Source organism: Lunatimonas sp., from assembly GCF_020832325.1.
Lineage (GTDB): Bacteria > Bacteroidota > Bacteroidia > Cytophagales > Cyclobacteriaceae > Lunatimonas.
The window spans coordinates 57,672-115,342 of record NZ_JAFIEU010000022.1 but is presented as its reverse complement, the minus strand read 5'-3'; the positions used below and the strand labels follow the sequence as shown (position 1 = coordinate 115,342).

At 46.0% G+C, this 57,671-nt stretch carries 51 protein-coding genes and 1 tRNA gene (2 of these 52 cut by a window edge); 36 read left to right on the top strand and 16 right to left on the bottom strand.

The window, feature by feature from the left end; translation table 11 throughout:
- From JJU34_RS08770 to nagB, 17 genes are all read left to right on the top strand, one after another.
- Window position 1 carries a 1-nt sliver of a T9SS type A sorting domain-containing protein gene (locus JJU34_RS08770; RefSeq protein WP_228691970.1) on the top strand. Its footprint begins 2,120 nt before the window's first position, so a 1-nt sliver of its 2,121-nt coding sequence is all that appears in the window; its start codon lies beyond the left edge, outside the window; the stop codon is cut by the window's left edge — 1 of its three bases falls inside, at window position 1.
- Between the two features lie 166 nt (window positions 2-167).
- Window positions 168-1,796 carry a hypothetical protein gene (locus JJU34_RS08765; RefSeq protein ID WP_228691969.1) on the top strand — a complete coding sequence of 543 codons (1,629 nt, stop codon included), beginning with the start codon at window positions 168-170 and terminating at the stop codon, window positions 1,794-1,796.
- A gap of 81 nt (window positions 1,797-1,877) precedes the next feature.
- A complete protein-coding gene (locus JJU34_RS08760; RefSeq protein ID WP_228691968.1) occupies window positions 1,878-3,197 on the top strand; it encodes a gluconate:H+ symporter in 1,320 nt (439 codons plus the stop codon).
- 25 nt (window positions 3,198-3,222) lie between these two features.
- Window positions 3,223-3,699, top strand: coding sequence for a RidA family protein (locus JJU34_RS08755; RefSeq protein ID WP_228691967.1), 477 nt, complete (start codon window positions 3,223-3,225; stop codon window positions 3,697-3,699).
- A 1-nt stretch (window position 3,700) separates the two neighbouring features.
- Window positions 3,701-4,813: a D-TA family PLP-dependent enzyme gene (locus JJU34_RS08750; RefSeq protein ID WP_228691966.1), complete on the top strand. Its 1,113-nt coding sequence runs from the start codon at window positions 3,701-3,703 to the stop codon at window positions 4,811-4,813.
- 32 nt (window positions 4,814-4,845) lie between these two features.
- A complete protein-coding gene (locus JJU34_RS08745) occupies window positions 4,846-5,916 on the top strand; it encodes a membrane dipeptidase (protein ID WP_228691965.1) in 1,071 nt (356 codons plus the stop codon).
- 263 nt (window positions 5,917-6,179) lie between these two features.
- Complete coding sequence (locus tag JJU34_RS08740; RefSeq protein ID WP_228691964.1) at window positions 6,180-6,692, top strand: RNA polymerase sigma factor; 513 nt, start codon at window positions 6,180-6,182, stop codon at window positions 6,690-6,692.
- A 1-nt stretch (window position 6,693) separates the two neighbouring features.
- Window positions 6,694-8,172 (top strand): phytoene desaturase family protein, encoded by a 1,479-nt coding sequence (gene crtI / locus JJU34_RS08735; RefSeq protein WP_228691963.1) that lies wholly within the window; start codon window positions 6,694-6,696, stop codon window positions 8,170-8,172.
- 25 nt (window positions 8,173-8,197) lie between these two features.
- On the top strand, window positions 8,198-9,043 hold the full coding sequence (locus JJU34_RS08730) for a phytoene/squalene synthase family protein (RefSeq protein WP_228691962.1): 846 nt from the start codon (window positions 8,198-8,200) through the stop codon (window positions 9,041-9,043).
- Window positions 9,044-9,050: 7 nt separating this feature from the next.
- Window positions 9,051-9,758, top strand: a complete 708-nt coding sequence (locus tag JJU34_RS08725) for a lycopene cyclase domain-containing protein (protein ID WP_228691961.1) — start codon at window positions 9,051-9,053, stop codon at window positions 9,756-9,758.
- Between the two features lie 6 nt (window positions 9,759-9,764).
- Entirely contained in the window at window positions 9,765-10,610 is an 846-nt protein-coding gene (locus tag JJU34_RS08720) for a 4-hydroxy-3-methylbut-2-enyl diphosphate reductase (RefSeq protein ID WP_228691960.1), read from the top strand.
- Window positions 10,611-10,641: 31 nt separating this feature from the next.
- Window positions 10,642-11,352 carry a fatty acid desaturase gene (locus JJU34_RS08715; RefSeq protein ID WP_228691959.1) on the top strand — a complete coding sequence of 237 codons (711 nt, stop codon included), beginning with the start codon at window positions 10,642-10,644 and terminating at the stop codon, window positions 11,350-11,352.
- Between the two features lie 90 nt (window positions 11,353-11,442).
- Entirely contained in the window at window positions 11,443-13,848 is a 2,406-nt protein-coding gene (locus tag JJU34_RS08710) for a TonB-dependent receptor (protein ID WP_228691958.1), read from the top strand.
- Window positions 13,849-13,877: 29 nt separating this feature from the next.
- Window positions 13,878-15,011: a BamA/TamA family outer membrane protein gene (locus JJU34_RS08705; protein ID WP_228691957.1), complete on the top strand. Its 1,134-nt coding sequence runs from the start codon at window positions 13,878-13,880 to the stop codon at window positions 15,009-15,011.
- A 17-nt stretch (window positions 15,012-15,028) separates the two neighbouring features.
- Window positions 15,029-15,652 (top strand): class I SAM-dependent methyltransferase, encoded by a 624-nt coding sequence (locus tag JJU34_RS08700; RefSeq protein WP_228691956.1) that lies wholly within the window; start codon window positions 15,029-15,031, stop codon window positions 15,650-15,652.
- A gap of 82 nt (window positions 15,653-15,734) precedes the next feature.
- Window positions 15,735-16,340: a trimeric intracellular cation channel family protein gene (locus JJU34_RS08695; RefSeq protein WP_228691955.1), complete on the top strand. Its 606-nt coding sequence runs from the start codon at window positions 15,735-15,737 to the stop codon at window positions 16,338-16,340.
- 98 nt (window positions 16,341-16,438) lie between these two features.
- Window positions 16,439-17,167, top strand: a complete 729-nt coding sequence (nagB, locus tag JJU34_RS08690; protein WP_228691954.1) for a glucosamine-6-phosphate deaminase — start codon at window positions 16,439-16,441, stop codon at window positions 17,165-17,167.
- 23 nt (window positions 17,168-17,190) lie between these two features.
- On the opposite strand, the gene JJU34_RS08685 is transcribed toward nagB, so the two are convergent.
- A complete protein-coding gene (locus JJU34_RS08685; RefSeq protein ID WP_228691953.1) occupies window positions 17,191-18,651 on the bottom strand; it encodes a PAS domain-containing sensor histidine kinase in 1,461 nt (486 codons plus the stop codon).
- 164 nt (window positions 18,652-18,815) lie between these two features.
- Window positions 18,816-19,988 carry an aspartyl protease family protein gene (locus JJU34_RS08680; protein WP_228691952.1) on the bottom strand — a complete coding sequence of 391 codons (1,173 nt, stop codon included), beginning with the start codon at window positions 19,986-19,988 and terminating at the stop codon, window positions 18,816-18,818.
- Window positions 19,989-20,360: 372 nt separating this feature from the next.
- Between JJU34_RS08680 and JJU34_RS08675 the strand changes: the two genes are divergently transcribed.
- Window positions 20,361-20,834, top strand: a complete 474-nt coding sequence (locus JJU34_RS08675; protein WP_228691951.1) for a transcriptional repressor — start codon at window positions 20,361-20,363, stop codon at window positions 20,832-20,834.
- A 25-nt stretch (window positions 20,835-20,859) separates the two neighbouring features.
- On the opposite strand, the gene JJU34_RS08670 is transcribed toward JJU34_RS08675, so the two are convergent.
- The 4 genes from JJU34_RS08670 to JJU34_RS08655 all read right to left on the bottom strand — a co-directional run bounded on the left by JJU34_RS08670 (window position 20,860) and on the right by JJU34_RS08655 (window position 23,981).
- A complete protein-coding gene (locus tag JJU34_RS08670) occupies window positions 20,860-21,300 on the bottom strand; it encodes a hypothetical protein (RefSeq protein WP_366512687.1) in 441 nt (146 codons plus the stop codon).
- Window positions 21,301-21,326: 26 nt separating this feature from the next.
- Window positions 21,327-22,265, bottom strand: a complete 939-nt coding sequence (gene hflC / locus JJU34_RS08665) for a protease modulator HflC (protein WP_228691950.1) — start codon at window positions 22,263-22,265, stop codon at window positions 21,327-21,329.
- Window positions 22,262-23,239, bottom strand: a complete 978-nt coding sequence (hflK, locus tag JJU34_RS08660; protein ID WP_228691949.1) for an FtsH protease activity modulator HflK — start codon at window positions 23,237-23,239, stop codon at window positions 22,262-22,264. Before hflK ends, hflC begins: the two co-directional genes overlap by 4 nt.
- Before the next feature lie 130 nt (window positions 23,240-23,369).
- On the bottom strand, window positions 23,370-23,981 hold the full coding sequence (locus JJU34_RS08655; protein ID WP_228691948.1) for a cytochrome c oxidase subunit 3: 612 nt from the start codon (window positions 23,979-23,981) through the stop codon (window positions 23,370-23,372).
- 185 nt (window positions 23,982-24,166) lie between these two features.
- On the opposite strand from JJU34_RS08655, the gene mfd reads away from it, so the two are divergent.
- From mfd to JJU34_RS08640, 3 genes are all read left to right on the top strand, one after another.
- Window positions 24,167-27,520: a transcription-repair coupling factor gene (gene mfd, locus JJU34_RS08650; protein WP_228691947.1), complete on the top strand. Its 3,354-nt coding sequence runs from the start codon at window positions 24,167-24,169 to the stop codon at window positions 27,518-27,520.
- 217 nt (window positions 27,521-27,737) lie between these two features.
- The gene (gene gldJ, locus JJU34_RS08645; protein ID WP_228692060.1) at window positions 27,738-28,910 is read left to right on the top strand and encodes a gliding motility lipoprotein GldJ; all 1,173 of its coding nucleotides are present in this window, start codon (window positions 27,738-27,740) and stop codon (window positions 28,908-28,910) included.
- A gap of 167 nt (window positions 28,911-29,077) precedes the next feature.
- Window positions 29,078-31,879 carry a YCF48-related protein gene (locus JJU34_RS08640; RefSeq protein ID WP_228691946.1) on the top strand — a complete coding sequence of 934 codons (2,802 nt, stop codon included), beginning with the start codon at window positions 29,078-29,080 and terminating at the stop codon, window positions 31,877-31,879.
- A 70-nt stretch (window positions 31,880-31,949) separates the two neighbouring features.
- Here JJU34_RS08640 and JJU34_RS08635 read toward each other — a convergent pair whose 3' ends face one another.
- The 6 genes from JJU34_RS08635 to JJU34_RS08610 form a co-directional block, all read right to left on the bottom strand.
- Window positions 31,950-33,866: a DUF2207 domain-containing protein gene (locus tag JJU34_RS08635; RefSeq protein WP_228691945.1), complete on the bottom strand. Its 1,917-nt coding sequence runs from the start codon at window positions 33,864-33,866 to the stop codon at window positions 31,950-31,952.
- A 113-nt stretch (window positions 33,867-33,979) separates the two neighbouring features.
- On the bottom strand, window positions 33,980-34,525 hold the full coding sequence (locus JJU34_RS08630) for a LemA family protein (RefSeq protein WP_228691944.1): 546 nt from the start codon (window positions 34,523-34,525) through the stop codon (window positions 33,980-33,982).
- Between the two features lie 93 nt (window positions 34,526-34,618).
- The gene (gene rplS / locus JJU34_RS08625) at window positions 34,619-34,987 is read right to left on the bottom strand and encodes a 50S ribosomal protein L19 (protein ID WP_228691943.1); all 369 of its coding nucleotides are present in this window, start codon (window positions 34,985-34,987) and stop codon (window positions 34,619-34,621) included.
- 72 nt (window positions 34,988-35,059) lie between these two features.
- Window positions 35,060-35,767, bottom strand: a complete 708-nt coding sequence (gene trmD / locus JJU34_RS08620; protein WP_228691942.1) for a tRNA (guanosine(37)-N1)-methyltransferase TrmD — start codon at window positions 35,765-35,767, stop codon at window positions 35,060-35,062.
- Between the two features lies 1 nt (window position 35,768).
- Window positions 35,769-36,299, bottom strand: a complete 531-nt coding sequence (gene rimM, locus JJU34_RS08615; protein ID WP_228691941.1) for a ribosome maturation factor RimM — start codon at window positions 36,297-36,299, stop codon at window positions 35,769-35,771.
- Window positions 36,300-36,312: 13 nt separating this feature from the next.
- Window positions 36,313-36,888 (bottom strand): 30S ribosomal protein S16, encoded by a 576-nt coding sequence (locus JJU34_RS08610; RefSeq protein WP_228691940.1) that lies wholly within the window; start codon window positions 36,886-36,888, stop codon window positions 36,313-36,315.
- A 272-nt stretch (window positions 36,889-37,160) separates the two neighbouring features.
- On the opposite strand from JJU34_RS08610, the gene JJU34_RS08605 reads away from it, so the two are divergent.
- From JJU34_RS08605 to JJU34_RS21785, 4 genes are all read left to right on the top strand, one after another.
- Window positions 37,161-37,232 (top strand) — tRNA-Arg (locus JJU34_RS08605).
- A gap of 194 nt (window positions 37,233-37,426) precedes the next feature.
- Window positions 37,427-38,068, top strand: coding sequence for an ERCC4 domain-containing protein (locus JJU34_RS21790; RefSeq protein ID WP_366512691.1), 642 nt, complete (start codon window positions 37,427-37,429; stop codon window positions 38,066-38,068).
- Window positions 38,069-38,539: 471 nt separating this feature from the next.
- Window positions 38,540-40,414: a rhamnogalacturonan lyase gene (locus JJU34_RS08595; protein WP_301005346.1), complete on the top strand. Its 1,875-nt coding sequence runs from the start codon at window positions 38,540-38,542 to the stop codon at window positions 40,412-40,414.
- 270 nt (window positions 40,415-40,684) lie between these two features.
- Window positions 40,685-40,966: a helix-turn-helix transcriptional regulator gene (locus JJU34_RS21785; RefSeq protein ID WP_366512686.1), complete on the top strand. Its 282-nt coding sequence runs from the start codon at window positions 40,685-40,687 to the stop codon at window positions 40,964-40,966.
- 154 nt (window positions 40,967-41,120) lie between these two features.
- Here JJU34_RS21785 and JJU34_RS08590 read toward each other — a convergent pair whose 3' ends face one another.
- Together JJU34_RS08590 and JJU34_RS08585 are read right to left on the bottom strand one after the other, a co-directional pair.
- Entirely contained in the window at window positions 41,121-41,846 is a 726-nt protein-coding gene (locus JJU34_RS08590; RefSeq protein ID WP_228691939.1) for a helix-turn-helix transcriptional regulator, read from the bottom strand.
- 236 nt (window positions 41,847-42,082) lie between these two features.
- The gene (locus JJU34_RS08585) at window positions 42,083-43,147 is read right to left on the bottom strand and encodes a hypothetical protein (RefSeq protein WP_228691938.1); all 1,065 of its coding nucleotides are present in this window, start codon (window positions 43,145-43,147) and stop codon (window positions 42,083-42,085) included.
- A gap of 347 nt (window positions 43,148-43,494) precedes the next feature.
- Here JJU34_RS08585 and JJU34_RS08580 point away from each other — a divergent pair, with 347 nt between their 5' ends.
- The 7 genes from JJU34_RS08580 to JJU34_RS08550 all read left to right on the top strand — a co-directional run bounded on the left by JJU34_RS08580 (window position 43,495) and on the right by JJU34_RS08550 (window position 51,609).
- On the top strand, window positions 43,495-43,644 hold the full coding sequence (locus tag JJU34_RS08580) for a hypothetical protein (RefSeq protein WP_228691937.1): 150 nt from the start codon (window positions 43,495-43,497) through the stop codon (window positions 43,642-43,644).
- 357 nt (window positions 43,645-44,001) lie between these two features.
- Window positions 44,002-45,870, top strand: coding sequence for a tetratricopeptide repeat protein (locus tag JJU34_RS08575; RefSeq protein ID WP_228691936.1), 1,869 nt, complete (start codon window positions 44,002-44,004; stop codon window positions 45,868-45,870).
- Window positions 45,871-46,025: 155 nt separating this feature from the next.
- A complete protein-coding gene (locus JJU34_RS08570; protein ID WP_228691935.1) occupies window positions 46,026-46,820 on the top strand; it encodes a response regulator transcription factor in 795 nt (264 codons plus the stop codon).
- Between the two features lie 553 nt (window positions 46,821-47,373).
- Window positions 47,374-47,787: a hypothetical protein gene (locus JJU34_RS08565; protein ID WP_228691934.1), complete on the top strand. Its 414-nt coding sequence runs from the start codon at window positions 47,374-47,376 to the stop codon at window positions 47,785-47,787.
- Window positions 47,788-48,372: 585 nt separating this feature from the next.
- Window positions 48,373-49,392: a hypothetical protein gene (locus JJU34_RS08560; protein ID WP_228691933.1), complete on the top strand. Its 1,020-nt coding sequence runs from the start codon at window positions 48,373-48,375 to the stop codon at window positions 49,390-49,392.
- Between the two features lie 5 nt (window positions 49,393-49,397).
- The gene (locus tag JJU34_RS08555; protein ID WP_228691932.1) at window positions 49,398-51,086 is read left to right on the top strand and encodes a T9SS type A sorting domain-containing protein; all 1,689 of its coding nucleotides are present in this window, start codon (window positions 49,398-49,400) and stop codon (window positions 51,084-51,086) included.
- Between the two features lie 97 nt (window positions 51,087-51,183).
- Window positions 51,184-51,609, top strand: coding sequence for a hypothetical protein (locus JJU34_RS08550; protein ID WP_228691931.1), 426 nt, complete (start codon window positions 51,184-51,186; stop codon window positions 51,607-51,609).
- 214 nt (window positions 51,610-51,823) lie between these two features.
- Here JJU34_RS08550 and JJU34_RS08545 read toward each other — a convergent pair whose 3' ends face one another.
- Complete coding sequence (locus JJU34_RS08545; protein ID WP_228691930.1) at window positions 51,824-52,978, bottom strand: hypothetical protein; 1,155 nt, start codon at window positions 52,976-52,978, stop codon at window positions 51,824-51,826.
- Window positions 52,979-53,257: 279 nt separating this feature from the next.
- Here JJU34_RS08545 and JJU34_RS08540 point away from each other — a divergent pair, with 279 nt between their 5' ends.
- The gene (locus JJU34_RS08540; RefSeq protein WP_228691929.1) at window positions 53,258-54,748 is read left to right on the top strand and encodes a hypothetical protein; all 1,491 of its coding nucleotides are present in this window, start codon (window positions 53,258-53,260) and stop codon (window positions 54,746-54,748) included.
- A gap of 22 nt (window positions 54,749-54,770) precedes the next feature.
- Here JJU34_RS08540 and JJU34_RS08535 read toward each other — a convergent pair whose 3' ends face one another.
- A complete protein-coding gene (locus JJU34_RS08535) occupies window positions 54,771-55,544 on the bottom strand; it encodes a type III pantothenate kinase (RefSeq protein ID WP_228691928.1) in 774 nt (257 codons plus the stop codon).
- Between the two features lie 70 nt (window positions 55,545-55,614).
- Between JJU34_RS08535 and JJU34_RS08530 the strand changes: the two genes are divergently transcribed.
- The 3 genes in view from JJU34_RS08530 to JJU34_RS08520 are tightly spaced (at most 53 nt apart) and all read left to right on the top strand, a layout consistent with a single transcriptional unit that may run on beyond the window.
- Window positions 55,615-56,097, top strand: a complete 483-nt coding sequence (locus JJU34_RS08530; protein ID WP_228691927.1) for a GNAT family N-acetyltransferase — start codon at window positions 55,615-55,617, stop codon at window positions 56,095-56,097.
- A gap of 53 nt (window positions 56,098-56,150) precedes the next feature.
- The gene (locus JJU34_RS08525; protein ID WP_228691926.1) at window positions 56,151-57,251 is read left to right on the top strand and encodes a VWA domain-containing protein; all 1,101 of its coding nucleotides are present in this window, start codon (window positions 56,151-56,153) and stop codon (window positions 57,249-57,251) included.
- A gap of 5 nt (window positions 57,252-57,256) precedes the next feature.
- Window positions 57,257-57,671 carry the start of a magnesium chelatase gene (locus JJU34_RS08520; RefSeq protein WP_228691925.1) on the top strand. The gene runs 1,118 nt beyond the window's last position, so 415 of the gene's 1,533 nt are visible here — the first part of the coding sequence; it begins with the start codon at window positions 57,257-57,259; its stop codon lies beyond the right edge, outside the window.

Sequence of the window (57,671 nt, the reverse complement as noted above, 5' to 3'; positions counted from 1 at the left end):
ATCATATTTTGTATTTCACATATAAAAAACTACTTTATAAAATAAAATACTGAAATATACCTGAAAAATCTATTTTTATTTTATCATTCTACGTATTTTTACATAACAATGAATGTGTCTATTTCAGCGAAGTAGGCGCGTAAATACAGTTTTTTACAGGTATTGCCATGAAAACGGGATGGATGATCATACGGATGTTCGTAGTCATATACATCTTAGCAGGAGGTCTGTTAGGTGTTCATGGTCAGGTAGTGGTCAATCAGACCGAAAACCAAATACCCATCCAAGAAATCAGGCTTTTGGTTGAGGGTGTGTTGACCATACAGACAACAGACTTGGCTTCCCGCAGTAACCCACTCCCTGATCGGTCACCTGTGGTGGTAGAGACGATCCTATTGGCCGATGGCACGGAGATATTTGCTACCACGAGGACTCCACTGGTTACCAATTTGCATCCCCGGTTAGGTACTGCACAAATTGCGGCCAACGGCGTAGGCGTGGCGAAATATGACGGAACATACATCAACCACATGAATTCGGGGTTTGCCCAAGCCATCGAAGAGGTGGTCTCTACACCCGATTTTCGATCTTACTGGGATATTGGTGGCAGTAGTATCCCTGCTAATGAAGTGTTTATGGATGTCATTTATCCAGTCGAAGTACCGAAGTCCGGTTATTTGGTGGTTTCGGAGCGGGATGGCAACAGCCACATGAATTTTCAAGCGTTGGATGTGAACGGACAGCCAATTGCTTCTGCTCAGACGATTCAGCTTAGAGGTTATCCTTGGAACACCCGGATCGTGAATCAAGGAAACTACCCTACTCAGCCCCAGCATTTGGTGGTTTTTTCTCCCCAGCTATTTGGCACCAATGAAGCTATCTATGGATTTCGAGTCATCAACGTGGACGGAGCGGATGGAAAGATCGTATTTTTCCGAAATTCCATTTATGTGCGCGATGATGTTGTTCTGGAGACCCCTCCGGGAGTAAAGAACGTTGTCAATGTACTGCTCAACGATGAACTAAAGGAGCAACCAGCCACACCCGAAACGGTGATACTTTTGGCGCTTAACCAAGAACCAAACGGATGGGTGCGACTCAATGAAGACGGTTCGGTGGATGTCTCTCCTGACGCCGAAGCAGGAACCTATGTGATTAACTACCGGATAACTGAAAGAGGGAACTTATCAAATTCGGCTTATGGGTCTGTGACGATAGAAGTGATTACCAGTCTACCTGTGAAATGGCTCGGGGTGCAAGCAGAAGAAACTGACTGGGGCGCAAATATCACTTGGTCTGTGGCACAGGAAAAAAACAACGAGAAGTTTCAGGTATGGCGTTCTACCGATGGGGGAAAGTCCTTTAACGTTTTAGGAGAAATACCCGGGGCGCACTATTCGAACGGCCCGGCTACTTACAGGTTTTTTGACGCAAATCTCCCAGAGCTGGCTAACGTCTATTACCAAATCAGTCAAGTCGATTTGGACGGGCAATCTTCTACCAGTGAAGTGTTTAAGTTGAGTAGACCCAGTTTGGTCCCTCAGGGCATTCGGATTTATCCAAATCCCTATTTGGGCGGAAATATCGGGATAAGCCTATCTAGCATTCAAGAAAAGCAATTGGGGGCGATTTGGGTCAAGGCTGGCAATGGGAATCTGTTGCTTCAACTGGAAGGACTATTAGGAGAGATAAAGCCGGTATTTTTGGATGCCGCTAGGGAGCTGGATACAGGTTTTTACCTAATCCAAGTGATGATTGCTGAAAGAGTGGAAACCATCAAATGGGTAAAGAAGTAGCTATTTTATGATGATCGGATAGGGTTTTCGTCGGGAATGGTGTAATTTTTCGAAAATTCGTTTTTGCAACCAAATCTTCCCATGGGTTTTCTAGCTATCGGTATCAGCATTATTTTATTGGTTCTATTTATCGTGTGGTTCAAGGTGGAGCCCTTCATTTCCTTCTTATTAGTTTCGGTGGTGGCGGGGATATTGTTGGGAATCCCCTTAGATGCGATCATGGGAGCTGTTCAAAAAGGAATCGGCGATTTGCTGGGCGGACTAGTCATCATCATTACTCTTGGCGCGATGCTTGGAAAAATCGTCGCCGATAGCGGGGCTGCACAACGCATCGCGGAGTTTTTGATGAGGCTTTTTGGCCAACACCGTATCCATTGGGCAATCACCGTGACTGCTTTTGTAGTAGGCATCCCGCTTTTTTTTAACGTGGGCTTTGTCCTTTTGGTACCATTGGTTTTTACCGTTTCGTACCAATATAAAATACCCGCCATGTTTATCGGTGTTCCTATGCTTGCCGCACTGTCGGTTACCCATGGGCTGCTTCCACCCCACCCTGCTCCTGTTGCCTTGGTTGCGCAGTTTGATGCCAATATGGGGTTGACATTGATATATGGGTTGATAATTGCTGTTCCGGTCATCTTGTTGGCTGGTCCTGGGTTGGCCCGGCTACCTTGGATTCGAACTATGGAAGTGGTTCCCCTGGATGCGTTCAGAGGAGAAGCGAAGCCTTCGGAGGCGCTTCCTTCGCTAGGCAATAGTTTGGTTTCTGCTTTGTTGCCAGTTTTTCTGCTGATTGCGACATCGTTAATTTTATTGCGTGTGGACTCGGATTCTTCTACCTATACTTTTCTAGCTTTTGTGGGCGATCCGGGTATCGTAATGCTATTTTCTTTGTTATGGGCCACGGTTAGTTTGGGACTTCGTAAAGGCAGAACCATTGTCTCCGTGATGGATGGCTATGGCAAAGCAGTGAAGGATATTGCCTTGGTCATATTAATTATAGCTGGAGCGGGCGCATTCAAGGAAGTGTTGGTCTCCAGCGGCATCAGTGCCGATATTGCCACAGCGATGGAAGATTGGAATACCCACCCCTTGTTACTTGGGTGGCTGATAGCAGCGATCATCCGGATATCCGTAGGTTCAGCAACTGTGGCAGCACTTACAGCTGCCGGGATAATCGGACCGCTGGTCGGTGCCGGTGACGTAAACCCTAACCTGATGGTCTTGGCCATTGGATCCGGTAGTTTGATTTTTTCCCATTTCAACGATGGAGGCTTTTGGTTAGTGAAGGAATACTTCAACCTTTCCGTCAAACAAACCTTGCTTTCTTGGTCCCTGGTAGAGACGGTTGCTGCGATCGGGGGCCTTTTTGGGGTTTTGGCTATGGATTTAATTCTTTAACTTCGTGAGAAAATAAACAAACCAAATGGATATGGAAATAGCATCTGCAGAATCTAGATTTAAGGAACTTGGACTTAACCTGCCCCCGGCCCCCGCACCTATGGGCGTTTACAAACCCTTTGTGATCGATGGCAAGCATCTCTACTTATCGGGTCATGGCCCCGTAAAAGACGACGGGACGTTGATTGCCGGAAAGGTAGGTCGGGACATGGGCAAGGAGGAAGCAAAATTAGCAGCACAGCAGGTAGGTTTGACGATGCTTTCTACTATTCAGGCTCATTTGGGAAGTCTAAATAAAGTTAAACGGGTGATCAAAGTTTTGGGCATGGTGAACAGCACGGTAGACTTTGGTGAGCATCCTTTCGTGATTAATGGATGCAGCGAACTGTTTGCCAAGGTATGGGGTGAAGAAAACGGCATAGGCACCCGCAGTGCGGTTGGCTTTGGTTCCCTACCGGGCAATATCCCAGTGGAGATAGAAGCCCTGTTTGAGCTGGAGTAGGATGGTTGACTTAAAGAAGTACCCGCTAGCGGAGCCTGACCTGATTGATTCTCCAGCACTAGTGATTTTCACGGATATCGCAAAAGAAAACATCCAAAAAGCCATCGGCGCAATAGGAGATGTGCGGCGGCTCCGACCACATGTGAAGACGAATAAATCTGTGGAGGCTTGTCGCTTGATGATGGATGCAGGGATATCAAAGTTTAAGTGCGCCACAATCGCTGAGGCCGAAATGCTGGTAAAGGCGGGAGCCAAAGACATCTTGCTGGCCTATCAGCCGGTAGGTCCTAAGCAGGTCCGTTGGGAGATGCTGATCATGGATTATCCCAACATTCGATTTGCCTGCTTAGTGGATCATATTCGCATAGCGAAGCAATTGTCTGAAAAAGGCGTGGCATCTGGTAAACCTTTTGAAGTATACCTTGATATCAATGCACAGACTAACCGAACCGGCATAGCGCCTGGAGAAGCAGCGGAGGAATTGTACCGCGCTTGTTTGGCGCTGCCCGGCCTGACAGTGATTGGCATGCACGTGTACGACGGGCACCTTCGTCAAGTAGACTGGCATGCACGGAAAGTAGCTTGTGATGAGGGCTTTGAACCGATAGAAAAACTGGCAGAGAAACTAAGGGATGAGGGTTTGAAGGTTGAAATAATCGCCGGAGGCTCTACCACCTTTACGATACATGCGCAGCGTCCCGGCGTTATTTGCTCTCCAGGTACCTTTATCTATTGGGACAAAGGATATAGCGATGGGTTACCAGAACAGCCCTATACGCCTGCCGCATTGGTGTTTACCCGCATCATTTCACTGCCCGCTCCTGGCCTGATTTGTTTGGACCTCGGGCACAAGTCCATTGCGTCGGAAAACCCCCTGCCTAATCGGGTGACGATACTGGGTGTCAGTGGTTGGGAGCCTGTTAGTCAAAGCGAGGAACACCTGGTTTTCAAGGTATCGCCCAACCATAGCTATCAAGTTGGAGATTGTTTTTTCGGCATTCCCTACCACATCTGCCCTACGGTTGCCTTATATGAACAGGCTTTTACTGTAGAAGATGGCTGTCCAACCGGCGTTTGGCGGACAATTTCCAGGGACAAGAAAATCACCTATTGATCCATGCTTTCATCAAAAATGATTTTGAACCTATGTTTACAATTGATGCGCACCTAGATCTGAGTATGAATGCGTTGGAGTGGAACCGCGACCTGACGAAACCGCTGCATGAGATCAACGAACGGGAAAAGGGTCTTACCGATAAGGCAGATCGGGGCAACGCCACGGTTTCTCTACCCACCCTGCGGGAGGCAGAGATCGGCCTGGTAGTAGCCACGCAGATCGCACGATACGTGGCACCGGATAATCCACTTCCCGGCTGGCATTCGCCCGCGCAAGCCTGGGCTCAAAGCCAAGGACAGCTTGCTTGGTACCAAGCAATGGAGGACCTCGGAGAGATGGTCCAAATTGCTGACCTCGCCTCTCTTGAGAAGCATCTAGCGCTATGGCACGATGGAGGTTCAACGGGAGCGAAGCCCATAGGCTACATTCTTTCTTTGGAAGGAGCGGACTCCATTATAGATATCCGCTATTTAGAAATGTCTCACGCATCGGGACTACGAGCACTGGGCCCGGCCCATTATGGCCCCGGCCGATATGCGCAGGGTACAGATGCCTCTGGATTTATGGGACCTAAGGGACAGGAACTACTAAAGCGAATGGAAGAATTAAACATCATTCTGGATGCTACCCACCTTTGCGATGACAGTTTTTGGGAAGCTTTGGATCATTTCAACGGGTTTGTGTGGGCTAGCCACAACAATTGTAGGGCTTTGGTAAACCACAACAGGCAGTTTAGTGATGAACAACTAAAGGCGCTGATAGAACGGGGTGCGGTTATCGGAGGTGCATTGGATGCTTGGATGATGGTGCCCGGCTGGATCAAGGGTAAGTCTCTTCCCAGGGAAATGGATTGCGACTTGGAAAAGATTATCGACCATATGGATCATATCTGCCAGCTTGCCGGCAATGCCAACCACATTGGTATCGGCAGTGATTTAGACGGAGCTTATGGACGTGAGCAAAGCCCGTATGACTTGGAATCCATCGGTGACTTGCGCCGTATTCCCGGGATGTTGGCTAGGAGGGGATATTCCGAAACCGATATCGAAAACGTCATGCACGGGAATTGGCTCCGTTTTTTACGGGCGGCTTGGGCCTGACGGTTGCCGTTTCAATTCATTTGATAAGACTAACAGTAATGTTAGTCTTTTTTTATTTTTGTTAAACAAAAAAGATTGGTGCAGACCAAAAACCTCACTCTAAGAGCAACCAGAGTGGTTATTTTCCCGTAATATAAGGGCTTTTTGTACCGAAATATGGGTTGACCAAAAATAACGTTTAAACTTTTTTAAAAAAACTTACACATTTTTCTTGTTTATATGTTTAATGATCTGTACTTTTGATTAAACAAAAACCGAAAACCATGACAACACTTGAATTTAGCTACTCATTAAACAAGCTCACCAAATCGCTTAAGCCTTTTGCTTTGAAATTGACTAGAGACGTTGACGATGCGAATGACCTGTTACAGGACACCATGGTTAAGGCGTTTACCAATAAGGATAAATTTACAGATGGAACCAACCTAAAAGCTTGGTTATATACTATCATGAAGAATACATTTATCACGAATTACCAGCGGATGGTCCGTCGAGGTACGTTCGTTGATACCTCGGATAATTTGCACTTTATCAATTCTGGGGCAGCTATTATCGAGAATGATGCCTATGGTGACTTTGCCATGAAAGACATTACTACGGCTATCACTGCCTTGGATCCGGTCTACAAAGATCCTTTTTTGATGCACTTCCGTGGTTTTAAATACCACGAAATAGCAGACAAATTGCAGATTCCCATTGGAACTGTAAAAAATAGAATTCATATTGCACGGAAGCTTCTCAAAGATCAATTGAGCATCTACCAAACAAGAAATTAATATGAATGGAAAGCATGTGGTGGTGATAGGCAGCGGATTCGCCGGTATTTCTGCTGCTACCCACCTTGCGGCAAGCGGTTACCAAGTGACTGTAGCTGAAAAAAACAGTACCCCCGGGGGTAGGGCTAGAAAGTTCGAAACCGGGGGTTTTGTGTTTGATATGGGGCCAAGCTGGTATTGGATGCCCGACGTTTTTGATCGATACTTTGAAACCTTTGGGAAGAAAGTAAGTGATTATTATGACCTTGTAAGGCTAGATCCTTCCTATGCGGTGATTTACGGGAAAGATGACATCCTATCTATCCCAGCTGACCTGCAAGCGTTCAAACAGATGTTCGAAGACTTAGAGAGCGGATCAGGGAAACGTCTGGAGGAGTTTTTGTCTCAAGCAGCTTACAAATACCAGGTAGGCATTCACGATTTGGTCCACAAACCAAGTAGATCCCTGATGGAGTTTGCCAGATTGAGCTTGCTACGGGATCTGTTTCGGATGGATATCTTTCAGTCCATGTCCAAACATGTTCGTAAATTTTTTAAAGAAGACAAAATCATACGACTGATGGAGTTCCCCGTACTGTTTTTGGGCGAAACTGCTGAAAACATACCGGCGCTGTATAGTTTGATGAACTATGCTGACATTGCCTTGGGTACTTGGTATCCCATGGGTGGTATGCACAAGATCATAGAAGGGATGGTAGCGCTGGCAGAGGAGAAAGGCGTGGAATTTCGCTTCAGTAGTCCCGTAAAGCAGATAAATGTGACAAATGGCAAAGCCCATTCCATTACGTTTGAAAACGGAGAAACCTTGGATGCAGATGTAGTGGTAGCCGGGGCAGACTATCACCATGTGGACACGAAACTTTTGGCGCCTGCGTACAGAAATTACTCAGATAGCTATTGGGACACTCGGGTAATGGCACCCTCATCCCTGCTTTTTTACCTTGGAGTGGATAAAAAGCTAAAGAATCTCTTGCATCACAACCTATATTTTGATGAGCCACTTGGCCCTCATGCGGACGCTATTTATACACGGCCACGCTGGCCTGAAAAACCACTGTTTTATGTATCAGCGCCGTCAGTGACCGATCCAAGTGTTGCGCCTGAGGGCAAGGAAAACCTCTTTCTTTTGGTTCCCCTAGCTCCGGGCTTAACAGACACCGAAGAGCTGAGGGAAAAGTATTACCATATGGTAATGGATCGCCTAGAGGCCTTAAGTGGTCAGGAGATTCGTAGTCACGTTATCTATAGGCGCTCCTATGCTCACAAGGATTTTATGGCAGACTATCACGCTTTCAAAGGAAATGCGTATGGGTTAGCAAATACGCTAACTCAGACTGCCATTTTGAAACCATCCCTGAAAAGCAAGAAAGTATCGAATCTTTACTATACCGGACAGCTGACTGTGCCGGGTCCTGGAGTTCCTCCTTCGCTCATCTCCGGGGGTGTAGTGGCAAAGGAGATTCAAAAGGAGCATCAATAACAAAAAAATTCAGTAACTTCAACATATGACTACCCCCAAGCAGCTCTTTGAGGATACTACCTTTGAATGTAGTAAGCTTATTACGCAGCGTTATAGCACCTCGTTTACGCTGGGAATAAAGACCCTGGACAAAAAGTTTCACAAATCCATTTATGCTATTTATGGCTTTGTCCGCTACGCCGATGAAATTGTAGATACCTTTCACGACTTTGATAAAAAGACCTTATTGGATCGGTTTAGATCAGACACGTATTTGGCCATTGACGAAGGAATAAGCCTAAATCCCGTCTTACATGCGTTTCAGGTTGTAGTCAGGCAGTTTGATATCGATAAGGATTTGATTGATGCCTTCCTTCATAGCATGGAAATGGATTTGGATTTCACCAAATACAGTGATGAGAAATACCACGAGTATATATATGGGTCTGCCGAGGTGGTTGGTCTGATGTGCTTGAAAGTTTTTTGCGAGGGAGATGGTACCACTTACGAAAAGTTAAAGGGGTACGCCTGCAGCTTGGGTGCGGCATTTCAAAAGGTGAATTTTCTACGGGACATTAAGAGTGATTTCGAGGAGCGAGGTAGGGTGTACTTTCCCGGTGTTGACTTTAACAGCTTTGATCAGTCCGCGAAGAAAGTGATTGAAGCAGATATACAAAAAGATTTTGATGACGCGTTGATCGGTATTCGACAGCTTCCAGAGGGAGCGAAGCTTGGGGTAAAGATTGCGTACTTGTATTACCTAAAGCTATTTCACAAAATAAAAAGTACTTCTCCCGAAGTCATTACCAGGCAACGAATACGCATCCCCAATGCCCGGAAGGCCTCTTTGCTGCTCGCCACCTATTTCGGCTCAAAGTTAGGCTTTAGTTGAGAGACCTATGGAAAATTACTACTATTTGGGGTTGATGTTGTTTACCCTTTCTTATCCGCTGGCCCAATCTTTCGAACACCGCATACAGTATGCGAAAAAGGCCTATGCCCTGTTTCCTGCAATCCTGATTATGGCGGTCATCTTCGTTCTCTGGGACCATTGGTTTACCGTAATGGGGGTATGGGGCTTTAACGAACGCTATATTCTGGGAATCTATGTGTTAGAACTTCCGCTGGAGGAGTGGGCTTTTTTTCTAATAGTGCCTTATGCCTGCGTGTTTATTTACGAAGTGCTGATTTATTTTGTAAAAAAGGATATTTTCAAGCCAATAGCACTCACGTTGATTTATGTGCTGATTCTGGCGTTTGTGGGGCTGGGTTTCGTGCACATTGATAAGATGTACACAGGTATAAACTTTTTCTTCGCTTCGGCTGTATTAACGGCTCATTTGCTTATATTTAAAGATAAACACTTTGGTAGGTTCCTTTTAGCCTATTTGGTTTCGTTTATTCCATTTTTTTTAGTCAACGGGGTGTTGACTGGATCTTGGATAGACGAGCCTATTGTGTGGTACAATAATGAGGAGAATTTAGGGATTCGGCTTGGAACAATTCCGATAGAAGATTCCGTATACAACTTGGGAATGCTTTTGTTGGTGGTGACGATTTACGAAAAAATCAAAGAACGGAAAACATTTCAAAAAGGTCAAAGTTAATAGGGTATGTTAAACCTGCAAGTACATATTGATCAGCATTCGGGCTTCTGTTTTGGTGTGGTCTATGCAATAGAAATGGCGGAGGAAATACTCGATAACGAGGGGTATCTGTACTGTTTGGGAGACATTGTACACAACGATGAAGAAGTAAAGCGGCTAGCAGGAAAAGGTCTTGTGATCATAGATCACGAGGAGTTGAAAAAGCTGACCAATGAAAAGGTCTTGATCCGTGCTCATGGAGAACCTCCTTCTACCTATCAATTGGCCATACAAAACAATCTCACACTGATCGATGCCAGTTGTCCCGTGGTACTGAAGCTTCAGAATCGTATAAAAAACTCCTATGATAAGGACGAGGCGATTTACATCTACGGAAAACACGGTCATGCTGAGGTAATCGGGCTATTAGGGCAGACAGGTAATAAGGCCGTGGTTTTTCAGGATATCAATGAACTGGATATCCCCAGTCTACCAAAAAATATCACGCTTTACAGTCAGACGACAAAGAGTACCGATAAATTTTACGAGATCAACCAAATCCTAAAAGACAACGGTATCTCCATCAACACAAACGATACCATCTGTAGACAGGTCTCAAATAGAGACAAAGAATTAAGAGACTTTGCGTCCAAGTTTGATCATATCGTATTTGTCAGCGGGACCAAATCCTCCAATGGAAAGGTGTTGTACAACGTGTGCAAGGAATGTAACCCTAACACGTATTTTGTTTCGAATCCAGAGGAGGTGAATCCGTCTTGGTTTTCGGAAGACCAAACGGTGGGAGTTTGCGGAGCTACTTCTACGCCTATGTGGCTGATGGAACAAGTTAAAGAAAAGATTGTCCGGTTTTGAATGAATCGGACTTCGAAATTGTTTTGCGTAGATGAACGGACCAGCACGTGTTAATGGCGTTGCGATAGACCCTAAGGGAGTATTCATTGCACTTTCGATCGTTTCGCTATGGTTTTTGTTTCTGGTGTTGCTGTTGTCTTGGGACGTGGATTACCGGAATCCCTTTACCTATCTGGCCATCTTGGTACAGATGCACCTATACACCGGATTGTTTATTACAGCCCACGATGCCATGCACGGAGTGGTTTCGCGCAATCGAAAACTAAATCATGCCATCGGATGGGTAGCGGCGCTTCTGTTTTCTTATAACTTTTACAGCCGGCTGTATCCCAAGCACCACCTACACCATCGCTTTGTAGCAACGGAAGGAGATCCGGATTATCATCCATCTCACCGCTTTTTGCCCTGGTACATTAGTTTTATAACGGCCTACGTAAATGTGTGGCAGATTCTCCTGATGGCGATTACCTTTAACGTACTTAAAATATTTATCCCTACCGAAAACCTCATCCTTTTTTGGATGCTTCCTGCCATTCTTTCTACCCTACAGCTGTTTTACTTTGGCACCTTTTTGCCCCATAGGGGCGAGCAGTCCAACAAGCATCATTCCGGTTCCCAAGTGAAAAACCACATTTGGGCTTTTGTAACCTGTTATTTTTTTGGTTACCACTACGAGCATCACGATTCTCCCGGAACCCCATGGTGGAGGTTATGGAAGGTGAAAGAAGCCGGTTTACGCTAATTGGCCTAAAATAATGGAAAAAATTCCATTCATGTACAAACCTTTTGACCTGAGATGGATTTATAATGATGTAATTTCAAAAGCAATTTGATGAAGTATTATTTAATTGTCGCTTTTACTTTTCTTTCTGTGCTATCCGCTGCGGCCCAACAGGTCAGTTTGCAAGGGAGAGTATACAATCCGGTAAACAACGAGCCCATTCCATTTGCCAATATTGTTGTACAAGGCCTTGACTTGGGTACGGTTTCGGATGAAAATGGGAATTACCAGCTTACCGACATGGCGCCCGGTCTTTACAATGTGCGTGCTTCTTTTGTTGGGTTCAAGCCGAACACTGTTTTTGAAGTGCAAGTTACCAGAGCCCGTGCGGTGCAGTTGGATTTCCCCCTCGAGGAAGACGCGTCAGACCTTGCAGAGGTGGTTGTTTCTTCCGAGTTTTCCCGGTCCGAGGACACACCTATTTCCGCCAGGAAGCTCAATACCAACGAAATCGAGCGATATCCAGGAGGCAACCGCGATATCAGTCGGGTAATTCAAGCGTTACCTGGGGTAGCGAGCACTGCCAGTTTCAGAAACGACATCATCATCCGTGGTGGAGCGCCCAATGAAAATAAATTTTTCATTGACGAGATAGAAGTGCCTGTCATCAACCACTTTGCTACCCAAGGTTCGTCCGGAGGTCCTTTGGGTATCTTGAACGTAAACCTCATCAAAAACGTCGATGTCATCAGTGGAGCCTTTCCCGCAAACCGAATGAACTCCTTGAGTTCTTTTTTCGAATTTGAGTTGAAAGACGGTCGCAGAGACAAGATGTTTACCCAACTGACAGTAGGGGCTTCGGAGCTTACCTTGTCAAACGAGGGACCTCTGAGTGAAAAAACAACCTACATCCTCTCCGCAAGACGTTCCTATCTACAGGGCCTGTTCCGCCTCTTGGGATTGCCTTTTTTACCCACCTTCCACGACTTTACGCTTAAGACCAAAACACGGATAAACGACAAGACCGAGCTAACCTTTCTCGGAGTAGGAGCAATTGACGAGTTTGCACTGAATTTTGACCTCCCTGGAGAAGAGGACGAGGAGGAACGCGACAATCGTCTTTTTTTATTGAATACCCTACCCATACAGTCGCAATGGAACTATGCCACCGGTGTGAAGCTAAAGCGTTTCAGGTCCAATGGTTTTTGGACCTATGTGCTCAGTAGGAACATGCTGAATAACCGCGCCTTCAAATATCAAAACAACGACGAAAGTGATCCCCAAAACCTGATATTCGATTACCGATCCCAAGAGAGTGAGAATAAATTCCGTGCAGAGAATAGTGTGTTTGGCAGGGGCTACACGATAAAATATGGCGTAAACTACGAATTCAGCAGGTATTTAATCGAAAACTTCGATCGCACAGTGGAAATTACCGAAGGAGTACCCTTGGATGTAGGAGCAACGGCGTTGTTTCATTCCTACGGGGCATTTATTCAAGGGAGCAAAAAACTGGTGAATGAGAAGCTGTTGCTTTCGGGGGGGCTCCGAATGGACGGAAGTGATTTTGGTCGGTCAGCAAGCAATCCGTTGAATCAGCTCAGCCCTAGGGCCTCGGTCAGCTATCAGTTGCGGGATCAGTTGTTTTGGACAGCCAATGCAGGGATCTATTATCAGCGCCCTCCTTACACGGTACTGGGTTTTCGCGACAACGACGGCAGGTTGGTAAATCAGGACAATGACGTGCAATTTATCCGCTCCACCCATTTCATTTCTGGTATAGAGATCCAACGTCCGGAGAAGAACCGCAGATTCACCGTGGAGGGTTTCTATAAGTTGTATGCCAATTATCCAACCTCTGTGCGAAATGGGGTGGTGCTAGCAAACCTTGGGGCGGATTTTGGTGTGATCGGAAATGAACCCGTAATGTCAGATGGTAGAGGAAGAGCGTACGGACTGGAGTTCTTGGCTCAGCAGCGGCTTTTCAATAATTTTTATGGCATCGCAGCACTCACCCTGGTACGCAGCGAGTTTACCAATCCAAATACCGATGGGTTCGTTCCTTCGGCGTGGGATAATCGGTTCATTGTCAGCTTGACGGCAGGAAAGCGACTAAAGCGGGACTGGGAAATAGGTGCCCGGTGGAGGTTTTTGGGAGGGACTCCGTTTATTCCGTTTGACTTAAATGCCTCCTCCCTTCGCTCAAACTGGGACTTGTTCAATCAGGGGTTGTTTGATTTCAATCGGATCAACGAAGATCGGTTGAGGAGTTTTCACCAACTGGACCTTCGGGTAGACAAAAAGTATTTCTTTGACAAGTGGAACCTGAATTGGTATTTTGATATTCAGAATGCTTACAATTTTCAGGCAGAGCAACAGGAACGGTTGGTTGCTGTGCGTGACGAACAAGATAGGCCGTTGGTAGATCCAGCCGATCCGAACAGATACTTGCTGAGAAGTATCCGCAATACAGCCGGTTCCATCCTGCCAACAGTTGGGTTGATTATTGAATTTTAATCCCAATAATATGGTATATTCGGCCCCAAATGAAGAGATTGGTTTTTTTGACGGCTGTGGCGGGGATGTGGGTGTCAGCTGGTTTTTCGCAGGTACATCGAGGGGAGTCCAATCAGGGGAGTCTGATTGAGGAATTATTTGATACAGCGGATAGGTTAGTGGATTTCGTAAGCGGAGACAGTTGGACAGTCATACCCGCACTCACCTATTCACCAGAGACAAGTCTTGGAGTTGGAGCTCGTGCTATCAAGCTTTTTCGTCCTGCAAAGGACAGGACCTCGGACACAAGACCCTCTACGCTTCCGATTACACTTTTGTATACCCTTAACAGACAATTGTTATTTACCACAGAGTTGAATCTGTGGCAGACTGGCAATGTAGGCTTTCTGAATACCAGACTGGAGTTGGCAGATTTTCCCTTTAAGTTTTACGGTTTTGGCCATTCCCCTACTTTGGGAGAGTACTATGCAAGTAGGTACGCGCACTTTCACCTGATTTATGAGCGAAAACTTGCCAAAGGAGTATTTGTAGGCCCTGTGTATGAGTTTCGTCATGAAGATATCTATCGCACGGAACCTATGGGCATACTGGAGAGTGGCACTATCAAAGGGAGTTCCGGTCTGCTGCTTTCTGGAGTAGGTGGGGTACTGAATTACGATACAAGGGAGAATATTTTTCAACCTACCTCCGGTGTATATCATCAGGCGAAGCTGATGTTATTCTCGCCCGTTATCGGCAGTCACTTTTCGTTTGCGCAACTACAGGTTGATTTGCGAAAATATGTATCCCTCGGTCCGAAGCAGGTACTGGTTGGCCAGTCTTGGATGAGTTTAACAGCAGGAGCGGCTCCTTTTCAACAGGTTTCTATGATTGGCGGGAGTGATCGGATGAGAGGGTACTTTGAAGGCAAATATAGGGACAGGCATGCGTTGGTATTTCAAACGGAATACCGTCTCCAGGTGTATCGGAATTTGGGCTTGGTGTTTTTCGGAAGTGCCGGTCAGGTTAGTTCAGTACCGGATCAATTTGGATTTTCCCGATTTAAAGCGGCAGGAGGCATGGGCTTTAGGTATAGGCTAAACGATGAGGGCTTGAATATTCGGTTGGATATCGGTTTTGGAGATCAAATGGGATATTATTTTGGGTTGGATGAAGCCCTCTGAGTTGTAATTTTACACCTATGGAAATACAAGCCTTAAATCAATTAATCGGTAATATCGACATGTATCTCTTGGATCAAATCCTCAAGTGTCGCTTCGGGAAAGAAATGAGGATTTTGGATGCAGGCTGTGGAGAAGGTAGAAACGCCCATTATTTTATCAAGGGAGGTTATCAGATTTTTGGCGTGGATCAGGATATGTTGTCCATAAAAATGGCTAGAATGCACGCCCAATCTCTGAATCCGGGATACGATGTGTTGCGGTTTCAGGTGTGTGGCCTAGAGAACCTGTTGTTTCACAAGGAGGCATTTGATGCGGTTATCTGTAGTGCCGTCTTACATTTTGCAAAAAGTACTGCGCATTTTGAAGCCATGTGGGCAGAGTTGATGCGGGTATTGAAGCCTGGTGGCATTTTTTGGCTGCGTACCTGCACAGATGCCGGGGGCATTCAATCGCTTTCTACGGATCTTGGAGATGGCAGGTACATACTGCCAGATGGGAGTGAGCGCTTTGTGTTGTCTGAAGTCCTACTAGAATCGCTGATGCAGCAGTGGGGGCTGGAGCACTTGGAGGCACCCAGATCCGTGTTGGTTCACCGACAGCGTTCCATGGGAGTGTTTCTTTTTCAAAAGCAGCTTTCCTAGCACCACAACTACCGAACAGTGCTTTGAAGATAAGGATGAATTGAATCAATGGCGTATCTTTGCCCTTTGATAACATTAGGGGATGGATCTTCAATACGCACTCGAGTTAATAGGTGTTTTTGTCTTTGCGATATCGGGTGCGTTGGCCATTCAGGATAAGGGGCATGACTGGTTTGGTGCAGGTTTTACGGCGTTCATTACTGCGATAGGAGGGGGTAGTTTGCGTGACATGTTGTTGGGGGCCTATCCCTTGGTTTGGATAGGAGACGTCGCATTTCTCTATGCGATCTTTGCTGGGATTATTGTGACCTTTGTGTTCTTTCGCTTTGTTTCCAAGCTGAGAAAGACACTTTTCCTTTTTGATACTTTAGGTATTGGTTTTTTTACCATCCTCGGTGTAGAGAAGACACTCAGCTTGGGTTTTAGCTTGGAAGTGGCGGCAATTATGGGAATGTTTTCAGCGGTCATGGGAGGTGTCATCAGGGATACCCTCACCAACGAGATTCCGATTCTATTCCGAAAGGAGATTTATGCATCGGCTTGCCTGGCTGGAGCGATATTCTATTTACTATGCGATAAGTATGGGCTGGATAGGAATATCAACCTACTGGTATCTATATCCGCCATCATCACCATACGTTTGGTGGCTGTCAAATATAAACTCAGCCTACCAACTTGGGGGAGTTAGAAGCAAAAATAGTTGCAAAGCCAGCTGGGTAGTTGGCCCGAATTGAAGAAGTGGAGTATTTCACATATAGTTTTATACGAAGTAACCAAACGATTGAAATGGATGTAAGAAAATTTGATTCTGTCGAAGCACTAAATCAGGCCGCTGCAGCGATGATTATCGAAGCGGTAAAAGAGACACCACATCTGGTTCTGGGATTATCCACCGGCAATTCCCCGATAGGGGTTTACCAACGCCTAATTGCGGATCACCGAGAAAATGGAACGTCCTACAAAGAAGTAACTACGTTTAATCTGGATGAGTACGAAGGACTGGATGAAAATAGTCCACAGAGTTACCGATATTTTATGAATGAACAGTTATTTGACCATCTCGATATTGCAAAGGAGAATACCCATGTTCCCTCAGGAGTAGGCGACTTAGCCGAAAATTGTAAGGAATATGAGCGTCTGATTGAAGCGGCCGGTGGTATCGGCATTCAGCTTATAGGGATTGGAACCAATGGCCATATCGCCTTTAACGAGCCCGGAACCTCCTTTGAAAGTCTTACCCATATCGCTGACCTCAGCCAGGAAACCATCGATGCCAATGCGAAGTATTTCCCTTCGCCCGGTGATATTCCTTCCCGGGCGATTTCCATGGGTATCCAGTCCATCATGAACGCCCGAAAGGTGATCATGGTCGCTTTCGGCCAAAGTAAAGCACGTGCGGTAAAGGAAATGCTAGAAGGTCCTGTCTCCACTGAATTGCCAGCTTCGGTGCTACAGGGTCACCCAGACGCGATTATACTACTGGATCGAGAAGCGGCTTCTCTGCTTTCGAATTAAAAGGAGTAAGTGGGGAGGCTTGGCTAGCCGACGAGGTTTCGGAGATAAATAGTGAAAGCCAAGCCTTCCCCCACTTTACTACGGGTTTCAATCTTCCCGTCATTGGCCCGTATTTGTTCCCTTACCAAATACAGTCCCATCCCTTTGCCTTCCACATGGTTGTGAAAGCGCTGGTACAATCCAAACAATCTATCCCCATACCGATCCAGATCAAGCCCAATGCCGTTGTCACGGTACTCGATCACGCAGTAGTCATCCGTTTTGTAGGTTTTTATCCATACTTCTGGGGTTCTATCCGGGTGCTTGTATTTGACGGAGTTGGTTAGAAAATTCATGAAAAAATTCTCCAAGTGGGCATAGACATAGTTCATCTCGCTCAGTGCCGTCAAGTTTTTATGGATTTTAATCCCAGATTCTTTTAGCTGGTTAAAGAGGCTTTTTTCGATATTGTTGAGTAGCAAGTGGAAATTTATAGGTTCCACTTTTGGGATTTTTTGTTTTTTGATTGAGACCACTTCTATTAAGTCCTGCAGGGTGGCATTTAGCAGATTGGTAGAAACCTTTAGATTTTCGATTACTTCCTGATTTTCTGGGTCAGACGGGTCCAATTCATTGTATAAATCCAGCAGCAGGGAAATGTTTACGATAGGTGCTCGCAAATTGTGTGATACAATGTAGGCAAAACGGAGCAGTTCTTCGTTGTGGGACTCTAGATCCTTGATCAAGACCTCCCGTTCAGCCTCTAGTTTTTTGGCGTTGGTAATGTTTTGATGCACGAGTAGGATGTGGTCTATTTCCTGTTCTTCATTTCTCAGGGGTACAGCGTTGCTTTGGTAATAATTATTCCAAAGCGTTGTTTCGTAAGTAACCATTTCTCCCTGAAGCACCTGGGTCAGGTTCGCTTTAGCAGCTTGGTGAGAATCGCCATGCACGAGGTCTAAATGACAGGTTCCAATCAGGGAGGTTGGGTCAATGCTTAACTCCTTGTATTCCGTGCCTTCGGTGTATATATAGCGAAAATTGCTGTCCAATACATCAATGGTCCCACGGGGGAAATTTTCGGCTATGCGCTGATAAAGTTGGCGGCTTTCAAAGAGGTTTCGCTGAAAACCCTCTTGATGCTGCATGGCGGGACTATCTTTTTTGGAAAAATGAAAATTTAAGTAGCGTGTCGTGGTTTCACTTCGAATGACACTACCCTCCACCTCGACGAAGATCATTCTATTTTGTTCTCGGTAGGGGATAACCTTTTTTTCACCAGCTTCTATAGCGCTGGCGAGGGTCTTGAACACAGGCTTTGAGGCTAGTGGAAATAACTGGTCAAACGCGGTTTCCGGTGTCGAAAAATCTACGTGCGAACAGGCTTCCCTTAATTTTTCTGAAATATAAAGGCATTTAGCGGGTCCGTTATCCGTCTGAATGACCGTTATTAACGCATTTATAAAATCAATCGAACCAGATCCTTCCATGGATGTATATCGCATTGTTACTTTGCAAAAAAAGCTACCGGCCTCAAACGTAGAATTTTACAAATATAACTGAAAAATATGTTAACCTACTGCCGTTCGTCTCTACAAAAGCGTAGTTTATATCTTTTTGCGTTTGACCCCATCACAAAAAATATGCCGGAAATACTGATGGGCAACTTTTAAAGCTGTTTTTTCAGAACGAAAGTGATCCTCAGACTTTCGGGCGTGTCTTCTTCTGTACCTGATCCCCTCAGGATTTCCAATGTAATCACACGACCTTCTTGCGAGCGGAAAAGATTGGTGATATCGGCCAATTCCCAAAAGTAGGCGGGGACCTTATTGATGGCGATAATTTCGTCGTAGAGTTGTACTCCCTGTAAGTCTGCTGGAGAATTTTCGCGTACCTGGCTAACGTAGAAGCGTTTATTGTCGGCAGATAGGACCCTAACCATCAAACCACTCATATCGTAATCAAATTGGTCGCTAAATTTTGCGCCTTTTTTCAATAGGACGCGCTCTCTGGGGTAGTCAAATATGATTTTAATTCGATTAAGCAACTCGGCACCAATGCTGCCCTGTCTGCCAGTTTCGATGATTACATCTGAAAATTCGGTTTGGTCCGGGTAAGAGGTAATCACCCCCCTAAACTTTAAGCCCTGCATTTCGACACGTCGTACCCGACCCACTAGTCCAAAAAGGTCTCCACCCAAAGATCTTCCCAGATCGGTCTCGAGGGTTAGCGGGGGCAAAACAATGTCGTCGGTGGTTTCCCGGTTTAAGAGTAGGCCGTGGTTGGCCCCGGTATCGATGAGTAGCTTGGCAGGAATCTCCGGTCCCTGTATTTGTCGGATGGTGGTATGTACGTAGGGTTTGTTCCCAATTAACTCCATGGGCATAGATCGAAATCCAAGGGGTCTCCATTTTAGGGCCCGGCTGCGGTAAAAGGTGATTTCGGCATTGTCGTAATCGATTTTGATCGGGTTATTTTTGAAAAACTCATGGCCAACAACTCCGTATATGGGAATACCTATAACTTTTTCCAGTTCCAGAAAGTCCTCATCCAGCACCAAAGCAGCCTGATAAATTCCTTCAATTTCGCCAAGATCAAAATGATTGTTAGGCGAAACCGAGGCGCTGAGAACTGTTTGCCCGTCTGCACCAACGAGGTTGAGTTTTCGGGTATATTGCATCCCCAGCTCGTCGGCAATTGTTTTGCTGAAGAATATGTTCGATTTGACACCGGTATCAAACAAAAAATTGATAGGTTCGCTGCCATTTACCGATACCGGAATGATCACCAAGCTATTTGAATCGATAAAAGGTATCTTTACTCTTCTAGATTCTTTTTTCATGTAAAACCCCGGCACCTGGGCCGGTAACATAGAATACACCATACAAAAAAATAGGATGATGAAAGTATTCCGGATGAAGATCATAGAATGTTGGGTGTTCTTGATTGATAGGTTAAGATAAAAAATAATTCTGAGTTGCAGCAGTTTGTTCTAGAATCTTTGACTAAATGTCATTTTAATAACCGAAATAGGTGAAAAATGTTGAAAGTGGTGGCTATTCCGGTAGCTGTTGGTTTCCCGGTGCCCCGCATACTATCAGTGGGCACTCAATTTAGAATGAAAGCAAATAAGATTTTTTGAGCAGCTGTGAATCACTCAGCGTTTGATAAAATCTAAAAAAAGCCGCATATTTATTTTTCTTAACAAACAGCTATGGCAGAAAAGTCACTTATAGAAAAAGCAAAAAAGATATTTGAGAACTATTTACTCCGTCAGGGAAGTAGAAAGACCCCTGAACGTTTTTCCGTCATTGACGAATTATATGCCCTCCCTCAAGACGAGCACATTGATGTGGAGGGACTTTTTTTGCTCATGCGAAACAAAGGGTATTCCATCAGCCGCGCCACGATATACAATACACTAGACCTTCTGGTAGAATGTGGTCTGGCTGTCAAACATCAATTTAAGGATAAAGTAGCCCTCTACGAACAAGCGCTGACCTACAAGCATCACGATCATTATGTCTGCAATCAATGCAGAAAAATCAAGGAGTTTTCCGATGAACGTATCAATTTAATCAAGGATGCCATTGGAAAGGAATTTGAATCAGCCATCACCAGTCATTCTCTGGTGTTATACGGAGACTGTAAGATCATAGATTGCGAAAACCTCCACCTTACCATCTAATCCTTTATCGATCCACTGATTCCTCTCACGCAAATACCTTTCGGTAGATGGGTTTCCGATAGAGGAATTGGAGGTAGAGAATAGGGTACAGGATGGGAGTCAGAAGCGCAAATCTGCCAGCATAGGATATTTCGTCCCGAATGATGGTTTTGCGTTCTCCTGAGCGAATTATCCGGTGCCTGTGCTTCCACTTACTTAGAAAAAACGGGAGGGAAACTCCCTCGTCCACAAAAAAGTATTCCTCTTCTGTCGTTGCAGCATCGGTTATCTTGCTGGTCCAATTTACTTTGGCCACCAGCATATTGATTTGCAGGGAAACCAAATCCCCCACCTCGGATCCGTCAAATCGTTGCAATGTTACCTTTGGAAAAGGAGGATTCAGCTGTAGCAATAAATCGCCGCTGAATCCTTCTTTTACCTTTAAATAATGTTGGTTTACGGAAGTGGAAATGGTAATATGCATCATAGGTACATAAACCAACAATTATCGGATTAGTTTAATTTTTTGAAATAGCCGAACAATTCAGAGTCGGATGAAATAATCAAGCTAGTATTTTCGTCCAACGACTTCTCAAAGGCTTCCATGCTCCTCAAAAATCGGTAGAGATCAATGGATTGCCTGTTTCGGTTATATACCTCCGCATAGATATCAGATGCCTCTGCATCTGCCCTACCGCGGATCTCTTCCGCTTTTTGGTAGGCTTCTGACTGAATCAATGCCAGGTCCCGCTCTTTATTGCCCTCGATCACCCGAGCTTCCCCTTGGCCTTCAGACCTGAATTGATCGGCTATTCGGTTTCGTTCAGATATCATTCGGTCATATACCCTGTCCCTAACTTCATCTACGTAGTTCATGCGCTTAAAGCGGAAGTCTAAAATGCGTACGCCCAAATCCAGGCAGCGCTGATTGGCTTTTTCCAGCACAATTTTTTCAATTGCTGCCCTGCCTACGGCAATGTCTTCCAAAACCTCGATTTCTTCCATGAAATCTTCGGTCACCTCGGGGTCTCTGTTCGAAGACCTAACCAGATCTAGGAGGTCATGGCTGGCGATTGCATTTCTGGTTTCACCATCCAAGATATCGTCTAGCCTCGACTGGGCAGATCGCTCGTCCCGAAGCCTGATGAAAAATTGTAAAGGATTGGTAATCTGCCACCTGGCATAGGTGTCTACGAATATGAATTTCTTGTCTTTGGTAGGGACTTGGTTTTTGTCTCCGTCCCACTCCAAGAATCGCTTGTCAAAAAACTGCGTTTTTTGGATAAAAGGGATCTTAAAATTCATTCCAGGGGTGGTCCGCTGTTCACCTACAGGCTTACCGAATTGCGTGACGATGGCCTGCTGGGTTTCGTCTAAGATGAATACGGTGTCGTTTAGCGTAAACAATAGGATGGCTCCTACCACCAGAGAGAGAATTAATCGGTTGTTCATGGATTCAGTTTTTTAGGTTCGCCGTTGAGATTTAAAAGTGGCAACACATTGCTACCTTTTTCGTCGGTGATTATTTTGTTTTGCAGCTTGGGTAATACCCGCTCAATGGTTTCCAGATAAATCCGTTGTTTGGTGACTTCTGGAGCTTTGATATATGCCTCATAGACCGAGTGGAATCGGTTTGCCTCACCCCGTGCACGGTTCACCCGATTTAGGGCATAGGCCTCTGCAAGTTGTACCGTTTCGGTAGCTTCCCCTCTGGCGCGGGGTATTACGCGGTTATATTCAGCTTCAGCTTGATTGATTAGGGTTTCTCTTTCCTGTTGCGCCTCGTTTACAGCATTGAAAGAGGGCTTTACCGTTTCTGGGGGGTTTACATCTTGAAGAACTACTTGATCTATGCGGATGCCGTTTTCGTATTCATCGCACATTTCCTGAAGAAGTACCTCTACGCTCGAGGCTATTTCCTGACGACCTACTGTAAGTACTTCGTTCACCGTTCGGTCTCCCACAATCTTTCGCATGGCTGCTTCCGACATATCCCTGAGGGTTTTTTCGGCATTTCTTACCTTAAACAGGAATTTGTATGAATCCACGATTCGGTACTGAATTACCCACTCCACATCGGTCAGGTTTAAGTCTCCGGTCAGCATCATGCTTTCATCCGAAAAGCCTGTTTTTGAATACTCCGATCGTTGCGATGCCACGGATGTTCTAAACCCGAATTCCTGCTTCAATTGGCGTTGCACAGGGATTTTGTACATCGATTCTACAAAAGGAATAATGAAAGCTAGTCCAGGCTGTACGGTCCGGTTGTATTCGCCTAGTTGTATGATCACTCCCTCCTCCTCCGGACCCACGGTTTTGATCGCAGTAGCCAGAATGATTAAAAGGATAATACCAGAGATAATTTTGAAAAGGTATTTTTTTATCCAGTCGGGATTGATGTTTATCTCGTATTGTTCTTGTGACATAATTTTTTTTTTATTTCTGAGACGTAGGAAGAATTAGTAAAGTTACGAAGGACTGGACCGAATTCAATCAAAACCTGATTTATTGCAGCGATTTACCTCTTTGAGCCGATGAGTGAAACCAGTGAATGTGTCAGATGACTATGATCAAGGCGAAGAATAGGACGATCCAAACAATGTCCATGAACTTCCAATACGTAGAAAAAAGCATGAATTTCATACGGTCATAGGGATTGGAAAACATAAACAGGTTTTTTATCGCATCGTTTTCGCATGCACGCAACTGCTTTAACAAAATCAATGCATAAATCATCGCTCCTACCAAGTGGATCAGGTGTATCCCGCTAAGCACATACAAGAAACTACCTGCAGGAAGGCCTACAAAAGTCACCCCCATGGCATTCATTTCACGCCAGCCGATGAACTGAAGACCTGTGAAAAGCAACCCCAGCAGTAGGGTTTCTGTCACTGCGGATTTCAGTTTTTTGACATCGGAGGCATTGAATTGCGGAACAATTTTCGTGGAGGTGTAGCCACTGAGAAGCAGCGCAAAAGAGCTAACCACAAAGGATTTGGGTATACTGGACAAACCGGTCAGCGAAAAAGTAGCTTGAGACCCCAAAAACGCCACCAGTAAAAAGAGAAAAATTAAACCAGAACCAAACATCCCCAGGTACATCAATGTCTGATAAGGGTGCATACTTTCTACGCGGCTAAACCAGTGTACTTTTTCTCTCGAAGCCATGGCTGTCTTTTTAGGATAAACAAATTGCGGGAGTGATGGTTCAGGAGGTTACTGTTAAAATCGATACGAATGGTCGGTTTCCAAGGACAGTATCACATGTATCTTACAGACGCCTTTTGCCGTGTATTCGTGAGTTATTTTCTAACTTGCGGCCGATTTACATATCCTAAACATTCAAGCTAGGTTTGGAAAAAGTTGATTTCTTGAGCCTGTACCAACAGGACGCTGTCATCCGAAGTATTGCAGACAAACTCGCTGCCTGTGGTGTTGATCCTGTTCAGTTTAGGGGTCTTTCCGGCAGCTCCGATACGGTGGTCCTACATACGCTCACAAAGTTGCTGGGAGGATTTCACATTGTCGTAGCGCATGACCAAGAGGAAGCCGCATACCTGCATGGGGATTTAGAAGTGCTCAAAGAGGATCAGCCCCCTCTTTATTTCCCGGCCACCACCAAAAAACCCTATCAGTACGAAGAGGTGGATAACGCAAATGTGCTGATCAGGTCTGAGGTGTTAAGTAGCTTGCTATCCAATACACTGAAAGGGGGCATTCTCGTCACCTATCCGGAAGCACTCTACGAAAAGGTAGTCAATAAAAAGAGTCTAAAGGAAAGTACCTTTGCCGTGAAGGTAGGAGAGGCGGTGGACGTTCCATTCTTGGAGGAATTATTACATACCTATGGATTCGAGAAAGCAGACTTCGTATACGAAGCAGGTCAGTTTGCGATTCGTGGTGGCATTATTGATGTTTTTTCGTATGCCTTCGATTTGCCCTACCGCTTGGAGCTTTTTGGAAGAGAAATAGAAAGTATACGCACGTTTGATCCAGATAGCCAGCTTTCTCAAGATATATTGGAAGAAATCTCTATCGTACCCAATATTCAGACCATGTTTACTGAGGAGCTGAGGCAATCCTTGGTGGAGTTTTTCCCGTCAGATACCCGGCTTTGGTTTAAAGACATGGCCCATACGCTGGATCAGATGGACAGGCTCTTTCAAATGGCCGAGGACCGGTTCCAAAGCGATCGAGGGAAGAGCGAACAGGGAAAATCGGTACTGATGGATCCAGCAAGGCTGTTTGACACGGGCAGCTCCTTTTTGGACAAGGTAGGAGCTTTCAAAAAAGTAGAATTTGGACATGTTTCTTCTCTTGGATCGGGCGAAGTGTTCCAGTTTGACACCAAACCCCAACCATCTTTTAATAAAAATTTTGATCTTTTGGTCGCCAATCTCCAGGAAAACGAACGTAAGGGATTGGTAAATATCATCAGCTCCGATAGCGAGAAGCAGATCGACCGCTTGCGGAATATCTTTGAGGAATTGGATCCCACGCTGCGTATTCAGCCTTTAATGCTCAGTTTGAGGGGCGGGTACATCGATGAATCCCTTCAGATTGCCTGCTATACAGATCACGAGATATTCGAGCGGTTTCACCGGTACAAAAGCAAAAAGAGAGCAAGTAAGTCAAAGTCGCTGACACTTAAAGAGCTTAAAAGCCTGCATCCGGGAGACTTTATCGTGCACGTGGACTACGGTGTAGGGAGGTTTGCCGGCTTGGAGAAGGTGGATGTGAATGGGAAGTTTCAGGAAGCTATCAGGCTGGTGTTTCGGGATGATGACCTCTTGTACGTGAATATCCATTCGCTGCATAAGATTTCGAAGTATTCCGGCCAGGAAGGCACCCAACCTGTTATGTCTAAATTAGGCTCTCCGGATTGGGAAAATAAAAAGAAGCGGGTAAAAAGCAAGGTTAAGGACATCGCCAAGGACCTGATCGCCTTGTATGCCAAGCGAATGAATGCCCAAGGGCATGCGTTCAGTACGGATAGCGTACTTCAAGTGGAGTTGGAGAGTTCGTTTATTTACGAAGACACCCCGGATCAAGCAGCAGCCACCGCCGATGTGAAGCGGGACATGGAGAAGCAATACCCGATGGATCGGCTGGTATGTGGGGATGTGGGCTTCGGAAAAACAGAGGTGGCCATACGGGCGGCATTCAAAGCAGTCAATGACCGCAAGCAGGTTGCGGTATTGGTGCCAACCACCATCTTGGCCATGCAGCACTACCATACCTTCAAGGAGCGGTTGGCACAGTTTCCGGTAGAGATTGATTACATAAACCGATTTCGTACCGCCAAAGATATCAAGGAAATTATCCGCAGGGTAAACAGCGGGGAGATTGATATACTCATTGGTACCCATCGGATTGTGAACAAAGATATCCAATTTAAAGACCTTGGCTTACTGGTTATTGACGAAGAACAAAAGTTTGGGGTAAAGGTGAAAGATCAGCTCAAGCAGCTTCGGGTCAATGTGGACGTGCTCACCTTAACCGCGACTCCGATTCCCCGAACCTTGCACTTTTCGTTGATGGGGGCTAGAGATCTCTCTGTGATAGCCACCCCCCCGCCAAACCGGCAGCCGGTTACTACGGAGATTTACACGTTTCAGGAGGAGATTATCCGTGATGCAGTCGTAAATGAGTTAAGGCGTGGAGGGCAGGTCTTTTTTGTACATAATCGCGTGGGAGAGATCGACTCCATCGCCAATCTCATCCTACGGTTAGTTCCCGATGCCAAGGTGGTAGGTGCCCATGGGCAGATGGACGGAAAGCTACTGGAGAAAATCATGGTCAGTTTTATCGAGGGAGAGTACGATGTGTTGATATCCACCAACATCATCGAGTCCGGTTTGGATATCCCAAATGCCAACACCATCATCATTAACAGGGCCCATATGTTTGGGGTGAGTGATCTGCACCAAATGCGCGGAAGGGTGGGCCGCAGCAATAAAAAGGCCTATTGCTACCTCCTCACTCCTTCCACGGCCGTACTCACACCGGAGTCCAGAAGACGACTTGCTGCATTGGAGGAGTTCTCTGACTTGGGAGACGGATTCAAAGTAGCCATGAGAGACTTGGACATACGGGGTGCTGGAAATCTCCTTGGAGCAGAGCAAAGTGGATTTATCAGTGACTTAGGGTTTGAGATGTACCATAAAATCCTGGATGAGGCCGTGCAGGAATTAAAGGAAACAGAGTTCGCCTCATTGTTTGAGGTGGATTTGAAGGAAAAGGTCCAAGTTTTGGTGCGGGATTGTGTAATCGAAACGGATTTGGAACTGCTTATACCCGAGACGTATGTAAGCAATATCACAGAACGGCTTAGTTTGTACTCCAAATTGGATAACGTGAAAAGCGAAGAAGAACTGTCTAAACTCGAAGCTGAATTGGGTGATCGGTTTGGTCCCGTCCCTCCTACAGTCTCCACTCTGCTGGAAACTGTAAGGCTACGTTGGCTGGCGGAAAGGCTCGGATTTGAAAAGCTGGTACTCAAAAGCAAACAAATGAAGTGTCACTTTGTTTCATCAGAACGCCAAGAGTATTACCAATCTCCGGTGTTCGGTAACATTTTGAAAAAAGTCCAGCATTTGGGAAAAAACGGTAAAATAAAAGAACACAAAAATCGTTTGATACTCGTTATTAGTCAGGTGGAAACCATCGAAAAAGCTATAAAATCGTTGGAGGATTTGAAAAATTAACGGATTTATGCATGATTAAAAATGTGTTTGGCCTTGGATAATTTAAATTATATCCATCGAAATCGTCTAATCTGGCTTGAAGATAGCGAGAGTAGTGGTAAAAGATTATTGCTTAAATATATTATTGATCATATATTAGCGTTTTATTAGGGTGCAACCAAACTATTTTCGCATGAAATTAGGGAACAAATTTTATTCATTGGCGACAGCCTGTAGCATGGTCTTGTCAATGTTACTTTTTTATGGCTGTGGTAGTCAGTCCAACAGACGGACTGCAAGTAGCCCAGGAAGAGTGAGTGCGTCTACCGGGGCGGTGTATAGTTTCAACAACGACGATACGACAAAATTTCAGGTCTTTACCCTACCCAAGGAAGTGGTAGGGCCTAGATTGAAATTTATTCAAGGTGGCCGGGCGGTTTTGGGATCCCAAGAACAGGACATTATGGGCTTTCGAGACAATATTGAAAGAACGGTTACCGTTGCTTCATTTTTCTTGGATGAAACGGAAGTTACCAATGTCGATTACAAGGAGTTCCTTTTTAACATGAAGTCCAGGGTAAGTGCGGATTCCATCCTGAAACTTCAACCGAACGATCGGGTATGGGACGGACTATTATCTTACAACGACGTATATGCGACCTACTATTTCAACTACCCGGGGTTTAATTTTTATCCTGTGGCTGGCGTGAGTTGGACACAGGCAAATGTGTATGCAAGGTGGCGTACCATTTATGTAAACGAATTAAGCAGAGAAAAAAACAAATTGGATTCAACCTTGTCTCAGAGTCAGCTTATCGAGCGCGGGGCGGTGTTCCCGGATTACAGACTGCCCAACGAAGCAGAGTGGGAATATGCAGCGAAGGCGATGATCGGTACGCAGTACATGGATGAAAATCAGGAAAATGGGCGAATTTACCCTTGGGATGGTAGGGGTCCTCGGAATCCATACAACATCAAGCGAAAATCCAGGCAGGGAGATTTCTTGGCGAACTTTAAACGTGGCAGGGGGGATTATGCTGGTATAGCTGGATCGGTTTCTAACGACGGGGACATCATCCCAACCAATGTATATAACTATCCAGCCAATGACTTCGGTTTGTATAACATGGCTGGAAATATGAATGAGTGGGTGCAAGACGTATATCGTCCGCTTTCCTTTCAGGATTTTGACGACCTAAACCCACTTCGAAAAGATGGGGTGTTTGACGAAGCCAGCACCTACAATACCACGATGATCAGTGATGAATTTAGAGTTTATAAAGGTGGGTCTTGGAGAGATGTTGCCTATTGGTTGTCTCCAGGTGCCAGAAGGTTTTTACACCAAGATTCTGCAACGAACCACATCGGTTTCCGATGTGCGATGATTGCAGTGGGAGGTAGAGACAGGTAAGGATTCACCCAACCAAAAAAAAGCCGCTTTGAAAAATCAAAGCGGCTTTTTTTTGGTTCATGATTAGCTAAGTTGAAAAAGAGCGGTGCTTATATTAGGAAACCAGTACGTATTGTAAATAATAGTTTTATTTTTGTGAGGTAAAGAACTTGTTTCAAGGGGTTTGTATGATGAGGATTGTTTTTTTGGGGATGTTGATGGTGCTTGCTTTGCAGACTTTTTCACAGAGCTGGAGAAGGGTAGGAAGTTGGGGAAATGATTACTCCGACATCAAGTGGATCAATAATGAGGTTGGGTATATCTGTGGCGAGAACATTTTTCTCAAGTCTATTGATGGAGGACTCAGTTGGAGTGAGTTTCCCGCTCCCTCGGCCGAAAAAGTGGTCGCAATGGATTTTTATGACGAGAATAGGGGATTGGTATTGGCTTCGAGGGGACGGGTTTACATCACGAGCAACGGGGGCCGTTCGTGGCAGACCCGGGCATTGCCGAGCCAAGAACAGCTTAAGAATGTATTTTACGTAAGCGCCACGCAGGTGTGGGTGATTGGTGAAAAAGGCACGCTGTTGCAGTCTGCTGATGGAGGGCAAACCTGGGCGGCACGGTCTACAGGCTCCACGTACGATTTCAATGCGCTTCATTTCGTGGATGCAGTCACGGGTTACATTGCTACATCCGGCTCTGCAGTGTTGAAGACCACCAATGGAGGCAATACATGGGAGCAAATACCTACCGAATTTGACGTGTCATTGAATGGGATCCACTTTGTGTCCGAGGAAGAAGGCTATGCGGTGGGAAGCTTGGGTACGATTATCAAAACCACCGATGGGGCATCCTCTTGGCAGTTCATTAACAGTGGCATTGACACGGACTTCACCGGCGTGACTTTTAACCGCAATAATCCGTTGATAGGGGTGATCATCGGTAAAAATGGAACCATGCTCCGTACTATCAATGGAGGGCTTTCCTTCATACAGGTAGCCAGCAGAACCGTGCAGGATATCAACGCCATTGACTTTAGGCAGGAAACGAATAATGTCTTTGCAGTCGCTAACAGTGGGTTTTTGGTTTCTTCTGCCAATTCCGGTGCATCGTGGAGTATTCGATTATCCGGCCGGTCGAGTAATTATTCGGCTGTGCAGTTCACCTCAGACCTACGTGGATATATCGTAGGGGAGCAAGGCTTGGTTTTGCTCACCGGAAATGGAGGAAACACCTTTACCGATCGGTCTCGGAATTTGTCTTTGGGGTTTAAAGCGTTGCACTTCGTTACTGCAGGGGCGGGTTATGTGTCCGGCGAAAATGGAAACCTCATCAGCACGACCAATTCCGGTGCCAACTGGACCACGCTGAATCTTGGAACAAACCGTAGTATTAATGGGATTCATTTTTTTAACATAGACCGTGGATTTGTGGTGGGTGATCGTGGATTTATTGCAAGAACTGAAAACCGCGGCATCAATTGGACGATTGTTAATTCCAGTGAGGCGGTGTTGGATTTTAATGCCATTACATTTTTTGGAGAGGCGGAGGGTATCATTATAGGCGATGCGGGGTACCTCGCTCGTTCTACCAACGGTACCAGTTGGGCAAGGATATCCGTCTCCACCACTACAGACCTCAGGGCTATCACGGTTTTGGACGAGCAAACTGCTATGGTAGTAGGGGATCAGGGAGTTATTCTAAAGACTTCTGATAGGGGGATTACATGGAGAAGAATTACCAGCGGATACAGTGCGGATTTTACGGACGTAGAGTTTTTAGATGAATCGGTGGGGTTTATCACAGGAAAGTCTGGCTTGATGATACGTACCTTTGATGGGGGTGAGACGTGGGAAAGACTCGAAACGGGAACCTTTCAGGACCTGACAGGACTCAGCTTTGGAGATTTAAATGTCGGGTATGCAGTCGGGCAAAATGGTCTTTTGTTTCAGTATACCTGTCAGGTTCCAGTACAACCGACAGCAATTTTTGGTGAAAACAATATTTGTCTAAGTAGACAAATTTATACGATCCAACAGGGAGAAGAACCCGGGACCACCTACGAATGGCGCGTAGACGGGGGAACGATCGTAGAGGGTCAGGGTACCAATCGGATTGTGGTCAATTGGGACATTGCTGGAAGGAACGCCGTGATGGTCAGAGGGCAAAACTCCTGTGGCAACGGCCCCACCTCGGCACTGGAGGTGGTAGTTTCCACTCAGCCTAATTCCGCACCGCCGATTCAGGGTGATGGAGTGGTTTGTTTGGGAAGTATGAACGAATTCTTTGTAGATTCCATTCCAGGTACTGAGTACGTTTGGCAGGTGACCGGTGGCATTATTCGTGGAGGTCAGGGTACTTCAAATGTAGAAGTAGAGTGGACTACCTTGGGTAATCATACGCTAAGAGTTTCTACCACAAACCCTTGCGGTCAGGGGCCTACCTCTCAGAAGCCCATTCGGATAATCACTGTACCAAATCGCCCTGGATCTATTACTGGATCGACTCAGGTGGGTTTCCAGGAGGTAGATTACGAGGTGCCTTCTGTGCAGGATATTAACTACCAGTGGACTCTGACAGGTGGAGGCAGTATCCTCAGTGGACAAGGCACCAATCGAGTTCGCATCAAGTGGGAACAGGATGGAGATCATACGCTTACGGTTACCCCATTCAATGCCTGTGAGAATGGCCCTACCCAGACCATCAATGTGAATGTTAATTTCATTACATCCCTGGACGAAAATCGTTACCCTGCTGATTTTGAAATCTACCCCAACCCTTCGCAAGGCAATATACGAGTACGATTGGGCGGATTGACCGATGTGAGGGAGGTACGGATATACAACAACTTGGGTCAAGAGATCCTGAATCTGCCCGTCCACGGCATCAGTAGCGAACTGGAAATCAAAGATCTTCCAAAGGGACTGCACCAAGTAGTGCTTCGTGGGAGAACCAAAGAATATACCAAAACACTGTGGATACGGTAAATTCTGAAATACACCGGGAGCAGTCCTAGGGGGAACGAAATGAATCCTAAAGCGGGTTGGATAGGTTGCTTTACCAGCCGCCCCCGCCGCCTCCGCCCCCGCCGCCTCCAGACCGACCACCTCCTCCACTTCCGGATTTGGAGCCAGGAGGGGCCGAAGAATTGTTCAGGGCATTTCCAAACGTTTTACCAAGCCCATTGGATAAGCCGGAGATAGCGCCCGCATTGAAGGCAGCACCCGAATACCAGGCCGGTTGGTAACGGGATCGTGTTTTTGAGGATTCCTCAAAAGTTTTTAAGCTGTTTTCGAAGCTTTTGCCCCAAGCATCTCCGACTCCTAACGCCATGGCATACGGGAGATTTTTCTCAAAAACCTCTGGAGTGAGTCCGGGAGGATTCATCTGCTGAATCATGGGTTTTTCGGCGGCGTTTAAATACATGCGAAAACCCTCTATTTCATCGAAAACCTTTCTTCCCTCCGGAGTGGGAGCTTTCATCAAGTAGAAGAATAAATAGTTACTAAGGGCCAATGCCATAAAAAGAATCAAGATGCCGTACTCAAATGTGGCACCAAATTGATAAATAAAAAATCCAGGGAGCACCAGTACAAATAGGAGTGAAAACACATTGCTGACAATGGTACCGATTTTTACCGATTCCCCACTGGCAATATGGTAAATATTGATGATCAACGTGGAAAGAATTCCCGAAAGAAATACCGTGACGATAGTGCCCATAATAAGAAAAACCTTTTCGTCTTCGAAGCGCATGGGAAAGGTGACTACGAATGTCAGGATAATGGTTGCTAAGGAAAGAAGAATGCCTGGTACCAACCAGATTTGATTAAGTTTGAAATATCTTCCTTTGTAGTTTACTTTCAGGTGTTCCTGTACAGCTTTTAACGCACCGCCGATCTTCTTGTATTCTTTTTGGGTAAGGTGTACCACGGTTGTTCCATCCGGAAAGAGTGCTCGGATTATGGCCTTTTCAAAGGTTTCCAGGTCAGCCTCTTCTTCCATTTTTTGAAGTTGTAAATAGAATTTACGTTTTTCCTCCACAATCTTAATCACTCCCTTGGTGGCCAACTGAATCATGGCAACAGTAAACGAAGTTTGGTCAAAGCCCATTTTATGGATATAGCGGATGGCGGGTGCGTCTAGGCCTCTGGGTGCATCAAATAAAGGGTAGATACCTCCCCGTTTGGGATCTACACCTACTTTTTTCCATGCAAACAGGTAATAGGCAAGTACAAATAATAGTCCTATGAGTGCAACGAGGATTCCAGCATTATCTCCTAAAAAAATCAGCTTTTGCTGGGCTCTGTTAGGTTCTTGTACCACTCCCTTCGGCCAGGCGACTGCTACTGTCAGTGCTTCCCTCGCATTTAGTGGTTTGGTGAGGGTGATGCTCAGGGTGTTGTTGCCGGTTTTCTCCAATTCGCAGTTACAGGTACTACTGCCGGTTGGGCCTGAATACCCAGCGTATTGAAGGATAGTGGCTTCATCCGGTAGGGTAATGCGGGCTTGGGCACGTAAGATAGGAAAGGCCCAACTATCGCCTATCACATTCCAATAGAGTTCGTCAAACTCCTCGAAAAAACCAATCTGCCGGTTGGTGGTATAGGATATGGTATAGGTATAGGTTCCACTGCCCAAGAATACGTCCGGATTACCAATCCGTATGATCTGAAAATCACCCTCGGTAAGAACCTCATAAGGTTCAGGCTGTCCATCCTTTAGGATTTCCCGAACCGTAAAGCCTACCTTAACCCGATTACCGTAGTTGTCGCGGTAGATGGTGGGGAAACTTCGGAATATTCCCCGTTGGATTTCTTGCTGTAGGCTTCTGACGGTGATTGTTTCGGTGACCTCTAGGGACCCATTCAGCTGCACTTTAATATCGCTTTGATAGTCTAGGATTTCCTCCCGATCTTGCGCGAACAGTTGCTGGGATGAGAATAGGAGAAGGATAAATAGATACTTTATCATAGGTCTCTAGTTGATTTTCAGCGGTAATAATTTAACATGTGCCTATCTTCGGATACCCGTCTACCGATAAGCAGGTTGCGTGGCTTATAATCGCATTGCTGTGCAAGAACTTTTTATAGATTAATCTCCGGGGTGGAACGTTCGGCCTCACTGCTTAAGCTAAAAAAGGGCTCCTTATGAAAGGAAAACAGTTTAGCGATCAGGTTTTGGGGGAAAGTTTCGATTTTGGTATTCAGTTCCCTTACTGTTCCATTGTAGTACCTTCTGGCTTTTTGCAGGGTATTTTCAATGGAAGATAGTTCTTGTTGGAGTTCTAGGAAATTCTGGTTGGCTTTCAATTCCGGGTAGGCCTCAGCGACAACGAGCAATTTTCTCAACGACTGGGTCAGTGCAGCCTCGGATTCACCTTGTTCTTCCACCGAGTGTGGCCGAAGTGCTTCGCTTCGTATCCGCGTGACTTCTTCAAACAGGGCTTTTTCGTGTGAAGCGTAGGCCTTTACAACCGACACCAGATTGGGAACAAGGTCAGCCCGTCGTTTTAGTTGTACGTCAATGCCGCTCCAGCCCTCTCTGGCAAGATTACGCAGTCGTATGAGCTGGTTATAGATGAAAATAATGGCCAAAATGACAGCGGCTGCGAGGATTAAAGATACATTCATGGGTCAATCATTGAAAAGAATAAATTCAAAATGCGAATGAATGTACCGATAATATAGATAAAAAAAAAGAGGCCATTTGGCCTCTTTACATAACTAGCTTTTTCTAACTCTGATTTTCTCCTTGATTTTGGCGGATTTACCTTGTCTGCCTCTCAGGTAGAACAGTCTCGCCCTTCTCACTTTACCTTCTCGAAGCAATTCGATCTTATCGATTGCCGGAGAGATGATTGGGAAAATACGTTCCACACCTACACCGTTGGAGACTTTCCTGACGGTGAAGGTTTCCCCGTTGGAATTGGGGTTTTTTCGTTGGATCACAGTACCTTGGAACTGCTGAATACGTTCTTTGTTTCCTTCCGTGATCTTCACGTGAACGTTGATCGTATCCCCTGCCTTAAAAGATGGAAACTTAGACCGTACGTCTTTGTATTCCTCTTCTACGATTTTAAGTAGTTCGCTCATTGCTTTGATATTTTTGCGTATCGCGTTTAAATTGCTTTGAGAGCAATATGATGTTACTCTGTTTTCTTTGTTCTATGGTTTCTCGCCCTCTTTTTCCCCCTTTTCGTATCCCATCAAATCGGGTCTACGTTGGCGGGTTCGGCGAACCGACTCTTCGAATCTCCAGTTTTCAATTTTTGCCGCATGGCCTGAAAGCAACACTTCCGGAACTTTCATCCCTTGGTACTCCGCTGGGCGGGTGTATACCGGTGGGGCAAGTAATCCGTCCTGAAAAGAATCCGTGAGAGCCGAAGTCTCGTCGTTCAAAACTCCGGGGATCAAGCGGATTACCGCGTCAGCGACGATAGCAGCGGCCAATTCACCTCCTGAGAGCACATAGTCTCCTACGCTTATTTCTCGGGTGATGAAATGCTCACGCACGCGTTCGTCCACTCCTTTGTAATGTCCACAGAGAATGATCAGGTTTTCCTTCAAGGAGAGTTCATTTGCCATGGATTGGCGAAAGGTCTCCCCATCTGGACTCATGTAGATCACTTCGTCGTATGTCCGCTCACTTTGAAGTGCTTTGATGCAGCTGGCAATAGGTTCGATCATCATGACCATTCCGGCACCTCCACCAAAGGCGTAGTCGTCTACGCTTTTTTGATTTCCGATGCCATAGGGCCTCAGGTCGTGTATCCGCACTTTGGCCAAGCCCTTTTGTTCTGCCCTTTTCAGGATAGAATGCTCAAAGGGCCCTTTCAGTAGGTCGGGAACCACCGTGATGATGTCTATTCGCATGTCACTCGTTCAGGTATATGTCAATCAAGCCCTCGGGCAAGCGGCAGAAAACTTTTTTCGCTGCCTTGTCTACTTTTTGGATGATTCCCTCTTGGATGGGTATCAAGACTTCTTTTTCTTGGTATTCCATCCCGATCAAATCCTGCGTTTCTAAATCATAGATGACTTTCACTACTCCCAACTCCCCTCGTTCTTCGTCGATTACCTGGCATCCTACCAGTTCGTGAAAATAGTACTGGTCTTCTTCCAGTTCGGGTAAGTCTTTAAGGGGTAAGAAAAGTGCCGATCCTACCAGGTCTTTCACCTTGTCGACGTGGTCGTATTCCTCAAACTTTGCCAGAAACCGATTATTTGGTTGGGGCACCAAGTGCTCCACAAAAAAGGGAATCAGGCGGTTGTTTTTTTCTACAAAGAGGTGTTTGATATCTTCGTAATCTTCGGGATAATCCACGTCCAAGACCAACATTAGTTCCCCTTGGAGTCCATGAACCTTGGCAATATGGCCTAGATGAAAGCAATTGTCTTTGTTCATGGGGGAAAGTCAATTATGCCTGAGCTTCACCTTCCTCAGAGGCTGGCGTTTCCTCGGTAGCGGGAGCCTCCTCAGCAGGGGCTTCAGCAGCACGGGCTTCAGCTTCAGCGGCTGCCACTGCGGCTGCTGCGTCTTCTTCTCTTTTCTTGATGGCGTCCAGTCTAGCTTGGTTTTTGGCAGCTTCTGCAGCCAATGCCGCTTGTTTGGCACTGTCTTTTGCCTGGGAAATGCTGTCCACTTTTGCAGCGATCGCCTGTTCTTTGGTCGTCAACCAAGCTTGGAATTTCTCATCCGCTTGTTCTTGGCTGATAGCACCTTTTTGAACACCGATCTGAAGGTGTTTTTTCAACATCACACCCCGATAAGAAAGCATGGCCTTCACCGTGTCGGTGGGCTGTGCACCATTCAATAACCATTTCAGTGCACGGTCATTGTTGATGTGAATTGTTGCGGGGTCAGTGTTCGGATTGTACGATCCGATTTTTTCGATAAAGCGTCCATCTCGTGGAGCTCTTGCATCAGCTACTACTACGTCATAGATGGCCATTTTCTTTCGACCTCTACGCGCTAATCTGATTTTAACTGCCATATTTTATTGGTATTTAGTGAATTGATGGATCCCGTCCATCTGTTTTTTTGGACTGCAAAGATAGCGCTTTATAGTCGAATTGCACAAATGAGTGAGAAATTATTTGCTTGAATTGGCGAGAAAGCATTAAATTGCGGACTGATTTGAGTGATTATCTGAAACCTCCTGTCCCTAAGCCGGTTCGGAATCCGATCAGTTAGTCGTTAGTCAGGCTTTTCTAGGTGATAGGTCTCATATCTAACGTCTCATATCTAACACCTCAAGTCTCCAATGGCCTCGTAGTTCAATGGATAGAATAGAAGTTTCCTAAACTTTAGATACAGGTTCGATTCCTGTCGAGGCTACAAAAAACCCCTTATACGTGCTGTATTTGGGGTTTTTGTTTTTTGGGGGACACTTTATAGTGGAGTATATGCTTACCGGTCAAACCGTGAAATCCGCTGGATCGTAGCAATAAAATTTCTTTCAGCGATTAGTGTTTGATAACTTTCTCATGTTAAACTAATCATTTTTTGCCTGAAAATTATTATTTTCCAATATAGAGAATGCTGTCCAAATTACCTGTGACTACCGCGAGAAGCCATCCGGAATACCGGACTTGCTTGCAGAGAAAGGGTGTAGCGTGAGTACAGTTCGCCTTTTTGCAGGGGATTATCTGGTGAATACGTTGGTGTTGGTGGAGCGGAAAACTGCGGAGGATTTTAACCAATCCCTGGTTTCCAACCGGCTTTTCAACCAATGCGCCCTTCTCGCCAAGTCCCGCTTTCGGCCTCTAATGATCTTGGAAGGGGACCCCATTCAACAGCCGGGCAAGCTTTCCGCAGAGGCTATTCAGGGAGCAATTATTTCCGTTTGCAGTGCCTGGCATATCCCGATAATCTACACGGTTGGACCTGCACATACGGCCGATACACTTTATTCCATAGGTAAACAGCAGTTGTTGTCAAGGCCTTATAGTGCCCGATTGGGTCGGAAGCCTCGACGCCTTATCAGGCAGAAGGCATGTTTTTTACAAGGTCTACCTGATGTGGGACCGGTTCTTGCGGAGCGCTTACTGGAACATTTTGGGAGCTTATCCGATGTTTTGGCAGCCGACCAGGCTACACTTCAGGAAGTGCCTGGACTGGGCGCGAAAAGGGCAATTGGAATAAAACGGTTTTTGGAGGATGGGCATGGCTGACCTTCCTTTCCGACTTCAGCGTCGCTAATGCTTTGCTCATTACTTCAAGTACTATGAAGTCGATATCGGCAATGCTAGATGCGAGCGTAATTATAATGAACATCACCGAAGCCAATCTTTTGACGATCGCTGCTTTGCCTGGGTTGCGCATATCTTCTTTCTGATTGGAAAATTGTGGGTTATCTTTTATTTTGAGTATCCTTGTGGGGCGGGGCTTTAAGTGCTTGAAAGTAGCATCAGAGGTATTCCGAATAACAAATACTTGAAACCTGCTTACTAAATAGCCAAGATGGAGATGCATCATCCGCCCATTAGCCCCCAAAACGCCATGAAATCGAGCATGACGCAAGCGACACACACTGGGATGCCCCGAGCTATCGGGGAAACCATGCGACCTGCCTGCCGGTAGGCAGGGATTCCATCCCGATAAACCGGGACAAGTTGTGACCGCTGAAAAACAATTATAGACACATGAATAATCTACTTCTTACCTTATTGCTGTTTGGGTGTTTTTTTTGCCACATGCTTCCAGCCCAGCGACAGATGGAATACCTGGACCGCGGATTGGTGGCAGTACCTTCGGAGGCGGGTATACTGGTGAGTTGGCGGGTATTTGGAACCGATCCAGAGGAAGTGACTTTTGACCTCTACAGGATGAAAGGAGATGATGCCCCTGTTAAGTTGAACGAGAAGCCCATTGATGGGGCATCGAATTTTCTGGATCAAGGAATGAAACCGGACGGCGATCTGTACTACACGGTTCGTGCCTACCACGGCCAAGAATTGCTGGATGAGTCCTCCCCTGTGAGAGCTTGGGAAAATGCTTACCTATCCATTCCACTACGCACTCCCGAGGGTTATTCACCAAACGATGCGTCGGTGGGCGACCTCACCGGAGATGGCAAATACGAGATCGTTGTTCATATGACCGGATTGGGTAGGGATAATTCCCATAAGGGAATGACCGACGAGCCCATTTTGCAGGCCTATACGTTGGAGGGTGATTTTTTGTGGGAAATAAACCTGGGCAAAAACATCCGCGAGGGAGCACACTATACCCAGTTTATGGTCTATGACTTGGACGGAGACGGTATAGCGGAAGTCGCCTGCAAGACCGCCGATGGCACCCGGGATGGACTTGGAAATGTAATCGGAGACAAGGAAGCCGATTGGCGAAACGAGGATGGATACATAATTGCAGGTCCCGAATACCTAACGATCTTCGATGGACGTACCGGGGCCGCCCTAGCTACCACGCCTTACGTGCCTCCCCGGCATCCCGATACACTTATTCCTACAGAGGAACAGCTGAAGGAGCTTTGGGGTGATGGGTACGGCAACCGGGTTGACCGGTTTTTGGCGGCAATCGCCTATTTGGACGGCGAGCGGCCCAGTCTGATCATGAGCCGAGGCTATTATACGCGTACGGTTCTCGCTGCTTGGAACTGGCGTGATGGGGAATTGGAGTTGGTATGGACCTTTGATAGCCATGACGGCAATCCGGAAAACCTGGCCTATGCGGGCCAAGGATATCATAGCCTTTCCATAGCGGATGTCGATGGGGATGGAAGGGATGAGATCGTGTTTGGTGCCATGGTGATCGATGACGATGGCACGGGCCTATACAGTAGCGGGCTGGGCCATGGGGATGCCATGCACGTGTCCAATATGGACCCGGATCGTCCCGGACTGGAAGTTTTTGGAATACACGAGCGCCCGGATCATCCCCATGCCGCCAATCTCAGGGATGCACGCACCGGAGAGGTGATTTGGTCCTTTCCCTCCACGGATGTGGGGCGGGGACTGTCTATCGATATAGACCCCAGACATCGGGGCTATGAAAGTTGGGCATTTGGGGAGGGATTACTTGGCCTATGGAATGTGCAAGGAGAAGTTATCTCCGAAAGCAAACCAAGTTCCAGCAATATGGCTATTTGGTGGGACGGGGACCTGCTTAGGGAGCTGTTGGATGGCGTGAACATAGACAAATGGAACTACGAGGAAGGTACCACGGATCGGTTGTTTTCGGGTGAGGAATACAATTTGGTCAAGAACAATGGAACCAAGTCCAACCCCAGTCTTTCTGCCGATATTTTGGGAGATTGGCGCGAGGAACTGATAGCGAGGACCGCGGATAATAAGGAGCTGCGGATATTTTCCACTTCCATTCCTACTCCATATCGCCTATATACCTTGATGCACAACCCCCACTATCGGTTATCCATTGCATGGCAAAACGTAGCTTACAACCAACCTCCCCATACCGACTATTTCTTCGGGCATGGGATGGAGCGGCCGCCTTTGCCGGATATTCGGGTACGCGAACCACACAAAAGATGGAGATAGTTCACGCCTCTTCCTGCTTCTAATAGGAGCCAAATTATAAAACCTCCAAGCGCTTAGTTTGTTGGGAATCTTGATAGGGGATATGTCCCTTAGGCTATCACCTCGGATAGATGGCAAGGAAAGACATACCAGGACAGGTTAGGAGCAGTTTTTAGGTACGCATTTCGGGCTTTTGAACAGGGCAGGATTGGTACCTTTTTTCATTTTCGGTTATTTTTGAAAAAGTCTGTTGCTAAAAACAATCTTTAAAGCAAATAGATCTAATTGGTGATGGCAAAACCAAACGTAGCCTACATTCAAATGTCTGGTACAGCTATTGTGGATCATATAGGCCGCTTTATCAAGGATACAAGGGCAAAACAGAACCGGACAGAGGCACATCTGGCGGAAAATTCGGGTTTAAACCGATGGACGATCAGCCAAATAGATAGCGGTGAATCCATCACCCTTTCAAGCCTGATACTAATTTTAAGAGCACTGGATTCTGTGTACGTTTTAGAGGGTTTTAAATTACGTAGAGGAAATAAGTCCCTTGGACCATGCCAAACTTAAAAAGCGCCAGGTCAAGGAGCGTGTGAGAAATAAGAAATCCAATAGCAAAGCGCACGAGGATTTGGAATGGTAGATGTAGCGGAAGTTATGATATGGGGTCAACTGGCCGGAGCCGTTCGATGGGATGAAGAACAACAATTAGGCTATTTTCAATTTATGACGAGAGGTCGTAGGACTCAATCTCACACTTCCCATTTTCACCGGCCAGCAGGTCAAACGCCATCCCGTATTGGAAAAGATCTTCGTTCCGGTTGGTTTCGAGCATTTCCTTGATGCGTTTCTTATGGGAGTTAACAGTGTCCACCCCAATGCATAGGCGGTCTGCTATCTCCTCCGCTTTCAGGCACCGAACCATCAAGGAGAATACTTCTTTGTTCCGATCGGTAAGCAGGTTGAATTTTCCCTGATGCGTCTTCCGGAAGTGCATCTCTGCCGCCATGCGTTTGATTTTGGGGATGGCCCAAGGCTGAAAGCTCAGTGGGATAATCTGTAGCAGCACGTAGTTTCGTTTTTCAGGACCGGAGGGGAAAAGATTCTGTACGATGATCAGTTCTATCTGATGTTCTTGCTGCAATCGGTCGTGTCGGATGTAAAAACTTTTGGCAGATTGTGACGGATCACCTGGATCCTGAATCCCCAATAGGCAGGTATATGGATCTGTAGGGTCAAACACTACCTTTTTGCTTTCTTCCTGCGGGAGGTGGTAGAAGAAGGATTCTGACAGGTTGAGATACTTTATTCCCCTGGGGCAAATGTAGAGGTTCTGAAAGGGCACATTCCTTTGTATAATTTTGATGCCTGGTATAGCGTTTCCCAGTAGACGAAGCGCCTGGATTACCGCTGCGATAGGTTGTTCTTGCTGGTGGTCTAAAGGTTCCATGTCGCGTTTCTTCTTGAGGTGGCCGGTAGGTTTGGATAGCAAGAAACGCCAAGAAGTTGCTTTCTATAAATTTACTTCATGAATTTGGCCTATGAAGGGATGAAGGTGCGTTTTTGGAGGATTGACCGATAAACAAATGGCTGTTTTACAGTCGCCTAACTTCCGTTGAGAGAGATGGATGCCCTGGTTCGTTGGTTGACGGATCGATAAGAAAAAGGATTGGCCTCGCAAGTCGTTTACCGGATTATCCCAACCCGCACTGGATCAATGGATTTGAAAGTAACCCGGTCGTTGGCCAATTCACAGGTAAATTCCAGTAGCTTTGGAATCACCGTTTTTTCCTTTAGCGGGAACAGGCTACGGATCTCGTCCGGCTCTTTTTTACATAGGTACCAGGTATATTCAGAAATAGTCGGGTCGAATAGTTTTTGGATGGGAAATCTCCGAAACCCCTCGAAATCAAATTCGACACTGGCGTCGCCGATTTTCTTCACCTGCTCAACAAAAAGATCGAGTTGCTCGATGGTGATTCTCGGAAGATTGCCAAGCTCCAGTGATGAAAAGAGAATGACCGTATCCTCATAGAAAACCTTGCAGGTACACACCTGCCCACCTCTCTTTTTGAAGTCAAACACGTGTATGTTGTCGACGCTGATGGTGTGAACATATCCTTTCACGAAACGCTGTAGGTCACCGTTCCATCCTCGGTCTTGGTAGGATTTGCTGATGTAATTCCAGGCTTCCTCCACCTGACTACCGGATATCAAGTTAAAAAATCGCTGTATGGCCCCCTCCACTTTTTCCAGGGATTCATCGATGGGCTTGTATTCAGGGTTTTTTTCGTTTGTCATTTCGCTTATGAGGTGTCCGGTTTCTTCATCTATCACTTGGTATTTATTCACAATGTCCTTGTCACAGTTGGGCATAAAGGTTTTGATGAAATTTTGTAGATATATTTTTGCCTTCAGCTGGGGGTTGCCCATTAGGTGACGGGCACCGATGCTTGGATGAATGCTAAGCTTGATAAACTCCGAGAATTCAATAAAAATATCTTCTTTAATAAAGGTGGAAATAGTCTTGTTTTTTTCTGCTCTGAGTTTTTTTTCATAAAAATATTTCCCGTTTTGTGTGGTAGTGAACCTTTCCCGAAAGAAATCGCCGGTTTCATTTGGGTACATCCAGACATGGAAATCGTAGGTAAAATCGACTTGCTGCGACTGGCTTTTCTCTTGGATTTCATTTTTCAGCTCGTTTAGGATGGCATTTGAAAAGTTCACGAATACAAAGTTATCGATTTCCATAGGGTACTAATTGTTCTAAGAATGGATAAGAATGACAGGAATATGAAGGCAATTATAATAACTAACCCCCAATAAACAAAGCCGTATCTTTCTATTAGTAAATGATGATACGCACTTAAATAAAATGATATATATAAGTTAATTCACTTTGTAGATAGCTGGGGCTAATAGCAGTCACAAGTGGCGAACGTGAATGATTTATGCACTCAATCAACAGAATATAGTCCAAGTAGATCGATCAATACGGAGGTGCCTAGGTGAAAAGTCTGGGGTATCACACGAAAGCATCTCCGGTTTCCCCCTTTTGGCCTTTTGGCAGATTACGCGACCCATTAACCCATATCGAGATGAAAACGAAGGGATTAATTACGGTGTTGCTTGGTGCCTTATTGCTGGTGTCCTGCGATCTTTTGAAAGCAAAAGACGAAATGGATAGCATTCAGACTAAGGAGATGCGCAAGGATCCGGAGGATAAACTGCCTCCCGGAAGGGATTGAACACTATGGAATCGCGTATATATAAAGCGGAACATAGCAAGACGATGGCCAAATATCCGCCTGTCAACAGACAGGGTCAGGAATATCCAAAGGATAGGCACCACCTACCTGGCCATCGCGCCATTCAATCACAAGTAGATGATAGATCAACATTTAATCGGTATTCACGAATTAACCTTCAGAGGGTTTTGAGGCAACTGGAGTGCCTTGGAGCCCTTTGTTGTTTTTGGCAAAATAAGGTTTCTTTTTCCCCAGCCGGCATAAATAAATGGCTGCTTGGTTTCTTTTATTTCAAATATCAAAGCGCCTGCCTATATTGTTCAGGCTTTTTATTGGAAATCATTTAGTTACTGATAAATGAAACGGATACTTCAGTTTTTAGGCGTCTTCCTTTTGGTTTGGCCGGATGCTTCGGCGCAGGGGCCTGACCGGGCGATCCCCGCGGACTCGCTGTTCAAACAGGCGGGAAACTTAATGGACAGGGAAAAATTTCCTGAAGCGATAGCGGTCCTTTCCGATCTCACCGGGCTTAACAGCTGGATGGAGAATCCCGCGAACGCACGAAAAACCTACAATAACCTTGGCTACTCGTACTACCTAAGCCAAGATTACCCAGCGAGCGCGCAAAATTACGAAAGGGCTGTTTTGCTCGCGCAGGAGCTGAGTGATACCACGAAGTGGATAACCTCCCAGATTTCCCTTGCTATGGCATATAGGCAATTGGGGTTGTATGGAAGGTGCCTGGAGGCTAATCAGGAGGCACTTCAGTTGGCACGGAAGGCAGGCGACTGGGAAAGTGAGGCGAATATTCTAAATGCCATGGGAATCACCTACCAGAACTTAGCCGACTGGGACAAGGCGATCGACTTTCACCGGGAAGGGCTCCTCCGCTCTTACCAGTATGGCGATACCCTTATGGCCTCCTATCTGATGGGCAACATTGCGATTAGCCAAGCAGGCAAGGGCAGGATTGATAGTAGTTTATTTTATAACCTTCATTCCTTGCGGGTAAAGGAAACCTTGTTGCTGGATTCTACAGCATATGTGAAAAATTACCAAAATATAGGCGATAGTTACTTGGACTTAGACAGTTTACAGCTTGCTGGAAAATACCTAGGGAAAGCAGAGGAATTGTACTTGGCTCTGGAAGATAAAAAGGGACTGGTCGGCTGCTATACTAGTCTCGCTCGGTTATTCCTTGCAAAATCGCTGTTGCCCGAAGCAGAAAGATATCTATTAAAGGCAGAAGACCTGCTGCAGTCTGTTACCGTCAAAAACCTACAAATCGAGTACCTGGCCCAAAAAGTAGATCTGCTTGAGGGTAAAGGGGATTTTCCAGCGGCCCTGACTGCCTTCAAGGAGCTTACTAGTCTTCGCGAAGAGGTATTCCAATCCGAGCAGCTAGAGGTACAACGGGTAGAGTCTACCTATGCCTTGAGGGAAAAAGAACTTGTGACCCAACAGCTTGAGCAGGATGCGGCCCTGGCTCGGGTGCAGTCCAGAAAACAGGTTCAGCTCCTAGTCTTCCTCGGTATAGGCCTGCTGGCGGCTATCCTTATTACCCTCTTTTTTTCCCGTTTGAACCGCCGCTTGGCGGAGAGTAATCAGCATATACAAATGCAGAAGCTTGAAATAAAACACACGACCTACAACCTCTTGATGCGAATACAGTCGCTCCTTCGGATGACAGCAAAGACTATACCCGACCCAGCATCGAAAGAAAAGCTGCAACAGATCGAATCCGCTGTTTTATCGGCAGCCTCGCTGCAGCAATTTACCTATGGAGTCGAGAAAGAGGAAGAAGTATCACTTGGTGAGTATATGGAGGAATTGATCAATCGTTTGAAAGAGGCCTTTGATACATCCGGTTTTGGCCACGTTATCTACGAAGTGAAGGTAAAAGAAGATGCGTTTTTGCCTGTTAACACGCTTCTGAACTGCGGAATGATAGTAGGAGAAATTGTCACCAATGCCATTAAATACGCGTTTACAAACGTGTCCGAACCTCGAATCAGCGTTTCCCTAGCTTATGAAGGGCCCTTTTTGCTTCTCCAAATTGGAGATAATGGAGTAGGAATCGACGATACCGGGTCGCCTAAAGGCATTGGGATGGATTTGATTGGCAAATTGGCCAAGAGTATAAGGGCCGATCTGACGGTACGTAGTGAAGGTGGAACATGGTACACCTTGAAGATAAAGCGCAACCGTACTTTTTCGTCAGCATGATGGCTACTTTTACTATTTCTACAGTGAAACCCTTCAATAGGAACGATTTAACTTGGAGCAGATATTTTAACTGTTTACTTTACAAATTATTCTTGTGTTGACTTTTGGAGTTAAAGAATTGGTATAATCCACCCTAATTGTTTTGATTGTGTGTGATGAATAAAACGAAGATGCTTTTGTTGGAGGACGACCCCATTCTAGGGGAATTAATCCGTTCGGATTTGGATGAGATGTTTCCAATGGGTCAAATCGAGGTAGTAGGGCCTGCCCTTTCTGTCTCCGAAGCGGTAGGCTTGTTGCAGGCCGAACTTCCCGATATGGCATTGTTGGACATTGAGTTGAGTGGAGACCGGACCGCAGGTATACGCCTCGCCCAACACATCAATCAAACCCGACCGATCCCGTTAGTTTTCCTGTCAGGATTGCCCAGAAACGAGGGTTTTGAGCTGGCCAAACTTACGGCACCCTACAGCTATCTCACAAAACCGTATCAAAGTCAGCAATTGGCGGATACGTTGGAGCTGTTGATGGTGCGTGAAAATCAGCGAAAGGCAGGCGGCACGGTGTCGGCGTCTACCATCCCAAAGGCCATTTTTGTTTCTACGGGCTATGGAGAGCTCACCCCCCTGCCACTCGATAAGCTGGTCTTGCTGGAAGCTGATGGGAAAATCATACGCGCCTACCTACAGGATGAAGAAAGACCGATTGTGTTTACTTCCCCGGGCCTCAAAAATTTTTTCGTGGACTACCAGCGGGAACTCGAAGGGGATTTTTTCCACCTTAGCCGAAAATATGTGATCTCGGTCAGTAAGATACAGCAGGTAAAGGATAACCACATCCGGTTGGTACGCTATTCATCCGATTCGAAACATACTTATTTTGAGATACCTATTCCGAAAAATGGAGACAGCAGAAAGCTGCTGTTTGCGAGGTTGCGGGGCAGTTGGTAAACTATTGCTATTCTGGAAGGCTATTGGGTGGGGATTGCCGCAGGCTTTTAACGATTTGTATTTCTGGACTCAGGTACCTTGTTGCCCAGGCAATTAAAGTAAGTAGTTCGAATTATGTAAGGTTTTTCCGAGGGGCCTTTGATTTTCCCGTACCGAAGGCTGGAATGGAATATCGCTTGTGGTTGTGCCACTGAGTGTCGCATGCACTATGGCTATATTCAGAATAGCGGGAGGGTTTTTGAGTCCACCAATCAGCCCAACTCCGAAATAAATTATCTTTTTTAGTATAAAACCACCAATTATTGGTGCCACGAATCAAAACCCAGCCTTTAATTTTGCTCTATCTACAGGGTGTATCATAGGATTTTGTAATCAATCCCTTTGTAAATGTAGGGTCCCGTATTCTCAATCTTAGGCGATACCAGAATATAATTGGTTGTACGGAATAATCACCTGATAAAATGCAATAAAGTGGAGTCCAGCAACCACTAGGTTCAAACGGGGCGCATTCCGAAAAGCCATACGAGTAGGAGTTGTTTTCAATGAAATCAAAATGAAAGTAAAGAGACAAATTATCTATGTTGCTATGATCGCAATAGCATTGAGTTTTTTCAGTTGCTCACAGCGGATCGTTGATTTTACGGTCATAAGCTCAAAAAATCACTCCATTGGGTTTGAAAAATCCACAGGTAAACGGGTGAAAGGGAAAAGTACGGGGTTTTTGGGCATAGGTGCCAATATTAAGGACGCGATGGATAATGCCTTGCAGTCGGCTGGCCCAGAGTATGATGTGCTGGTGGACGGCGTTGTAAAGGTGGAAAACTATTTCTTCGTAAGCGGTTACACGGTAGAAGGTACTGCGGTTAATTCGGGAGGACTTAAGGCAGCATTGGGAGAGCAGGAATTCTCCAACTGGATGGCCAAGAGCAATGTATTTGATCCGAATGCCGTGGTAATCGAGGAGTGATTTCTTTTTAAAAAGGGCCAAAACAGCCGTGTTTTGGCCTTTTTTTTAAAAAAGAAGGATTGAAAGGGAGTGGGAAGGATGGTGATTGGGATAACCAAAGCATTGCCAATACTCCAATATTTATCAATCTTATCCTGCTGCTGTCGGATGCCTAGTACTTTGTTAATAGGTTGTTTTTTCCATTAAAGTGAAAACCTGATGATGAAACGGTTTGTATTCTTCCTAGCGCCCATTTCGATCTGTGGGCCTATGCCTTTGGCCAATAGGAGAAGCTAGGTTTTTGCATTTTACAATTTAGGGACAATTATTCATTTTCCTTTTGGCAGGACGGTTGGCAAATGACCGCTTACATTTACTATGGAATCTAAAATAATGTAATTTGACTATTTTTTTTTGTATTTCACGGCAATAACCACCAAAAATGGTGATAGAGTTCCAAGATTCAATAAATAGCTTTGGTCTTTGCTACTTGGGACACGCAACCGATGTCTGCCATGTGATTTTTAGATTACTGGGAGTAGATAGGCATTGGTTCGTTCTAATCGCAAAATATCTTTTTGTTGCACATTTTAACTAACAAGTATCATGAAAAAAATTTACATGTTGGCATTTTCGTTAATGCTGCTCACTTCGATGAGTTTTGGAGACGTTCTGAGAGTTAATAATCAATTAGTCACTAATCCATTGCAGAAAGTATTTGCATCTCTGCAGGAGGCACATGATTTTGCATCAGTCGGGGATACATTGATGGTCGAGCCAAGTCCTGTGATTTATGGTCGCCTGAATTTATCAAAACGCCTAGTATTGATCGGAACAGGGTATTTCCTTGATGAAAACCCAAATGTTCCTAACAATGGTGTCAGTAGAGTGGGACAGATAGATTTGCTTGCCAGTTCTTCGGGCACCTTTTTGATTGGCTTGGTTTTTTCAAATACCAGTACAGTTCATACACCCATGATAATGAATGCAAATAACATAGTAATTATGAGGTGCCACTTAAGCAGAAGTATCATTTTGTCTAATTCAAGTGTTATAAATTCACTTACTATAATAAATAATTATTTTGCGCAGGGTGGGTTGGTAATTGGTGCAACGAATGTTGGTTTTACAGGTGTTGTATTCAATAACAACATCGTAAATGGTGTATTCGATCCAGGTTTAACTAATAGTTTCTATCAAAGAGTATTTTCTTCTATAGAGAATAATATTTTCCTTTCGGGTGTAGTTGTAGATGCCTCAAGGTTTAGGAGTAACATTATTGCCTCAAACACCACGAATGTTACGGTAAACTCGAACGACATACAAAACAATTTATCTTTAGCAAACCAACTTTCAACTGGCACAGGAAATCAGTTGTATGCTGCTGCGCAACTATTTGAAGGACCTGAAAACAACAGTACCGATAGTCAATACCGCCTTAAATCGGATTCGCCCTACAGAACAGCTGGTTTTGGAGGTTCAGAGCCGGGAATATTTGGGGGATCAAACCCCTATGTTTTATCCGGTATACCTCCTGTGCCTACCATCTATGAGTTTGCTGCCGACAGCTTCGGCAGTAAGGAAGGCGGTCTCACGATTCAGCTAAAAGCCAAATCCAATCTGTAGTTCCCATGAGGATACTAAGTTTGGTTATTTGGCTGGTTCTATCCCTTAGCTTTAGCGGGATAGGACAGATAGCCCGATTCGAATACTTTATCGATTCGGATCCGGGCGTGGGAAGAGCTACCGCCTTTTCCGTTGGAAACGGAGCCTCCGTGGAGGGGACATTCAGTATACCACTATCTTCCGTCGAGGTTGGTGTGCATCAATTAGGCGTTCGGACGTTTGATGCCCAGGGTAAGGCATCCCAAACCTACCTTCATCCATTCTACCTGTTGGCGACCAATGGTGGCCAAATCGACGAGGTTGAATATTTTATCGATGTTGATCCCGGGTTTGGGAATGCGACGAAGGTGGCACCCGCCTTTGGCGAGGATGGCTTCATGAACTATACCATACCGCTGTCTTCCATTGAGCCGGGTCATCGAATGCTGGGTATGCGAACAAAAAACCAGTCAGGAGTATGGTCGAGTACAAAGCTATGGTCTTTTTACAACCGGGAAGGTCATCTACCAACGCACATCGTACGGCTCGAGTACTACTTTACCGGTGCAAATGCACCAAACACGACCTATGTCTATGATTTACCGGAGCCAGCAGGTAGTGTAGACCTAACGTCCATCCTTTCGTTGGAGGATCTACAAGATGGTGGGACATATACCGTTCACGTGACCGTAATAGATGAGCACGGATTCCGCAGCAATAGGGCGGAGGCATCCTTTGCAGTGGCGGCGAGGGTAGCCATCGAAGAGATTGAAGCGGTAGATGTTACCTGTTTTGGTGGTTCAGATGGAAAAGCAACAATCACGGCGGGTGCAGGAGACCAAACACTAGAATACAGCCTCAATGGACAGACGTTTTCGAATTCAAATATGTTTGAAGGGCTTGAGGCAGGTACCTATACGGCCTACGTTAGAAGTATCTCTCATCCCGATATAGTGGTTGAAGAGGAATTTACGGTTGGGTCTCCGGTAGAGCTAAAGCTTGCATTTGAGGACATCGTTGATCCAGGATGCCCTGACGATGAGACAGGGAGCTTCCGAGTGACACCTTCCGGAGGTGCCGGTGGTTATGAGATCCGTATAGGAACGCAGGGAACCTTCCAAACAGCTACGGTTTTCGCCTCATTGACGCCTGGCACCTACCAAGTCACTGTGCGGGATGGAAACGGCTGCGAGGCCAGCGCAGAGGTAACGCTCACCTCAAGTGGTCAGGCACCGCCCAAGCCTACTGTAGAAATTTCCGGCAACCCCGGTATATCTCAAGAGCTATCGCTGATTTCAAGCAGTACTTCCGGAAACCAATGGCATAAGGATGGGGTCGCCATCCCAGGAGCTACCCAGCAGAGTCTATCGATAACTGAAGCGGGAACTTACCACGTGGTTGTAACCGGAACGGGCGGATGCACATCGATCTCGGACATGACCGCCATTACCTCTTCCACTGAAGAGGTGCGGAGCGTATCCATTCAGCTTTACCCAAATCCTGCGGATAATAGTACAACGGTGCGCTTTGGAAGGGAAACCTACGTGGATAGGGTAGCAATCTATTCCACCACGGGGGTACTGTTGCGCGAGAGCAGGGAACTGTTGTCCGTGGAGCGGGTATTTATCGATCTATCTGGGTTGCCTGCTGGCAGTTATTATGTACAGGTACAGGGCATCGGATTGATGGAAAGGTTAAGACTGATCAAAAAATAAGCGGCTATGAAATCGAGCACGACGCAAGTAACACACGGAGGGACGATTGTAATTCGTGCGAGATTCCATGTGACCGTTGAAAAATAATTATAGACACATGAAAAATTTACATAGTACTATCAAATCGGTCGTCTTTATGCTTTTGCTTTCGGTACTCGTTGCCTGCGGAAGTGACGATACCCCGGCCCCGACCCCGCAGCCAAAAACGCCCACGGAAATGATTGCGAAATCGTGGCGGGTAATTTCGGTATCCAAAGGTGGGCAACCTGTCAATTCGACCTCCTTCCAGATTGCCTTTCGGTCTAACAATACCTACGGGTTTACGACCACGGAAATCCCCGGATTTCCAAGTGAGGGGAATTGGCAACATGTTTCAGCGGGCAATATCATACGACTAGACAATGGTGCGGTAGACCTGCGGGTGGTAGGTACTATCACCGAAACCAGTCTGGTGTTTGAATATACTTACCCCAACAACAAAATGGGGGATGTAGTGGTAAGATTTACGCTTGGTTCCCCCTAGTCGGGAGGGTTTGCCCCCACTAGCTTAACGCCATGCCTAAAAGGCCACTTTTGGGTATGGCGTTTTCATTTGGTTCCACAGCCTGTGGATTAGAGAAGAATTACAGATAGAAGTAAACCCCTTCCCTTACAATCGAAAAAAAAAACACCGAACCTCCAAAGAGATTCGGTGCTTGAACTAGGCAAGGGATACAATGGTTCCTGTGTCAGAACTATCAGTACCTAAATATCCCAGCCAATCCCGTATCGGTTGGCATTTTGTCGGACGGAACGACGATCACCTTGCCGCCCATCTCCATGACCAATTCGCCCATATCATCCGTAAGGTCGTCTATACGTGGGTTAGAAAGATCCTTTCTCTGCGTATTGCCGGTTACCAGATTGGTGATGCGTGCAGCGATGACTTTATCCGCCTCCACCAGCAAGGTGTCAATTCTGCCGTCTTTTGCCGCAATGGCCAGTTCCTTATAATCATCTGACCCTTTCTCGGCAGCTTTGGCCTCCTCAAAGCGTTCCGCTAACTCTGCGAGTTTCCTGTGATACGAAGGCTCCATCACTTCCCAGGCCATTTTTGCCAAATCCGCTTTATCGGCTGAGAAGGGATCAATTTTCACGCCTTTATCCAGCAAATACGGGCTTTTGTTTACCTCCTGAAAGAGGTGATGGTGTTCGGGCAATGCCGCTAGTATCAACGGCATATCAAAAGGTTTGGAGTAATGGTCCTCGATGAGCTTACTCACGGAACGGAAATAACGCTCAGCATCCACATCCGTTTCGTCCTTTTTGCTACCATGCCCGTGGTGCATGGTACTGCTTTCGCCGCTCACGCCTCCATATGACGCGGCGGTTAGATGTCTATCAGTTAGCTCCTCACCCAGTGCTTCTTGTATGGTAGTAGGGATATCACCTTGTAGGTCTATTTCTTCCAGGCCGTGTCGGTTTCCCTCGTATAGCTTGATTTTGTGCAAGCCAAGTCCCAAGAGATGAAAGCGGTCTACAGATTGCAGAAATTTACGCAATGGCTTCGTGTGAAACGTATCAGCGACGACTAGGAATGGTTCAAATGATACGGGCAGCCGAACCACTTCAAAGGTATTCTCCGATCTAAAAATGGCCAGCCCATCCAGGTTATAGTTCCAAAATGTATAGTCCCGCTGTATTTCTTTCAGCGGCTCCACTAATTTCCCTACTTCTTCCTCAGAATACTTTTGATTGAGAGAGTTTTCAGCCTCCTTCAGCATGTTTTTAAACCGCACGGGATCCTGATCGGTGGCCGGATGATGACGATGGGTGGGCAGGTACAGTGAAATACAAGGATTATCATCAGAGTGTAAAAGTTTGTGAATTAATTTCTCGCTGATCGTTTCCATGTGTGTATAAATTATAAGAGTGAACAATTGGTTTAAAAAGGCCCGGGGTTAAGCGACAACTTGGGAAATATGTTACCCGATACACCGCTTTCGGGGCCATAAAATGTTGAAAAAGGAGTACTTTTAGGTACCCTTGGTTTCAGCTAGAGATAGGTGCAAGCTTCGTGCCAGCAGGGCGAAGCTATTTCTAGGACAGTGATGCTGTTGGAGAAAACCAACTTAAATGTAATTTTACTTTTCACCAATGTAAATACCCATTACTGGCTTAAAGAATCAACCATGAGCAAGAAGAAGCAACCCCATACTCCTCAATCGTACCTGAAATCCGGAATGGCACTTAAGCTGCCCGTATACAAATGCTATGTACCCGAACACTGGAGGGAGATCAAGAAGTTTTACTTGGTGTTTTCCCGACTGCACGTGAATGGTAATGTTACCACCGCAGCCATTTTGGTTGATTTACTGTGTACAGGCATTAAGGACGCATTCTGTCAGGTTAACGTGCCTATGTTTGAATTTGAGCGTTTAGTAGGCGATCTTCAGGAGGGTATCGACGATGTCATGGCTGAAGTCTCCCATGACCTTGCCCACAATATCGTCTATGCAGCCCTCGAATACGGATCGGACAACGGGATTCGTCCCCATGAGGACTTTAAGTGGGCAGCTTGCATTATCGGTCCGGATTCAGATGACATTCCACTTATAGAAGATATCCCTTTCGGGGAAAATGGAATGCCCCTTTTACTATTGGAGGGTGACGACCCCAAGGAGGCTTACTTCCTCCGGCAATTAAAGTCCCATGTGGGAGAGGGTAATTTTCGGGTGATGCATCAAGATGACTATTACGATGAGGGATATCTTGACGAAGAATCCGACGAGGAAGAGGAAGTTGACGACGAAATCAACGAAGCAGCGAGATTGCTTCTTGAAAGCTATGACGTGGCCAACTGGGACCGCGCTGACTGGGAGCAATGGTTTGAAGGGGTAGCAGATTTGGATATGAGTGATATTAAACAAGCCTTTCAATTTCAAGCGATTCTATTTTTCATCTATAACCGATTTATATTTCGGATTGGGTCTACGGAGTTTGATTATGATGCATTGATTGGCCCGCCCATCGAATGGACGGATGAACCGATCGAAACGGAATATGGTGTCAATCTTCCAGAGGGGCTGAACGACGAGATCGTCGAGCTTAACCAAGTGTTAAAGGATGGACCTACCAAAAGACAGGCTCAGGAAATCAGGGATAGGCTTTCCCAGTTGATTCAAGAATACCCACATATCCCCAACTTTTATAACCTGCGTTACAACGCCATTCGGGCATTGGATGGCATAGAAAAGTTCCGGGCGGAAGTAACGGCAACATTGGAGCGGTTTCCGGATTATTTTTTCGCCAAATTGGATTTGATCGATGCCATGCTGGTAACAGGAGAGGAGTTCGACTTGGCGGATGTCTTCGGAGGAGCTACCAACCTTTCCACTATTTTTCCAAACAGGAACCTATTCCATGCAAGTGAAGTGATAAAGTTTCATACCCTCATGATCCGGTACCATTTGCACCTTAAACAGCAAGTAAAGGCGTATGCCTATTACACGGAGGTTGTTGATCTACGGCTTGACGACCGATTGCCGCCGCCAGTGTTAAAAGAGTTGATGGAGACCTGTTCGTTGGAAGCAATAGCCGTGTTGTCACTAGCAGAAGAGAACCCGGCCTACAGGGAGGAACTTATTGATGTGCTGCTCGAAGAGGACGAAGATTATGAATAGGGGCCTTGCGGAAAATCTTTCCTTAGGTATTGTTCACCTCCGTGATCAGGCGGATTCCTTCCACAGTCAAGTGGCGGTCGATATGGTCAAAGCGGGATTCCAGTCTTGGAAGAAGGTGGGATAGCCCACCCGTCGCAATTACAGGCAGTGTCTCCCCCACCTCTTCAAAAATCGCGTCCAGCATGCCGTTAACCAGCCCTACATATCCGTAGATGATACCCGCTTGAATAGAGTGAATGGTGTCTTTGCCAATGGCCGAAGGGGGTACCTCCAGCCGTACTTCTGGTAGCTTGGCCGTGTTGGCAAAGAGGGATTTGATGGCCGTTTTGATGCCGGGAACGATATTCACTCCCAGGACTTCTCCACCTGCGTTAATTACCGTAAAAGTAAGGGCGGTCCCAAAGTCTACCACCACACAGGCTGACTGGTAGCGGGTGTAGGCAGCCATCACGTTACACATCAAGTCGGCCCCTATTTCATCTGGCTTTTCGGTTCGGACCGGCAGCCGGTCGTAGCTTCTTCCTGTGATCAGGTATGCATCCTTGCGCAGAAAATTTCTGCTGAAGCTTTCCAGCGTTCGGTTGATCTCCGGGACCACCGAACTGATGCCGACCATGTCAATGGCTTCTGCGGTTACGTCGTTTTCCAGCAAATATAGCCCAAAGCGCTGATCCAGCTCCAGTTCGCTCAGATTTGCTTTGGTGTCCATGCGGAACTCCTTGGTCCAAGCCTTGGAGGAGGCGTCGTAAAAGCTGATGACAATATTGGAATTTCCCGCGTCTATGGAAAGAAACATATGGGTAGGAATTTGGCTCAAAGATAAAAAAGTGTTCCCTTAATTAGGGCTTTTTTGCTAATTTGACGCTATGTATACAATCAGAAAAGGAGAAAAAAGCGATATTCCGGCTGTTTTTGAGTTGATTAAAGAGCTGGCATTGTACGAAAAAGCCCCCGAGCAGGTAACCAATTCCATCGCCATGATGGAGGAAGACGGCTTTGGTAAGCATCCGGTCTATGGGTTTTTTGTGGCCGAAAAGGCCGATACCGGAAAAATCATTGGCACAGCCATCTATTACTACCGATACAGTACCTGGAAGGGCAGGCGTCTTTACCTGGAGGACTATATTGTGACCGAATCGGAGCGGGGTAAGGGTGCCGGGAAGCTACTATTCGAAAAGGTGATGCAGCAATGCATGGAAGATAACTGTACCGGCATGATGTGGCAGGTGCTCGACTGGAACGAACCCGCTATTAACTTCTACAAGAAATATGACAGCGAATTTGATGAGGGATGGATCAACTGCCATTTACAGGCAGCAGATATCCAAAAGATGTTGGACAATATGTAAATCCTTTTTCCATCCGCTTAAACCCATTTGCAGCGAATCGTGTTATAGGGGATATGAAGGGATTTAGATTTACCAAATTTGTACCCGAAAAGGATCCCGAGAAAAACACCTTCGATCAGCTGCTGGATGTTTTTCTGCAGTTGGCCACTATGACCGGTGGAGACGTTTCCGAAGCATTGAGCTGGTTGACCAATCTGGACAATCGGTATGGCCTCACCCGACCGGGGTATGGCATAGGTGATTTTATCGAAGACTTGAAGAGTAAGGGATACCTGGAGGAAAAAAGCGGCAAGGGAGAATTCAAAATTACCGGAAAGTCGGAGCAGACGATTCGGCGCAGTGCCTTAGAGGAAATCTTTGGCAAGCTCAAAAAAGGAAGGTCAGGCAACCACAAGACTACCCACACCGGGCCCGGCGAGGAAGCAGGTTCTGATCGGCGTCCTTTTCAGTTTGGAGATAATTTGGATCAAATCGCCCTGACCGATTCCCTCCGCAACGCACAGGTTAATCACGGTTTTTCCGGTGATTTCCTCCTTACCGAGGATGATCTGGAAGTGGTGGACAAGGAGGTCAAGACCCAGACCTCTACGGTCCTGATGATTGACATTTCCCACTCCATGATCCTGTATGGTGAGGATCGGATCACGCCTGCAAAGAAAGTAGCAATGGCCCTGGCCGAGTTGATCAAAACGCGCTATCCCAAGGATACCCTGGATGTGATAGTTTTTGGCAACGACGCCTGGCAAATCGAAATCAAAGACCTGCCTTACTTACAAGTGGGTCCCTACCATACCAACACGGTGGCCGGGCTGGAACTGGCCATGGATTTGCTACGGCGCCGAAAGAACCCCAACAAGCAAATATTTATGATCACGGACGGCAAACCGACTTGCCTCAAAGTCGGGATTAAGTACTATAAAAATGCCTTTGGCATAGACAGCAAGATTCTCAAAGAAACGTTGAAATTGGCGGCGCAGTGCCGTCGACTAAAGATTCCCGTCACCACCTTTATGATTGCTTCCGACCCCTACCTCAAGGAGTTTGTAAAGGAATTCACCACCGTAAATAACGGTAATGCCTACTACAGTAGCCTAAAGGGGTTGGGCCACTTGATTTTCGAAGATTACCGCAGAAACAGAACCAAACGTTTTTAAACAGCATGGAATACAGCCAATTGTCCAGCAAGGAATTGTTACATATTAAGAATTTGGGTCAGCTAAAGGCTGCCGGATATACCCCAAAAAGCATCAAAGATGAGCTTCGCAACAACCTGATAGAGAAAATCAAACGCCAAGAGAATGTCTTTGAAGGGATTTGGGGATACGAAGACACGGTAATTCCGGATATCGAACGTGCGATTCTTTCCAAGCACAACATCAACCTTTTGGGGCTTCGTGGACAGGCCAAAACCCGAATTGCCCGCATGATGACGCATCTTTTGGACGAGTACGTACCGGTGGTGGCCGGTGCAGAGTTAAACGACGACCCCCTACAGCCCTTGTCCACCCAAGCAAAGCAGCTAATTCGTGAAAAAGGAGAAGATACCCCCATTACTTGGTGGCACAGAAGCGATC

Bases quoted from the DNA above. Each gene is read 5' to 3' on its own strand.
- JJU34_RS08655 (WP_228691948.1), bottom strand. From the start codon at position 23,981: ATGGCTTCGAGAGAAAAAGTACACTGGTTTAGCCGCGTAGAAAGTATG.
- JJU34_RS08570 (WP_228691935.1), top strand. From the start codon at position 46,026: ATGAATAAAACGAAGATGCTTTTGTTGGAGGACGACCCCATTCTAGGG.
- JJU34_RS08550 (WP_228691931.1), top strand. From the start codon at position 51,184: ATGAAAAATTTACATAGTACTATCAAATCGGTCGTCTTTATGCTTTTG.
- JJU34_RS08705 (WP_228691957.1), top strand. From the start codon at position 13,878: ATGAAGAGATTGGTTTTTTTGACGGCTGTGGCGGGGATGTGGGTGTCA.
- JJU34_RS08545 (WP_228691930.1), bottom strand. From the start codon at position 52,978: ATGGAAACGATCAGCGAGAAATTAATTCACAAACTTTTACACTCTGAT.
- JJU34_RS08630 (WP_228691944.1), bottom strand. From the start codon at position 34,525: ATGAATGTATCTTTAATCCTCGCAGCCGCTGTCATTTTGGCCATTATT.
- gldJ (WP_228692060.1), top strand. From the start codon at position 27,738: ATGGTCTTGTCAATGTTACTTTTTTATGGCTGTGGTAGTCAGTCCAAC.
- JJU34_RS08750 (WP_228691966.1), top strand. From the start codon at position 3,701: ATGGTTGACTTAAAGAAGTACCCGCTAGCGGAGCCTGACCTGATTGAT.
- JJU34_RS08725 (WP_228691961.1), top strand. From the start codon at position 9,051: ATGGAAAATTACTACTATTTGGGGTTGATGTTGTTTACCCTTTCTTAT.
- JJU34_RS08530 (WP_228691927.1), top strand. From the start codon at position 55,615: ATGTATACAATCAGAAAAGGAGAAAAAAGCGATATTCCGGCTGTTTTT.
- crtI (WP_228691963.1), top strand. From the start codon at position 6,694: ATGAATGGAAAGCATGTGGTGGTGATAGGCAGCGGATTCGCCGGTATT.
- JJU34_RS08590 (WP_228691939.1), bottom strand. From the start codon at position 41,846: ATGGAACCTTTAGACCACCAGCAAGAACAACCTATCGCAGCGGTAATC.
- nagB (WP_228691954.1), top strand. From the start codon at position 16,439: ATGGATGTAAGAAAATTTGATTCTGTCGAAGCACTAAATCAGGCCGCT.
- JJU34_RS08585 (WP_228691938.1), bottom strand. From the start codon at position 43,147: ATGGAAATCGATAACTTTGTATTCGTGAACTTTTCAAATGCCATCCTA.
- JJU34_RS08765 (WP_228691969.1), top strand. From the start codon at position 168: ATGAAAACGGGATGGATGATCATACGGATGTTCGTAGTCATATACATC.
- JJU34_RS08560 (WP_228691933.1), top strand. From the start codon at position 48,373: ATGAAAAAAATTTACATGTTGGCATTTTCGTTAATGCTGCTCACTTCG.
- JJU34_RS08755 (WP_228691967.1), top strand. From the start codon at position 3,223: ATGGATATGGAAATAGCATCTGCAGAATCTAGATTTAAGGAACTTGGA.
- JJU34_RS08540 (WP_228691929.1), top strand. From the start codon at position 53,258: ATGAGCAAGAAGAAGCAACCCCATACTCCTCAATCGTACCTGAAATCC.
- JJU34_RS08675 (WP_228691951.1), top strand. From the start codon at position 20,361: ATGGCAGAAAAGTCACTTATAGAAAAAGCAAAAAAGATATTTGAGAAC.
- JJU34_RS08710 (WP_228691958.1), top strand. From the start codon at position 11,443: ATGAAGTATTATTTAATTGTCGCTTTTACTTTTCTTTCTGTGCTATCC.
- JJU34_RS08555 (WP_228691932.1), top strand. From the start codon at position 49,398: ATGAGGATACTAAGTTTGGTTATTTGGCTGGTTCTATCCCTTAGCTTT.
- JJU34_RS08685 (WP_228691953.1), bottom strand. From the start codon at position 18,651: ATGCGATATACATCCATGGAAGGATCTGGTTCGATTGATTTTATAAAT.
- JJU34_RS08610 (WP_228691940.1), bottom strand. From the start codon at position 36,888: ATGGCAGTTAAAATCAGATTAGCGCGTAGAGGTCGAAAGAAAATGGCC.
- JJU34_RS08535 (WP_228691928.1), bottom strand. From the start codon at position 55,544: ATGTTTCTTTCCATAGACGCGGGAAATTCCAATATTGTCATCAGCTTT.
- JJU34_RS08565 (WP_228691934.1), top strand. From the start codon at position 47,374: ATGAAAGTAAAGAGACAAATTATCTATGTTGCTATGATCGCAATAGCA.
- JJU34_RS08715 (WP_228691959.1), top strand. From the start codon at position 10,642: ATGAACGGACCAGCACGTGTTAATGGCGTTGCGATAGACCCTAAGGGA.
- JJU34_RS08720 (WP_228691960.1), top strand. From the start codon at position 9,765: ATGTTAAACCTGCAAGTACATATTGATCAGCATTCGGGCTTCTGTTTT.
- JJU34_RS08575 (WP_228691936.1), top strand. From the start codon at position 44,002: ATGAAACGGATACTTCAGTTTTTAGGCGTCTTCCTTTTGGTTTGGCCG.
- JJU34_RS08580 (WP_228691937.1), top strand. From the start codon at position 43,495: ATGAAAACGAAGGGATTAATTACGGTGTTGCTTGGTGCCTTATTGCTG.
- hflK (WP_228691949.1), bottom strand. From the start codon at position 23,239: ATGTCACAAGAACAATACGAGATAAACATCAATCCCGACTGGATAAAA.
- hflC (WP_228691950.1), bottom strand. From the start codon at position 22,265: ATGAACAACCGATTAATTCTCTCTCTGGTGGTAGGAGCCATCCTATTG.
- JJU34_RS08680 (WP_228691952.1), bottom strand. From the start codon at position 19,988: ATGAAAAAAGAATCTAGAAGAGTAAAGATACCTTTTATCGATTCAAAT.
- JJU34_RS08635 (WP_228691945.1), bottom strand. From the start codon at position 33,866: ATGATAAAGTATCTATTTATCCTTCTCCTATTCTCATCCCAGCAACTG.
- JJU34_RS08745 (WP_228691965.1), top strand. From the start codon at position 4,846: ATGTTTACAATTGATGCGCACCTAGATCTGAGTATGAATGCGTTGGAG.
- JJU34_RS08695 (WP_228691955.1), top strand. From the start codon at position 15,735: ATGGATCTTCAATACGCACTCGAGTTAATAGGTGTTTTTGTCTTTGCG.
- rimM (WP_228691941.1), bottom strand. From the start codon at position 36,299: ATGAACAAAGACAATTGCTTTCATCTAGGCCATATTGCCAAGGTTCAT.
- JJU34_RS08670 (WP_366512687.1), bottom strand. From the start codon at position 21,300: ATGATGCATATTACCATTTCCACTTCCGTAAACCAACATTATTTAAAG.
- trmD (WP_228691942.1), bottom strand. From the start codon at position 35,767: ATGCGAATAGACATCATCACGGTGGTTCCCGACCTACTGAAAGGGCCC.
- JJU34_RS21785 (WP_366512686.1), top strand. From the start codon at position 40,685: ATGGCAAAACCAAACGTAGCCTACATTCAAATGTCTGGTACAGCTATT.
- JJU34_RS08595 (WP_301005346.1), top strand. From the start codon at position 38,540: ATGAATAATCTACTTCTTACCTTATTGCTGTTTGGGTGTTTTTTTTGC.
- JJU34_RS08730 (WP_228691962.1), top strand. From the start codon at position 8,198: ATGACTACCCCCAAGCAGCTCTTTGAGGATACTACCTTTGAATGTAGT.
- JJU34_RS08740 (WP_228691964.1), top strand. From the start codon at position 6,180: ATGACAACACTTGAATTTAGCTACTCATTAAACAAGCTCACCAAATCG.
- JJU34_RS08525 (WP_228691926.1), top strand. From the start codon at position 56,151: ATGAAGGGATTTAGATTTACCAAATTTGTACCCGAAAAGGATCCCGAG.
- JJU34_RS08700 (WP_228691956.1), top strand. From the start codon at position 15,029: ATGGAAATACAAGCCTTAAATCAATTAATCGGTAATATCGACATGTAT.
- JJU34_RS08760 (WP_228691968.1), top strand. From the start codon at position 1,878: ATGGGTTTTCTAGCTATCGGTATCAGCATTATTTTATTGGTTCTATTT.
- rplS (WP_228691943.1), bottom strand. From the start codon at position 34,987: ATGAGCGAACTACTTAAAATCGTAGAAGAGGAATACAAAGACGTACGG.
- JJU34_RS08640 (WP_228691946.1), top strand. From the start codon at position 29,078: ATGATGAGGATTGTTTTTTTGGGGATGTTGATGGTGCTTGCTTTGCAG.